Genomic DNA, 54,810 nt, shown 5'->3' with positions numbered 1-54,810 from the left:
GGTATCGGCACCCGCAGGGCCGCGGTCGTCAGCCAGTCCACCACCGGGGTGCCGGGCGGAGCCGAGACGGGCGACGGCTTCGGCAGGGCGCTGGCCACCGGCGACCTCGACGCGGACGGCTACGACGACGCGATCGTGGGCATTCCGGGCGAGGACATCGGGACGGTCTCGGACGCGGGCGGCATCACCGTTCTGTGGGGGTCGTCGCGGGGGCTGGTCGGTGCGAACAGCGACTGGCTGGAGGCCGCGGAGCCCGGCGCCGGCGCGAAGTTCGGCAGCGCACTCGCCGCGGCCCGCTTCAGCCCCGACACCCCGGGCTACGAACTGGCCGTCCTCGGCCGCGACGACCTGGAGCTGTACGCGTACGACAGCGCTCCGGGGTCAGCCGCAGGCTTTCCCCGGTGTGCTGTTCGTACCTCCGGCCGGGACCCGCGGTTCAGCGCCTGCGTCGTACCTTCGGTTCCGGGACGAGACGCACGACGCCGTTGAGCAAATGGTCGATCAGGTCGTGGGAGGGCTTGTCCGTGAGGTTGGTCAGCAGCCGGGCCAGGGTGTTGAGCAGAAACGGCGACCCCATGACGTAACGGTTGAGGACCGGCTGGAAACCCGAACGGCTGAAGAGGAGGTCGGCGGCCGTGTTCCCGAGACGGTAGTAGCGCCCCCAGCGGCGGTTCATCTCGACGGGGTAGCCGCGCAGCACCTGCTCCCGCCGGGGTCCCCGGGGGAGTGCGAGGGCGAGCGCGGCGGTCTCGGCCGCGACTTCGCCGGCTTCCATGGCCTGGCCGATTCCTTCGCCGTTCCAGGGGCTGATCATGCCTCCGGAGTCGCCTACGAGGAGGAGCCCGCGAGTGTAGAGGGGGTGACGGTTGAAGCCCAGCGGAAGGGCCGCGCTCCGGACAGGGCCCTCCGCGTTCTCCTCGCACAGTCCCCAGGCGTGCGGGGTGCGCGCCAGCCACTCGTCCAACGTGGCGCGCAGGTCCGCCTTTCCGTGCCGCCGATGGGGCAGCGCACCGAGACCGACATTGACCCGGCCGTCGCCCATGGGGAAGATCCAGCCGTATCCGGGAAGGTAGTGATCGCTCCCCGGGAAGCGGAGGTCGGCCCACAGTTCCAGGTACTCCTCCTGGGAACGCTCCGGACTTCGGTAGTAGCGGCGGGCGGCCGTCGCGATCTGCCTGCTCCTGTCCCGCTGCAGGCCCATGGCGAGAGCGAGGCGGGCGGAGGCGCCGTCGGCGGCGATGACGATCGGTGCGTGGAAGGCCAATGGCTCCTTCGCCGAGGTCGTGGCGGCGACACCGGTGATACGGCCGGCGCGGTCGGTCAGGGGCTGGGTCACCTTCACGCCGCTGCGCAGCCGGGCTCCGGCGGCGACGGCGTGCCGGGCCAGGATGTCGTCGAAGTCGTGCCGACTGCGCGAGAGCCCGAAATCCGGGTAACGCCCGAGCGCGGGCCAGTCGATGTGCACCTGATGGTCCCCGGCCACCCATCGCATCCCGCGTGAACGCGTCCACCCAGGAGCCTTGATGTCGACGCCCATCCTGATGAGCTGGTGCACCGCTCGTGGCGTCAAACCGTCCCCGCACACCTTCTCCCGGGGAAAGCGGGACTTCTCCACGAGCAGGACATCGACGCCCGCCCTGGCGAGGTGGAAGGCCGCGGCCGAGCCCGCCGGCCCCGCCCCCACCACGATCACCTGAGCTTCCTCGTCCGAGCCGTGGACGGACCGGTCGTCCGACGGGGAATGGTCCGGCGTCGTTTCCCGCATGGGGAACCCCTTCCTGTTCCTGGGACAGGTGGTGCCGCACCGAGGACGGCAGCCCTGTGCCTCATCATCGATCAAGGGGAGCCGGTGCGGAACCCGGCCCGGATGTCCGGCACCCGCCTGATGCGGCATCGACCACTGCGTGAGGAATTTCGATCACGGAAGCTGCCGTCGTCCGGGCGGGCGACGGCCGCATGGTGCCATCCGAGCCCGTAGGGACCGGCGCACCGGCGCCTACGACTCCAAGTAGCGCAGGACCGCCAGCACTCGTCTGCTGTATCCCGTGGTCCGCGCCAGATCGAGCTTGTCGAAGACGGAGTTGAGGTTCTTCTCGACCGAACTGAGCGAGATGTGCAGGTGCTGGGCGATGGCCGCGTTGGTGCGGCCCTGCGCCAGCTCCTGCAGGACGCTGCGCTCGCGGGGTGTCAGCCTGGCCAAGGGGTCACTGTGCGTGGTCCGGACCACCAACTGCCGTACGACTTCCGCGTCGATGGATGCGCCGCCCGCGTGAATCCGCTCCAGCGAGTCCAGGAACTCGTCGACCTGCGCGACCCGGTCCTTGAGCAGATAGCCGACCCGCTCGGCGTTTGCGGACAGCAGCCGCACCGCGTAATTGCGCTCCACATGCTGGGAGAGCACCAATACACCGACCAGGGGCCAGCGCTCACGGATCTCCAGCGCGGCCCGCAGCCCCTCATCGGTGTGGGTGGGAGGCATCCGGATGTCGACGACGACGAGGTCCGGCGGGTCCGCCTCGACTGCCCGGACGAGGGCCGTCCCGTCACCCACCGCGGCGAGGACTTCATGTCCCTCCTCGGCGAGCAGTCGGACCAGGCCTTCCCTCAGCAGGGTCGAGTCCTCGGCGAGCATTACGCGCACAGCAGCTCCGCGATGATGGTGGTGGGGCCCCCGGAAGGGCTGTCGATGTACAGCCGGCCGTCAAGTGCGTCCACCCGGCTGCGCAGCCCGGACAGTCCACTGCCCGTGGGATCGGCTCCACCGGTTCCGTTGTCCCGGACGGATACGGACACTCCGCTCCCGTCACCCTTGACGCTGACGGAGATGCGGGTCGCGCGGGAGTGCTTGGCCGCGTTGGTCACAGCCTCCGACACCACGAAGTAGGCGGCCGTCTCCACGGGCCGGGGCAACGGCAGTGCCAGGTTGAACTCCATGTGCAGGGGAATGCTGCAGCGCTGGGCCACCCCGCCGAGTGCCTCCTCCAGCCCGAGGTTGTCGAGCGCCGACGGATAGACGCGCCAGGCCACCTCCCGCAGCTCGGTGAGGACCTCCTGGGACTCCTTGTGCGCCTGCTGGAGCAGCAGATCGGCCTGCTCGGGTGTCCGGTTGCGGCGGGCCCGGCCCAGCAGCATGGCGAGTGCGACGAGCCGCTGCTGCACGCCGTCGTGCAGGTCGCGTTCGATGCGCCTGCGCTCCACGTCGACCGCCCGGAGCACCCCGGCACGGCTGGCGGCCAGTTCAGCGATGCGCCGCTCCAGCAACTCCCGCTCGGACGGGCCGAAGTGTTCTCGTGCAAGCCGTGCGTCGAGGGCGTCCAGTGAGACGAGCCCCTGGAGGTCGAGGAAGAGCAGGACACCGCCGAGGATCCCTTGGGTCAGCAGTTCCTGCCAGCTCGTGGTGGCGCGTGCCACCCCGGCCGCCAGCAGTGCGGCCAGCACGACCCCGAATCCCAGCAGTGCAACCACGAATCCGGTCAGTATCCCCGTGTAGGTGCGGGTGGCGAGGTAGCGAAGCACTTTCCGGTCGGATGCGCGGTGCGTGGGGAACACGTCGCCGAAGAAGGCGCTGCGACGGATCCGCTCCAGCTCCGTGAGCCGACGGGCCCCGGCACTCAGCACGGCCAGGGAGCGCCGACGCGTACGGGGCCACAGAATGAACGGGCCCAATAGAGCGCCCGGCACGGCGAAATACAGCAGGTCCAGCAGGGCGGTGCAGCAGCCGAGCAGGGCGCCCATGACCCTGCGGGGCCAGGGGGAGGTGCCCCCTTCCTCGCGCCTCGGGCCGAGTGGCCCCGGAAGATGACTGGTTGCACTGTCTGTGGAGTCCCCCTGCACGGATGCCGAGGCTAGTCGCGCGGCACCGTCACGGCAAGATCGTCCTCGGCGGGCGGGGGAGACCGGTAGAGCGCGGGACCGCGGCGCGTAGCTCACGACGAACGACGGTGCTGTGCCCGCTCACGGGGACGGGAGCGCCACCGCAGACTCACGTACCCGATGACGGCCGCAAGGACCAGGACGAGAACGGCCTTGGAGAGGACCCCGACATAGGTCTCCACCAGGTCCCACCGGTCGCCGAGCCAGTACCCGGCCATCACCAGCACCGAGTTCCACAGCAAGCTGCCCACAGCGGTCAGGGTCACGAAGAGCGGCAGCGACATGCGCTCCACGCCGGCCGGCACGGAGATGAGACTCCGGAAGACCGGCACCATGCGCCCGAGGAGGACGGCCTTGGTGCCGTGCTCAGCGAACCACCGCTCCGTGCGCTCCAGATCGGAACTCCTGACCAGCGGAAGCCTCGCCCAGATCGCATGCATCCGGTCGCGGCCGAAGAGCATGCCGATCCAGTACAGAACCACCGCGCCCACCACCGAACCGAGCGTGGTCCAGAAGAGCGCGGAGGCCAGGCCGATGACGCCCTGCCCCGCCGCGAACCCGGTCAGCGGGAGAATGACTTCGCTGGGCAGCGGCGGAAAGAGATTCTCCAGGGCGATGGCGAGACCGGCTCCCGGACCCCCCATGGTGTCGACGAGATCGGCTGCCCAGCCTGCGACACCGCCCGCGGGTTCCTGGGGGAGTCCCAGAGTGACGAGATCCATGAACTGACTCCTGGCCGGTGGTGGAGAGGCGTGAGAAGTCCGTCGCGCCTCACCGGCAACGCTAGGAAGCGCCGCCCGGCGTCGGTACGGGGATTGCCGTCGAACCGGGTGATGTTCTCCGCACCCGCCACCCTGCGGTTTTCCTCAACTCCCGTAGCCCGCGGCGATCACGTCGACGCCCCTCGCGTCGCTTCGGCGCGAAGACGATCCAGACCGGCCCGGAGCGGAGGTCATCTGCTTGCCGTGCCGGGCGGTGAAGGAGGTCCCGGACTCGGCGGTGCGCCGGGACCGCGACGACGGGAGGCTGTGCGGACGATGGGTGGCAAGGATGCGGCTGAGGCCGGCTTCCACCTGTTCCACGTGGATGATGTCGGCCTTGTCGAGCCCGCTCTGCGGCCGGGCAGGACCGACGTTGTCGATCTCCACTGCGAGGACGTGGGCGTGCGGTCCGAAGGACGTCGTGGACGGAAGAGCTGCTCGGAGTGGGAGCTTTTTCCCCGCCGCCCCGGCAGCCCGCCGCTGCCGCGATGAGCAGCGCCAGGATGCCCGGCGATGCCGCAGCCGACTTCTTCGTCCCGGATGCGCGCATGGCTGCCGCCCCTTCCGAGTCGGCTGACGCACCGGTCCAGGCTCTGCCGTTCGCTGCGACGGCCCCCTGTCCATCTTCACGCAGATGGCCGCCCCAGGGGTTCCCATCGGCAAGACGGCCGGGGCGTCGGTCGCGGCGGGGGCGTGCTCAATACGGCAGCGGGCGGCCGGACGGGGTTCGCAGATCGAGTGGCGGCGGCCGCGACGGCAGCTGCGGACGTCGGACGATCTTGATGCGGCCCATTGCCACCACCTCCTGTCAGTCACCGGTCATATGCCCCGCGGGTTGCCGCTTCATGCAGCTCCGTCCGGCCCAACTGGCCGACTGGGCAAGAGTGTTACGTAACCGAGCAGGGTGCCGGCAGGGGATGCTTGGAAGCTCGGACGCGTACGGAGCTGGAGAAGTGGGCCGGGGACTGGAAGCACTCGGGGCGGAGGGACGCCTACCTGCTCAGCGGCGAACGACGGGCCCTCGTCGACGGCGGGTGGACGAGGGCGCCGGAGCGATGGCCGTCTTCCGCTCGTCACCGACTCTCTGGAACGCTCCCGTCGCAAGGACGCGGCCGCCACGGAGCGCATCGCCGACGCCGTCGCCCGCCGTGTCGTCGAAAGCGCCCCGCACGAGCCGGAGCCGGCGATCCCGGCGGCGCCGGCCACCATTGAGAAATGTGCCCCGCCCTGGGCCGTGCAGCAGGCCCTGCGCACCGCCCCGGGGTGTCTCACGCCTGCTCGCGGTGGTGCGCGGGTGCGGGATCCGGCCACCGATCTCGACGACCTGCTCGGACGGGTCCGCTCCCGGGTATTCAGGCGGCTGACCGATGGCGAACGCCGCAGCTTCCTGCTGACACCGGCCCCCACGCCGGAACCACAGAAATGACACCGATACCGATACCGATACCGATGGCGCCGACGCCGGGAAGGCGCGGGAAGGCGCCATCTTCCCGCGGTACCAGGGACACCGCGCGCACACGCTCGCTATCCTCCAGGCCATGAGCCATGAGCGTGGCACGGGTGGGAGATCCGGCGGGGCTCCGCGGGGTTCCGGGTGACCGAGGGCGTGGGCCCTTCGCCGGATGTCCGTACCGCAGAGGCGTGGAGAGCCTTCGGAACCCGGTTACGTCAGTGGCGCAGGCGCGCCGGGCTCACCCAGGCCCAGGTGGGTGCCCGCGTCGGCTACGACCACACCGCCATCAGCAAGTTGGAGCACGGCACCCGGAAGACGCCGCTGCCGCTCGCCCGCAGGCTGGACGATCTGCTGACGGCCGGCGGCGACCTGCTCGACGCCTGCGAGGCGGCGGAGGCCGAAGGGCCGGGTGGTACGGGCGAGGGGAGCGGGGGCGTACGTCCGGCCACGACCACCGCACGGACGGTCCCCCTGCCCGGCGAGCCCGCGGGTGGCGCCCTGCTCTCGATGCTGCCGCCGGACACCGTCCTGCCCATGAGTCTGCCCACCTACGGGCTGGTGTGTCCGGTGCACGGCCGCGACGGCTGCACCGTTCCCGTACTCGCCGACGTCATCGCCCTGCATTCGGCCTTCTGCGCCCTGGGCCCGGCCACCGTCTCGTGCCCGCCGCTGGACATCGACACCGTGCATGCCCTGACGGCGCTGCTCGCCGTCTGCCAGCGGGCCGACGAGGAGCGCGCCTGGCCGGGAGCGACCGCCGTGGTCGAGCGCACCCTGCACGCGATGCTCCGCTGGATGGCCCTGCCAGCAGCGCCGTACCAGCGCCAACTCGCGCCACTTGCAGCCGAGTACGCACAGTCGGCCGGCTGTCTGCGGCTGCTGTGGGGCCGGAATGCGACAGCGATGGCCTGGCTCGACCGGTCGCTGGTCTGGGCCGGCCTGGCAGGTCACGTCGGAACGGAGGTGGCCGCGCTCAGCGACATGAGCACCCTGGCGCGGCTGGAGGGCGACGGCCCTTCCGCCCTCGCCTACGGCGGCGCGATCCGGCGGGCGGCCGCGGGCCGGCACTGGGCGGGCGCCATGAGCGATCTGTACGTGGCGCGCGGGCACGCGGTGCGGGGCGACACGCGGCAGACCCTGGGCCACATCGGCCGTGCCTGGTCACAGATGGACCGGGTCGGCGAGCAGGACGAGACGGAGGCACCCTGGCTGTCCGTCGCCTCAGTGCGTCTGCGGGTGGAGTCGGGCGCCGCCGGGGCACTGCGGGACCTCGCCGCGGCGACCGGTGACCGTCTTCTGGCGCTGCGCGCGGTCGAGGCGACCCGTACCGCGCTGGGCCTGCTCCCTGCGGGGATGCACTCGACACGGATGCTGTTCCTGGTTCGGATGGCCGACGCCCATGCCTGCGCCCAGGACCCGCTCGCCGCGATCGCCATCGCCGAACCCGTGCTGGACACCACCGAGGTGACCGCATCCACGCTGCTCGGCCAGGAACTCCGCGGGCTGCACAGCCGGTTGGCGGACCGGCACGGCAGCCGGCCGGAGATCGACGACTTCACCCGCCGGCTGGCGGCCGTCGTCCGCTGAGACGCCGAGGGCGGGGCGTGTCCGCACACGCCCCGCCCGCTTTGCTTCCTGATGACGGATCAGCTCGCGTTCAACGTCACGTCGTCCACGACGAAGCTGGTCTGCAGATAGGCGTCCTCACTGCTGGTGAACCCGAGCGTGACCGTCTGACCGGCGAAGGCGCCGACGTCGAAGGTCTCCTGGACGTAGGAGCCCGCGGCGTCCGTGTTGGAGTACGTCGCCAGCGTCTTGGTGCCCAGCTTCACGGTGAATGTGTCGTACGCGGTCGGGTCGCCCGCCGACTCATCCGTGTCGGTGCGCAGATGGAACGACAGCCTGTACGCCGAGCAGCCCGTGGGAATGGTCAGCGACTGCGAGGCGGTGTCGGTGTGAGTGGATCCCCAGCCGCCGAGCCAGGCCATGTACGCGCCGCTGTGCGCGGGCTTCTCCGATGTCCGGTTGCTGATCACGCCGTCCGTCTGGGTCCATGGCGCGACGCCCTCCTCGAAGCCGCCGTTGGCGACGACCTGTTGTGCCTGGCAGGTGCCGCCGCCGCCGACGACGAGCGAGTACGTGGTGGCGTGCGTGGCCGAACCGGTCCCGGTCACCGTGATGGTGTACGTACCCGGTGCGGTCCGGGCCTCGGCGGAGACGGTCATGGCCGACGACGAACCCGACTGTACGGAGGCCGGGTCGAACGCGACCGTGACACCGCTCGGCGCCCCGGAGGCCGTGAGCTTCACGGTCTGGGCGGAGCCACTGGTGGTCGCCGTCGACACACTCGCGCCGACCGAGCCGCCCGGCTGGACATTGCCGGAGACGGGCTTCACCGTGACGGAGAAGTCATCGGCCGGCGCGGTGGTGCCGACGGAGGTCTTCCATACCGTATGGGCGACGCCGTCGGCGCTGCGGTCGAGCGCGGTCGCGTTGATATTGCTCGTGGTGTCGCAGGACTGGTGGTAGCAGGGGTCGTAGGACCTGCCCGCCGTACCGCCCCACTTGGCGGCCTGCGCCGACGACTTGGTGTCGCTTGCGCCCGTCGCGTAACCGGAGGTGGGAATGCCGCCCTGCTGGAAGGAGTAGTCGTCGGACCGTCCCTGGCCCTCGACGTTCTCCTCCGGCGCGAGGTTCAGCGAATCCCAGTACTCCTTCATCGGGGCCGAGGCGGCCGAGTCGACGTTGTTGATGAAGTAGCCCGCGTTGGTCGAGGCGACCATGTCGAAGTTGTAGTACGCCTTGATGGCGCTGCGCTGGGCGGCGGTGAGCTGGCCGACGTAGTACTTGGACCCCTGCAGGCCCTGCTCCTCGCCGTTCCACCAGGCGAAGCGGACATGCCTGGTCATGGTCGGGTTCCGCTGCGCCAGGGCGAGCGCGTTCTCCAGCAGGGTGGCGGAACCCGAGCCGTTGTCATTGATCCCGGGGCCGGCCGCGACGCCGTCCAGGTGGGCGCCGAACATGACGGTCTGGTCGGACGGGCCGCCCGGCCAGTCGGCGATCAGGTTGTTGCCGCGGTACGTGCAGCTGGTGCAGGTCTGCTCGCTGACGGTGTAACCGGCCGCCTGCAGCTTGCCCTTCACATAGGCGACAGAGGCCGTGTAACCGGCGCTGCCGGCCCTGCGGTTGCCGCCGTTCTGCGAAGCGATGGTATTCAGCTGCGCCAGATGTGACTGCACGTTTGCGACACTGATGTCGGGCGCGCTGCCGCCCGGACTTCCGCCGTTGTCGACGGTCAGTGTGTACTGCGCGGTGTGGGTCAGGGTGCCGTCACCCTTCACCGTGAAGGTGTACGCGCCGGGTGCGGCGTTCGACGACGCGGACACGGTCATCGTCGAGGACGCCCCGGACTGCACCGACGACGGGCTGAACGACGCGGTGACACCGCTCGGCAGGCCGCTCGCCGTCAGGTTCACCGTCTGCGTACTCCCGGAGCTGACCGATGTCCGCACCGTGGCCGTCACCGAATTGCCGGGCTTCACCGAGCCGGACGCCGGGTCCAGGGACATGGTGAAGTCGTTGTTGCCGCTGGGAGTACAGGTCGGGTCGCCGCTCTGGGCGGGCACGCCGATGGCGTCCCACGCGGCCTTGGTCCGGTCGAAGAGCACACAACCGGAGTCGAGGTTCCTGGCGGCGGTGAGGGTGGTCGTGCGGTAGCGCTTGTAGGTCATTCCGCTCGTCTTGAGCAGCATGCCGCCGTAGAAGACCTTGCCTGCGCTCTGGATGCCGACACCGGTGACCGAGGAGCTGTTGCACGTGGGGCTGGACGGCTTGCCGCCGCCCGGGTTCGAGCCCTCGGCCAGCAGATAGAACCAGTGGTTCAGCGGACCGGCCGCCGCGTGCTCCTCGGTGTTGGGTATGGAGGAGCTGTAGCAGTTCGGGTCGCCGGTCTGCGACGGGTTGTACATGATCCGGATCGGCCCGTTGCCGACCAGGTTGATCTTCTCGCCGACGGTGTAGTCCGGGTCGTCGTACGGGGCGGGCTCATTGGTGTACGCCTCGGTCAGGGCGCCCATGATGTCGCCGGTGGCCTCGCCGAGACCGGACTCGTTGTTGGCGCCGCCGGGAGTGTACTGGTCGATGCCGTGGCCGAACTCATGGCCCACCACGTCCATCGCGCCGATCCACTGGTTGGCGTTGTTGTGGCCGATGGATACCGAGGAGCCGTCCCAGTAGGCGTTGACGTCGTTCAGTCCGACCTTGACCGGCCAGCTGCGGCCGTTGCCGTCGTGCCCGTTGCGGCCCAGCCAGTCCCGCAGCATGTTCCACTCGTGCTGCGCCGCCCACATGACGTCGGCGCAGCCGGTCTCCTTGCTGGATGCGTTGCCGGTGCCCCAGGAGTCGCTCGACTTGCTGAAGACACTGCCCGTGCTGTAGTCGGCGCAGCTCAGGCCGGGCCGGTTCGGGTCACGCAGCGAGTAGCTGCCGCCCGACGCGGTGGTGTCGATGGACAGCGGCGACGGACCGTTCCACTGGCTGTTGCCGGTGCCCGCCCTGACGTCGTCGTAGCTGTCGAGCACCTTGCCGGTGCCGGCGTCGACGAAGACATGCAGACGGCTGGGGGACTTGGCGCTGCGCCCGGTGAGCACCGTCTCCCAGGCCAGCCGGGAGGTCCTTCCCGTGGCGCGTACGACCAGACGGTGCGAGTCCACCCGTGTCACGGTGGTGAGTTTCTTGCGAGAGGTGGTCTCGGCCGACTTGGCGGAAACGGTCGGTGTGGTCGGCACGTTGATCCGCCGCGACACCGCCGACTGGGTGCCGCGTACCCGGCCCTCGGAGTCGGCCACCACGACGGCGTCCCCGCCGACGACCGGCAGACCGCGATAGGTGCGCTGGTAGGCGACGGAGTACATGCCCTTGACCCAAGGGGTCACCATCTGCCGCTCGTACTGCTCGTCGGGTCCCTTCGCCAGGGTGTCGAGACCACTGGCGGCGGCCCGGTCGGCTGCCGACACCGCGGCCGAGAGCGCGGTCGGGGCGGGCGGAGACGGTTCGGCGGATGCCGGCCGGCCGCTGGTGACGACCAGCATTCCGGCGAGGACGGCCAGGGTTGTCCCGGCCGTCATCGGTCTGCGTTTCATCGAGGCTCCTTGAGTCGGGGGGGCCTCGATCACGGGCAGCGGCGTATCATGACGCACTTGCTCCGGCCCGTCCGAGGCCGGCCCCGTCGCCCGTGTCGCCGTCGTCCCTGATCGAGCGACCGAACACTCACATGTCGCCATGGCCTCGTCAATGAACAGCGAGTGCTGCCGGGGGACTTGGCAAGTCTGGTCAAGCCGCGATGGTGGGATCGCACAACAACCCGGGTGTGCGGGGCGGTTACTCCAGGCCGGAGATCGTGAACACCGTACGCGCGGTCCGGCGGTCGATACGGTCGGCCAGTTGACGCAGCGCCGTCACCCCGCACCGCAGCGTCCCGCGTTTCACACAGCCGCGGGCGTCGTCGTCCAGCCGGTGCCACAGCGCCGGATTGGCGAGGAAGACCTGGGGGTCGACCTCGATCCGGCCGCCGTCCGCGTCACGGAGCACCAGACGCTGGGAGACTCCGTCCGACCAGCGCACCGACACCAGCCGGTCGGTGCGCACGATCCGTTCGCACACCAGGCCGCGGCAGGACAGCCACCCGACGCCCGCACGGACCCGTGGCGGCACCAGAACCACGAGCAGCAGGGCAGCCAGGCCGGTCCACAGCAGCGCGCGCAGCCAGGTGAGGTGACCGGCCGTCGCATCGACGGCCAGGAGCAGCCCGAGGAGCGTCACGGCACAGCGGACCGCGAACCGCAGGTCCCCGGCCCAGCCGTGGTCGTGGGCGGTCGTATCGGGCGGAGGGTGTGCTCGGCCGGTGTGCGGGCCGGGCACGGCTCGGATGTCGCGTCGTCGCATGCAGCGACGCTATGGAAGCCGGCCGGCCCGTCGGCGTCCGTTGATGAACCGCTGACGCCGCGACCACCGGTCCTGACGGCTGCTTGACGGGTGGTGGCGCGGCGGGGGCGGTACGGTCATGGGATCGGGGCGGGCAGGGGAGAGCGGCTCAGTCCTGCTCGTCGTCCCCGTCGTCCTCGCTGTCCTGTGCCGGCTGGTCGGGGGCCGGTGGCTCGGGTCCGGTGGATGCGGCGGGACCGGTGCCCGGGGTGTCGGCCGAGCCGGAATCCGGTCCGGTGGATGCGGCGGGACCGGTGCCCGGGGTGTCGGCCGAGCTGGAATCCGGGGAGAACAGGCTCATCCCCAGGTACACGGCCGCGAGGAAGGCGACCGTACCGGCAATGGCGCTGGCCACTCTGGGCCGACGCCTGATCGCCTCGCGGGCGCCTGTGCGCCGCCGGACGGGCACGGCCCGGTTCGCCGGACGCCGTCTGTGGCCGCCGGCCTGCGGCAGGCGATAGGTGGTCAGGCCCTCGGCCTGCTGAGCGGAGGCGGATGCCGGGGCTGTGCCGAACGCGGGGGCAGGTGCCGGGGCATAGGGAGCACTCGGTGCTGCCGGAGGAGGCGTGGGGGCGTACATGGGCATGGGCTCCCGCTGTCCCCGCCACGCATCGTTCTGGAACCAGTCGGCGACCTGCTGGGCGCTGGGCCGGTCCTCGGGCTGCTTCGCGAGCAGCCCGAGCAGATAGGAGTCGAAGGCGGGAGACAGGTCGACTCCCCGCTGTCTGAGCGGCACGGGGGCCGTGTCGACATGCTGATAGAGCGTGGCGGTCGCGGTGTCGGAGCGGAACGGTGGCTCGCCCAACAGGAGTTGGTAGATCACACAGCCGAGGGAGTACATGTCGGACGCCGCACCGGCCGTACGGCCCAGGGCGCGCTCCGGGGCGAGATAGAGACTGGTGCCGACGATCTGCCCCGTGGTGGTCAGCGCGGCGGAAGGGTCGTCGACGAACTGGGCGATGCCGAAGTCGCCGATCTTGACGGACCCTTCCGCGTCCAGCATCAGGTTTCCGGGCTTGATGTCACGGTGCACGATGCCCTGCCGATGGGCGGCGGCGAGCCCCGCGGCCGCCTGGCCCGCGATCCGGGCGACCTGCTCGGCGCCCAGCCGCTCCTCGGCCCTGAGCAGATCGCCCAGGCTTCTGCCCTCGACGAGCTCCATCACGAGGTAGAAGCGGTCCTCCCAGGCCCCGAAGTCGAACACGGCCACCAGATGAGGATGGCTCAGGCGGGCCGCGGTCTGCGCCTCCAGACGGAACCGGGCGGTGGCCGACTCGTCCGCGTGGTCGCCGAGCAGCAGCTTCACGGCCACTGCCCTGCCGAGCACTTCGTCGGCGGCGCGCCACACCTCACCCATGCCGCCGCGGCCTATGGAGGACAACAAGCGGTACCGACCAGCTACCAGCACCTGTGCACCAATCTCGAATTGTGGGCCGCTTCGACTGCCACGGCGGCGTCCCGACCGGGATCGGGGCGGGGTGGGGCGCGCGGCATGATCAGGATATCGGGCCGCCGGACCTCGACGGCACGCCGAGCAGCCGTGCACGGAGAGCGGTCCGACCTCCTGCGGCCGGTATGTGCCGAGCCCGCCGCCCTCGATCACCGCCGGGCCCCATGCCGATGGTGGCCTCCGGTGTCGCGATCACCACATCGCAGAAGCCGAACAGTGCCGGGTTCCCCGCGAAGCATCGCCCCGACGCGATGCCGACCAGCGGGACAAGACCGCTGAGACGGCCCATCCGATGAAAGGTTGTCACATCGAGACCCGCGACCGCCGTGGTGTCCGTGTCCCCGGGGCGACCGCCGCCGCCCTCCGCGAACAGCACCACCGGCAGCCCGCGCCGCTCGGAGAGCAGCAGCATCCGGTCCGTCTTGCGATGGTTCTGATGGCCCTGGGTACCCGCGAGGACGGTGTAGTCGTACGACATCGCTACGCACGGTACGCCGTTCACCGTGCCCGTGCCGGTGACCATGCCGTCGGCCGGGGTGGAGACGATCACGTCGTCGAGTGAACGGCGGCGGCGTTGCGCGGCGATGGCGAGGGCGCCGAATGCGGTGAACGAGCCCTCGTCAAAGGCGGCGAGCCGCCTCGTAATAGTTCGGCTCGCTGTCCACCCGCGTGGCATCGAGATCGAAGACGACGGCGGGGACGGGAACGCGCCGGGAGTTCATGCCGTCCAGCATGCCAAGACGCTGATCACTTCGGGCTGCCGGCGGCAGTGCGGCCCACCGATTCGACCAGCGGCAGCAGCCGGTGCGGAACCCGCTCGCGCAGCGCCACCTCGGTACGCGTCCTGACCACACCGGGCAGTTGGATCAGACGCTGGATCACATCCTCCAGATGCCCGTTGTCGCGGGCCACCACCCGGGCCAGCAGATCGCCGCCGCCCGTGGTCGAGAAGGCCTCGACGATCTCCGGCACCGAGGCGAGCGCTCCACCGACCTCGTCCAGATGCCCCTGGGTGACCTCCAGATGAACGAAGGCCAGCACCGGGTGACCCAGCGCGGCGGGGGACAGGACCGGACCCGTACCGGTGATCACACCGTCCCGCTCCAGCCGGTCGATACGGGCCTGGAGGGTGCCCCGGGCGACGGAGAGGATGCGTGCGTACTCACGCACGCTGGTACGCGGCTGCTCGATGAGCAATCGCAGGATGCGGGTGTCGAGGGCGTCCACCGCCATGGTCCGTTGGTCTCTTCCTGGTAGGCCGATCCGGGCTGCGACTGTACCAATGGCCCGGAAGCAGCCCCATTGGTGCAATCCGACGCACCCTCACCCGCATCTCATGCCCGTAGTCCTGCAGAGCTGCGAAAAAGGTTCACACCCCGGTGGGACGCGGATTACAAGGCCCTCTCCATAGCTTCTGTACCCGAAGCGGCGCAGTCATCCGGTACGGAAGGAACAAGCTGCCATGTCGTTCCATCCGTGCAGAGGACGCCTGCGTCGCGGCCTGGTGGCCGCCTCGGTGGCCGTGCCGACAGCGGCAGCGGCCGGCCCCGCGGGCCGTACCGGCACCGGCTTTGACCGTCCGGGGCCCGTTGCGCAGTGCTGCGACCGAGGCCCTCGCCGCGCGCGGCGCCGGGCTCTCGGCCACGCCGAGACCATCGGGGAGCCGCATCCGCTGTCGCCGGGCGTCGAGCTGTCGGCGTTCCGCATCGTGCAGGAGGCGCTCAGCAACGCGATGCGTTACGCACCGGGCGCAAAGGTGCGGGTGGAGATCGGCCACCACTCGTCGGCCGTCACGGTCCGGGTCATCAACACCCCGCCGGAGCGGGCCGCCCCGCCCTCGGTCGGCGCGGGCCACGGTCTGCTCGGTATGCGCGAGCGCACCGTGATGCTGGGAGGTGAACTCGCCACCGGAGCCACCCCTGACGGCGGCTACGACGTGACTGCGTTACTGCCCACACAGCCCCCTGCCCATCACCGATGACTTCCCGCCCCTGTTGGGGCGGCATGAGGCATTCGTCCACGCGACGGCCACACGGGCGCCGGGGTGCCGCGGACGGCGTTCGGCCCCATTTCGGTCCGTTGGCCTAGCTATGGTGCATATTGGCGGCCAATGCCTGGGCCAATGGCCCAATGATTTCCCTCTCGTTTGAGCCACGGACCGTAGAGGTGTTGTGATGTACCCGTCGATGGCGCTGCGGATCCCCGCGGCGCCTTTTTCATGCCGGTGTGCAGGACCGGTGTGCAGGAGCAGGAGCATGCCGTGCTGAAGAGGATGTTCGTTTCCCCGGACCCGGGCCGACTGCGGCTGCGCAGCGGTCTGAGGGCCGTCCTCGGCATCGGGCTGGCCGTCGTGGTGTGCGGTCTGGCCGGTCATTCGCTCGTCGCGGCCGTCACCGGCGGGCTTGCCGCGCTGCTGGCCCTGTTCACGGTGCTGGATGCCACGGTGCGCGATCAGGCGATCACCACCGCCCTGCTGCCGGCCGTCGGTTTTCCCGTGCTCGCCCTCGCCGCAGGGCTTCACGACCATCCGTTGGCACGGGACGCGGCCTTTCTCGCGGTCATGGGCCTGGGCGTGTACGCCCGACGATGGGGGCCGCGCGGCCACTCACTGGGCGTGTTCGCCTTCATGGCCTTCTTCACCACGCAGTTCCTCCACACCCTGCCCGGGCAGTTGCCCGAGCTGTACTCCGCGGTCGCCCTCTCGCTGCTCGCCTCGTCGACCGTCCGCTTCGGGCTGTGGTGCTACGAGCGTCGGCTGCCCGCCGCCGCCGTGCCCACGTCGGCCACCGGCAAGGGGCTGGCCCGCGCGACCACGCGCCAGGCGATTCAGGCGACCGTCGGCGGAGCGATCGCGCTCACGGCGGGGCTGCTCCTCTCCGAGCAGCGCTGGTACTGGGCCGTGGGCGCCACATGGTGGGTCTTCGTGAACACCGCCTCACGCGGCGAGACGCTGGTACGTGGCTTCCGCAGGGTCCTGGGAACACTGATCGGCATCCCCATCGGCCTGGCCGTCGTCGTCCCGCTGCACGGTGCTGCCGGGCCCAGCGCGGTCGTCGTCGCGTTCGGCGTCTTCGGGATCTTCTACACCGCTGCGGTCTCGTACACCTGGATGGTGTTCTCCGTGACGGTGATGGCGGGGGCGCTCTACGGCCTCCTCGGCGTACTGGACCCGGCCCTGCTCATGCTGCGGCTCACCGAGACCGGTGCCGGAGCGCTCGGTGCGATGCTCGCGGTGCTCCTCGTGCTGCCTGTCACCACACACGCCACGACCGACGCATGGATCCAGCGGGCCCTGCGCTGCGTGCATGCCTGCACCGCGGAAGCCGCGGCACGGCTCTCCGGCTCGACGACCGCCGACCCGGCGCCCCGAATCGCCGAGCTGGAGGCGCTCCTCGGGCGGGTGCGGCTGTCCCTGGCCCCGCTGGTGCATCCGCTGAGCCCACTGCGCGCCCGAAAGGCCCGCGCGGGACAGGTACTCGCTCTGCTGGACACATGTGCACACGAGGTGCGCGGACTGGCCTCCGTCGCCGCGGACCCGGAAGCGTCCCACGACGCCCGCCTCGCTGCTGCCTGCTGGCGCGTCGAAGCCTCCGTGGAGGCGCTGACGGCCTCGGATCTGCCGCAGCGGGCGGGCGTGCCGAGCATCCCGCCGCACCAGACCGTCGCAGAGCCCGCGCTCGCCCACCTGCACGGTCTGGAGCGGGCACTCGCCGAGCTCGCCGCCCCGCTGCACAGCGATCCGCGCGCCCCGTTGATCGGTGTGTGAAGCGCCCTCGCAGAGCAGGCCAGGCAACCGAGGCCTTGGTCCAGACCTCGATGGGCCGACTGCTACCGTCGCCCGGGAAGATCACGACGGTACGAACGGTCGTGCTCAGTCGGCGGAGAGGGGCAGTGCGGTGACGAGCAGTGCGGTGGGCAGCGACAACGGCGCGGGACGGGTATTCATCGGGTCGTTCACCTCGGCGGGCGGGCGGGGAATCACCGCCGCCACCATGGATCAGGAGACCGGGGCCCTGACCGTCCTCGGCTCGACGGACACCGTTCCCGATCCCTCGTATCTCGTCATGGGCCACGGGCCGGGTCCGGGTGGCAGGGCGCTGTACACGGTCAGCGAGACCGAGCGCGGTGCGGCCGCCGCACTCGACATCACCGGCGATGTGCCGCAGCCGGTCGGCGAGCTCCGACCGGTCGACGGCGATGGTCCGACCCATCTCGCGCTCGCGGGCGGTCATCTGCTCACCGCCAATTACGGCTCCGGCAGCGTCACCGCTCTGTCCGTGCGGGAGGACGGTTCCCTCGGCGCCGTCACCACCGTGCTCAGGCACGAGGGCAGCGGTCCCGACGCCGACCGTCAGCGGGGCCCGCACGCCCACCAGGTGCTGTCGGACCCGTCGGGGAACTGGGTGCTCAGTGTGGACCTCGGAACCGACTCCATACGGATCTGTGCGCTCGACACGACCACCGGGGCGTTGCGGCTGCACGGCGAGACGGCCCTGCGGCCGGGCACGGGCCCGCGCCACCTGGCCTTCCACCCTGCGGGCAGCCACGCCTACGTCCTGAACGAACTTGAACCGACCGTCACCATATGCAGGTGGGACGCCGCCGCGGGAGTCCTGGAACCGGTCGCTGAGACGTCCGTGCTGCCCGAGGAATCGGTGTGTGGCGGGGCCACGACGACCTACCCGTCCGAGGTGGTCGTCTCGCACGACGGACGGTTCCTCTGGACGGCCAACCGGGGGCACGACAGCATCTCCGTTCTCGCGCTCGACGCAACGGGCGAGAAGGCGACGCTGGTCACGACCGTGGGCTGCGGCGGGCACTGGCCGCGCGATCTCGTGCTCGACCCCACCGGCCGATGGCTGTACGCGGCCAATGAGCGGTCCGGGAACGTCAGCTGGTTCTCCGTCGACCCGGCAACCGGCATCCCGCGCCGCACGGGCTCGCTGGAAGCCCCTGCCGCGTCCTGCGTGATCTTCGCCTGACATCACGCCACGCACAGCCGAATCGCCGGGCGGGCCAGAAAGGCCGGACCCGCCCGGCGACCGATGACAGACCGCTGCCGGGCGTACCCGGCACCGCGTCAGTGCGCCTGAGCACCTTGCGGCGTCGTCGGCGTGATACCGAGCGCCGTCGTGTACATCGACAGCACGAGCTTGCCGATCGCCGGATACGCGCCGAGCGGCTCGGCCGTCGCACAGCCCGCCTCCTTCGCGGCGGCATCCAGCAGCCCTTCGGCCACCTCGGGGCCGACGAGGTACGGAGCCAGCGCGAGCTGCACCGAGCCGGAGCCCGTGAGCTGCTCCGCGATCGACGCGACGGAACCCTCCACATCGAGTGCGGCGGCCATCACCGGTACCGCGAGCCGGGCAGCCAGCAGCATGCCCGTGATCCCGGCGGCCTGCACGGCTTCCTCGCCGCCCACCGTGGCCAGCACGATGCCGTCGGCGGCCGTGGCCACCGTGAAGAGCCTGGCACGGTCGGCGCGGGCCAGACCGGCCTCGGAGAGGCGTACGTGCAGCGCTTCGGCGAGCAGCGGGTGCGGGCCGAGCACATCGGTCAGCTCGACCTGCGTACCGCTGTCCATCACGGCCTGCCGTATCCGCCGGATCAGGGCGCTGTCCGGCCCCGCGAGCAACGGCACCACGACGGCGGACGGACCCTCGGGCTCGGCTACCTCGCGGCCCGCGGCCTGCGCCTGCTCGAAGCGCGCGATGCGCTCGGCGGCGCTGTGGGTGAGTACGGACGAGAGCTTCGGGTACTCGGCATCGTCGCCGTCGAGGTATCCGATCCGGGCATTGAGGCCGGGCAGCTCGGAACGGGCGATGCTGATCACCTCTTCGGCCAGGCTGCGCGTGGCCGAAGAGGGGGTACCGGGAACGGCGAGAACGAGCGCGGCAGCGCCTTCAGGTGCGACCACGGGCTCCGGGCGGCGGTGCCGTCCGGACTGGCGAGGTCGCGGCATTCGTACAGGCAGGCCGGAAGCGGGCCCAGTGGGGGTGCTCATGGCGCCGCATGCTACTGGTTTTGGGTGCCCCTCTGTTCGGGGAGGGCCCGGCTGGGCGTTATCTGTCCGTTTATATCCGATGAGAGGCTTACCGGTCGACTGTCCTGATCTGTCGGCACCTATCCGGGCTCCTGCTCAGTCCCGTGACCGGGTACGCAGAGCAGCGTCGGATGGCGGGGCAGTCGCAGATCCCCGGCGGCCAACGCCTGAGCGATGGACAGCGCACCGGTCAGCGGATCACCCGAACCGGCGACCGTGCGTGCCTGCGGGAGCTGCCGGGACAGCTCCTCCCGCAACGGCACGAGCAGTGGATCGCCCATCCGGAACAAGCCGCCCGTCAGGGCCACTTCGCACGGTTCGTCGTCGGCCCCGGCCTTCGGACACACCGCTGCGGCCGCCTCCGCGATATGTCCGGCGGCCTCGCGCAGAATGCCCGCGGCGACCGGATCATGCCCGGCGCACGCGGCGACCTCGGGCGCGAACGAGGCCAGCACGGCAGGCCGGTCGGTGCGCGGATACAGCAGTCCCGGTAGTTCCGGTGCCGGCCCGAACACCGCCTCCAGCCGGGCCAGTAGTGCGGCGGACCCACCGCGCCGCCCGTCATGCGCTCGCATGGCCGCATCGAGCCCGGCCCGCCCGATCCAGGCCCCGCCGCCGCTGTCACCCAGCAGATGACCCCAGCCGTCGGCCCGGCGCCAGCTCGTCAGATCCGTACCCAGCGCGATCATGCCCGTGCCGCCCGCGACGACCGCCCCCGGGCGCTGACCGACCGCACCCGCGTAGGCGGTCACCGCGTCGGCGGCGAGAGCCAGCCGGCGCATCCCGAGCGCGCTCTCCAGGGCCGAAGGCAGCTCGGCGCGCAACTGTCCGCCGAGCGTCGCCATACCGGCGGCGCCGATCGCCACGGCGGCGATCCGGGTGCCGTCCCCGCTGCCGTGCCGCTCCAGCAGCCGGCGGGCGGCGGGCAGCAGTTGCTCCAGCAGATGACCCGCATCGATCCCGGCAGGTCCGGTGCGCACCGGCTCGGCGCACACAGTCGTGCCCACCGGGGCGGACATGCCGACGTTGCCCAGCGCCACCCGCAACCCGGAACCGCCCGAGTCCACGCCGAGCACGAACGGCCCCGACGTACCCGTCGCGCCGGCCGATGCGTCCGTCTCCGTCTGCGCCGTCACGACAGCCTCCACCGGGCGCAACGAGCACCGCCGCTTTCCGGCGAACACCTGCGTGACCTCATGGACCGGCTCCAGAGAGAGAAGAAGGTGAGAAGACGAATGACGGCGGCAGCCTATCCCGAGTCCCGGACGCGGGACTTCGGGGCGCAGGAGGCAGGCTGCGGAAGCCGCCACAGCTGCGGGGAGCGGGTCCAGTACGCCGGTAGAGTGATGCCTCGTGGCACCACGACCGTTGAATGAAGTAGTCGAGCCCGGCTGGGCCGAGGCGCTGGCCCCTGTGGCCGGACGCGTCGCCGCGATGGGCGATTTCCTCCGTGCGGAGGTCGCAGCCGGCCGCACTTATCTGCCGGCCGGCGCGAACGTTCTGCGCGCGTTCCAGCAACCCCTTGACGAAGTACGTGTCCTGATCGTCGGTCAGGACCCCTACCCGACACCCGGGATGGCCATGGGGCTGAGCTTCTCCGTGGCCCCCGAGGTGCGTCAGCTGCCCGGCAGTCTGGAGAACATCTTCCGGGAGCTGCACACGGACCTGGGGCTTCCGCGACCGTCCAACGGTGACCTGACGCCCTGGACGCGCCAGGGCGTGCTGCTGCTGAACAGGGCGCTCACCACGGCGCCCCGCAAACCGGGCGCGCACCGCGGCAAGGGCTGGGAAGAAGTGACCGAGCAGGCCATCCGGGCCCTGGCCGCGCGTGGCAAGCCCCTGGTGTCAGTGCTGTGGGGGCGCGACGCCCGCAATCTGCGGCCGTTCCTCGACGGCTTCCCGGCGATCGAGTCCGCGCACCCCTCGCCCATGTCGGCGGACCGCGGCTTCTTCGGCTCGCGCCCGTTCAGCCGCACCAATGAACTCCTGCTCCGCCAGGGGGCCCAGCCGGTGGACTGGCAGCTGCCTTGAGCCGAAGCCGCCGCCGGTCCGGGACCGGCGGCGGCGAAGGCGAAGCTCCCTCTCTGTCTGCCTGCCGCACTCCTCGGACGTCGATGACGATGACCCGCTTGAGGATCTTGCCGGTGGGCCTCTTGGGCAGCTGGTCCACTTAGGCAGCTGGTCCACCAGCTGGACGATTCGCGGGTACTCGTAGGGGCCACTCGGGCCTTGACGAACTTGTGCAGTTCATCGGGGGCGTCCTCGACGCCCGGTTTCGCAGTGACCAGCGCGGCGACCTCTGCGCCGTTCAACTCGTGCGGAACACCGACCACTGCGGCCTCGGCGGGCAGCCGGCCCGGTCGCCGACGAAGCCGCCGAGGACGTTGTCCAGGAGGAAGCCGACGCCGATCGGCAGCAGCACCACGGAGGCGACCGAGGTGCTGAAGCCGTACACATCCACGCGTGCGGTTCTGCGTCCTGACCGACTGCATCGACGGGGCAGTTGCTGCCGCGGCCCTGCTCCGCTGCTGACGACCACACCGGTCAAGTACCGATGACCGCCGCTCGGACGCACAGGACGTCCGGCAGGTGCGAGGCGAGCTGCTGCCAGCTGTCCCCGTCGTCCGCGCTCGCATAGACCTCGCCGTTGCGATTGCCGAAGTAGACGCCCGCAGGGTCGGCGTCGTCCGTACACAGCGCATCGCGCAGCACCGTGCCGTAATGCGTCTCCTCGGGCAGGCCCGCCGACAGCGGCTCCCAGGTGCTGCCCGCGTCGCCGGTGCGGAAGACCCGGCAGCGGTGCTCGGCCGGCACACGGTCGGCATCGGCGTTGATCGGGAAGAGGTACGCCGTGTCCGCGCGGTGCGGGTGCGCTGCTGCGGCGAATCCGAAATCGGAGGGCAGGCCCCGGCCGATGTCCGCCCAGTTGTCCCCGGAGTCGTCGCTCCGGAACACTCCCCAGTGGTTCTGGAGGTAGAGCCGGTCGGGATCGACCGCATCCCGGGCCACCTTGTGGACGCACTGACCGAACTCCGGATCCGGGTCGGGGAGGAAGACCGCCGACACTCCCTTGTTCGACGGAGCCCAGCTCGCGCCGCCGTCCTTGGTACGGAACACCCCGGCCGTGGAGACCGCGACCATCACGGCCCGGGCATCCCTGGGGTCCGTGAGGATCGTGTGCAGACCCTCACCGCCCCCGCCCGGCACCCACTTCGAACGCGTCGGATGCTCCCACAGAGGGCGGACCAGCTCGAAGGACACCCCGCCGTCCTGAGACCGGAACAGCGCCGCCGGCTCGGTCCCCGCGTACACGACATCGGGCGCCTCGGGGCCCGCCGGGTGGAGCTGCCAGACCCGCTCCAGCGATGCCTCGGTGAACTGAGGGAACTTCACGGCCGGTTGCTGTGGTTCGACCCAGGTGCTGCCCAGGTCGTCGGAGCGAAAGACCGAAGGGCCCCAGTGCGCGCTGTCCCCGCCGACCAGCAGTCGGGGGACCTGCCTGCGGGTGTCGATGGCGATCGAATAGATCGCCTGAGCGTTGAAATGCGGGCCGCCGAACTCCCACGCGCCACCGCGCCTGCGGCCGATGAAGAGTCCCTTGCGGGTACCCACGGTGAGTAGTACGTCGGTCATGGCCGAACCTCCCGAAACGCCGTTGTGTCGGATACGGGTCAGTCTGCACCCCACCACTGACAGTGGCCCGCAGGGCAGCTCCGGTCACCCGGACCCTGTTGCTCCCGCGGTCGGCGAAGGTACGGTGCAGCAGGAACGGAAAGCGCTTGCCGCGGCGCCGACGCAGAGAGACCGAGGAGTAGCTGTGCCGACCTTCGAGGGGCTGCCCGGTGCCGTCGCCGTCTCCCACCTGCGGGTCTACGACTGGCCCACCGCGGACGGCCTGCGCGGCGGGACGCCCCATCTCCACCTCACCTGCTCCGAGGGGTATGTGGTGGTCGGGGGCACGGGCTCGGTGCAGACCCTCACCGCGTCGGGGTTCCGGCAGACGCCACTGGCCCCGGGTGCCCTGGTCTGGTTCACGCCGGGCACGATCCACCGCCTGGTCAGCGAGGACGGGCTGCGTATCGTCGTGATCATGGAGAACAGCGGGCTGCCCGAGGCCGGTGACGCCGTACTCACTCTGCCGCCCCGCCACCTTGCGGACCCCGACGCCTACCGGGCGGCGGTCGTTCTTCCCGTCGACGGCTCCGAAGAGGAACAGGAGCGGGCCGCCCGCGCCCGCCGTGATCTCGCCGTCGAGGGGTTTCTCGCGCTGCGCCGGGCCACCGAGGCGGGTGACCCCGAACCGCTCGCCGAATTCCACCGGGCCGCCGCCGCACTCGTACGCCCGAGGACCGAGGACTGGCGGGGGCGCTGGCAGAAGGGGGCCGCTGCCGCGTCCGAGGTGACCGGCGGACAGCTCGACGCTCTGGCGCGCGGTGACAGCGGATACCTCGCCGACGCCTGTGCGCACGCCGAACAGCCCTCCGCGTACGGAAAGTTCGGCATGTGCGGCCGTCTGGACGTCTACCGCGGCTGATCCGCCCCGGCGTTGCCGGCGCCGGCGGAGCGCGTCAGGACCCGGGTCGTGCTGCCGTCGTCCTCCACCGTGTCCCGGACGTGCCGGAAGCCGATCCGGCCGAGCAGCGCCAGCGACGCCGCGTTCTCGGCGTCCACCGTCGCATGCACCTCGGTGAGCCCGAGGGCGTCGAACCCGTACGAAGTCAGTGTCTGCGCGATCTCGGTGCCGAACCCCTTTCCCCATGCGGCCGGAGCCAGGGCGTAGACGATCTCGTGGCCGTCCACGTCCGGGGACGGGGAGGGCTTGATCTCCGCATGGCCGACCAGACGGCCACCCTGTCGCACGGCCCATACGTCGAAGAGCTCCTGTGCGTACACCTTGCTGAAGATCCGCCCGAACAGGGCTCGGTCCTCGGACTCGGCACAGGGCCCGTCACCCATCCATCGGGACACCCGGGCGTCCTGGAAGAGCGCCACGAAGCCGTCCTCGTCCGCGGGCGTGTACGGCTCCAGGAGCAGCCGCCCGGTGTGCAGGGTGGGGGTCGTCATGACGGGGGACGATACGCAGCTCCCGTCCGGCCCGCAACGGAATAGAAGCGCAGGTCGGACCGGGTGAGCGGGGTGCGGGCAGGAGGGGTCGGCGGCTGGGCTCGGCGGTGCTGCTGCGTACCACCGGCTTGGTGGCCGGATCGACCCGGGTGGTCGCGGGCCGGGCGCCCCGGCCGAGGTCGAGGACCAGGCGGGCGGCGGTCTCGGCCATCTCGATGAGCGGCGCCACCACCCTCGTCGGGCTCGGCAAGCGCGCCGACCTGCGGATCGGTGCGGCGGTCGACATGTCGGCGCTCGCCTCCGACGCGCCCTACCGGGCCAAGGCCGCGGGGAGTTCTCCTCGGTCACCCCGGAGAGCGTCATGAAGGGGGAGGTCGTCGAGCCGCAGCGCGGCACCTGCGACTGGGCCGCCGACGACGAGCTGGTGGACATCGTCAAGGAGAACGGCCAGCTGGTCCGGGGCCACACCCTGGTCTGGCACAGCCAGCTGCCCGCCTGGCTGAACAACGGCGACTTCACGGCCGACAAGCTGCGGGAGATCCTGCGCAAGCACATCACCGACCAGGTGACCCACTTCAAGGGCAAGATCCGGCAGTGGGACGTCGTCAACGAGGCCTTCAGCGACGACGGCACCATGCGCGACAGCGTCCGGCTGCAGAAGCTCGGCCCCGGCTGCATCGCCGACGCCTTCCGCCGGGCGCACCAGGCAACGGCGTTCGCAGCTCGAAGGGTTCGTCGAGGCCAACGGATACGTCTTCATCGAGGCGGATCACTACTCGCGTTCCGTCGGTGGCAGCGGGATCACCCGGCAGCGCGTCCCCGGCATCGGACGGACCGGCGCCGGCGTGGAACCCTTCCCGGTCACTGCGGCCCGGCAGACCCCGGGCGGCAACAGCCCGCGGCTGGAGTACCGGGTCTCCCTGTTCACGACCGGCCCGGTCACCGTCCACGCCTACCTGTCACCCCGTAACAACGCCCTGGCCTCCGACGGGCTCACGTACGCCGTCTCCTTCGACGGCGACGCACCGCAGAAGGTGAACGTCACGGTGGTGGCGGGTTCCGACGACGGCACGATGAACGTCCAGTGGGCCCGCAACACCTCGGACAACGTCAATGTCACCAGTACGGTGCACCGGATCGGCCGGCCCGGAGTCCATGTGCTGAAATTCTGGATGGTCGACCCGACGGTGGTGCTGCAGAACCTGGTGGTCGACACCGGCGGCCTCAAGCCCAGCTATCTGGGCCCGCCGGAGAGCCTCCGGCTGTACCGAGCCGAAGGGCGCATCGGGCAAGGGGAGAGCAGAGCGATGGCGAGTGGGATCGAGGACCGCGACGGACACGTTGCGACCCTGGACGTGATCCCCGTTGGGGCGGGAGTCCAGGTCCGGGGCGTGGCACCGTCGGGAGAGCTCACTGTGATCTGCACCCCCGCCCGCGCCCGGGAACTGGCGGCGGCTCTCGTCCTCGCGGCGGACGAGGCCGAGAGCGCGCAGTCGGCGGAGCCCGTCACCGTCAAGGCGTGCGAACTGCGTCGAGGGGATGTACGGGACGGCGACCGGGCCATGACGGTGGAGGGCGTCAGGATCGACGGCACCACCGCCCATGTCACCTGGAAGTCGGGCGCCGGACGCAGCTGGACCCAGGGTTACGACGCGGACGCCGACATCACACTGAGGCGTCGCGGATAGCTCGCACACGGCCGCTCAGCGGCGCGTGAGGCCCGCTCCCGGCCGGAAACGGACCGGGAGCGGGCCTCACGCATGTACACGCCCTTGTACGAGGAACGTCGTAATTTGACGAGCGTCGTAGTACGGGATGTATCGTACTAGCGATTCTTCCGTACCGTCGAAACGGAGTCCGACGTGAGTGCCCTCTTCGAGCCCTACACCCTGCGGTCGCTAGTCATTCCCAACCGGGTGTGGATGGCGCCCATGTGCCAGTACAGCGCCGAACCTGTGGGGCCGAACGCGGGCGTCGCGACCGACTGGCACTTCGCCCACCTCGCGGCACGCGCCGCGGGCGGGACCGGTCTCATTCTCACCGAGGCGACGGCGGTCAGCCCCGAAGGCCGGATCAGCCCCGCCGACCTCGGCATCTGGAACGACACCCAGGTGGCCGCCCTCCGGCGGATCACCGCCTTCATCAAGGGACAGGGATCGGTTCCCGGCATCCAGCTCGCGCATGCCGGTCGCAAGGCGTCGACGGCTGCCCCCTGGCTCGGCGGCGGTCCCGTCGGGCCGGATGCGCACGGCTGGACGCCCGTCGCCCCCAGCCCGCTGCCGTTCGACGACGGTCACCCCGTGCCGCACGAGCTGACCGTGGACGAGATCCAGGGCATCGTCGGCCGGTTTCGCGAGGCCGCCCGCCGCGCGCTCGACGCGGGCTTCCAGGTTGCCGAGGTGCACGGAGCCCACGGATATCTCATCGGACAGTTCCTCTCCCCGCACAGCAACCGGCGTGACGACGAGTACGGCGGCAGCTTCGAGAACCGCACCCGCTTCGCACTGCAGGTCGTCGACGCGGTGCGGGAGGTCTGGCCGGAGGAACTGCCGGTCCTCTTCCGGATCTCCGCGACGGACTGGCTCACGGAGAACGACGAGGACGAGCGCGAGGGCTGGACCGTCGACGAGACCGTACGACTGGCCAAGGAGCTCCAGGCCCACGGCGTCGACCTGCTGGACGTCTCCAGCGGCGGGAACGCCCCGCGCGCCCGCATCGAGACCGGGCCGGGCTACCAGGTTCCCTTCGCCGAGCGGGTCAAGGCGGAGACCTCGCTCCCCGTGGCGGCCGTGGGCCTGATCACCGAGCCGCAGCAGGCCGAGAAGATCATCACAGAGGGCCGGGCGGACGCGGTTCTCCTCGGGCGCGAGCTGCTGCGGAGCCCGTCGTGGGCCCAGCACGCAGCCCGTGAACTGGGTGGCGAACTCCGCACGCCGGAGCAGTACCTCCGCGCGGTCTGACAACTGGGCGGCCGCAGCCGGGCCCCCGCCGTGCATCCGGTGGGGGCCAGGTGCGTCCGCCCGCGGTGCCGGTCCCAGCCGAGCGCCGTCGTCGCCGTCAGCGCTGCCTGGCGCGGAAGAGGTCGTGCAGCAGGGCGATCTCGGCTCCGTGGTGCAGCAGTTCCTGATTGACCCACCAGACCGTTTCGATGAACGGGTCCTCCGGATCGCTGCCGTGCGGGTATGCGCTGTGCCTCACCGCGTCCAGCGCCGGGTCGTCGATGCCGATCAGCGCCTCCCGCCAGGCCGTGGCACTGGAATCGAAGCCTGCGACCGCCCCGGCGGCGTGCGCGATGACGCGGTAGTCGTCGCGGGTCGGCGAGTGGCTGCCGTTCGTGTGGTCGGCGCGCAGGGCCAGCAGCTCGCTGCGGCGGCGTGGGGTGCGGGGGAAGCGCCGAGCCGCGACCCCAGTCGCCCGCATCGGCCAGGAGGGTCGCCGTCGGCCCGGGACCGGTGGCGCGGCGACGGATCGACCAGCAGTCCGGCACCGGCTCCCAGAGGTGTTCCTCGTCGGTCAGCGGCGCGACTTCGATGGCTGTGCCGTTGCCGCTGTCCATGACGGGGCCGGCCAGTCGGTCGGTGAGGCGCCCGTGCGCGAGGTCGAACTGCTGCAGCACTGGGATCAGGCGCGGTGGTATCGCCATCGGGCGCTCCTGCGGAGTGTGGTGGGTCCTGGAACCAGAGCTGATCTGCTGTACCGGACCCTGTCACAGGGGGTACGACGTCGCGCCGTATTTCTTTGCGGGGTTGCGCCCCCTCGCCGCGACGTACTCCGACGCCGACCCCTTGCTCACGGTCGGACGGCCTGCGCCCCGGCCGGGGCGGGACATGAGGTCCATCGCGGCGACATTTGCCCAGGTCACCCAACTCGCACTGTGCATGGCACCCGTGGTCGGCCCGGGCCTCCACGGCGAGTTACAGCTGCAGAATCCCAACGACCTGTGGAAGCACCCCACTTCCATCGCCGGCGGCCGCTGCACGACCAGCAACAAGTGGGCCGACGATCTCCTGGTCCGCTGGAGCGACGGTGAAGTCACCCTGTACACCGACGTCAACCACGACGGCTTCCACGGCGAGAAGAAACTCGCCGCGCCCAACGGCACCTGGAAGCACGCCGCGACGATCACATCGGGCGACTTCACCGGCAACGACCAACACGACCTCATCGTCCGATGGACGGACGGCGAACTGACCCTCTACAAGGACATCGACCAGAACGGTTTCCACGGCGAGATCCAGGTCAAGAAGCCCAACCGGCTCTGGACACACGCCACCATGCTGGGCGCCGGCGACTACACGGACAACCGCCACCCGGACGACTTCCTGGTGCGATGGTCCGACGGTGAGGTGTCCGCCACGGGGACAAGGAGTCAGCAGGGCTCAGAGAAACTCACAGGATGTCACACAGACCTTGACCCTCCGCTCGTCGAAGCCGGGCGAGGTGGCTGCGCGAACGTCTGACACATGAGGGTGCGTGCTGGAACCCGGCACGCACCCTCATGTCTGTCCCGGTGGGATCAGCCGTGGAACCGGTGTGTTCGCACGGGCGGAATCAGCAGGCGGACGCTGTGTCGATCCGGATTCCTGTGACGGTGGAAGCTGGCGAGAACTGGATGGTTCCGTTGGGCGGGAGGCACTTGTAGTACGTGCTGCCGCCGTTCGTGAAGCGAAGCATCGCGCGGTCGTCGTTGCGGGAGTTGTACACCCAGTCGGCCCCGTAGGCCCTGGAACTGAGGTTCTGGTAGGAGGTCGTGACGTCCTGGTACGCAGCGTCGGGCATGCCGATGGTCCAGTCGGGCTGGGTCTGGTAGAAGCAGACCCTCGGGTAGTCACACCCGTTGTAGCTGGTGGCCGAGGCGCTGGGTGCCACGGTGAGCGCAGTGCCGGCGAAAACGGCGACGGACGTGGCCACAGCGGCGATTCGTTTGATGACTGCCATGACCAAGAGTCTGCTGCGGGAAGATCCTTCTTCTGCAGGTGGTATCCGGCCGATTCGCGCAACATCCACCGAGCCCCCGCTACCGGCTGACCACGTTCGGCCGTCGCTCGGCGGGCGTAGTACTTCTCCTCGAACTCGATGGGACTGAGACGGCCGAGCCGTTCCTGGATGCGCCGGGTATTGCCTCCCGTCATGGTCACGTCATTCTGCTCACCCGCCGCTGACCATCGGAGACAGCTCGATTCCAGACTTCCCGAAGGTTTCCCGAAGACCGCCCCGGCACGGTGAGTACACAACACCCGCACGTATCCCAACAGCTCTGCGACGGGACGAGTCCGGTCGGCTGTCGGGTGAACACCGGGGGTTGAGTGCGGGACGGCGATGCGCTCGCCGACCTCGCGCAGAGAGCAACAAGTGCCGTGCAGGGACAGTCGAGGACTGGACCACGTGCGGCGCGGCATCCGCCAAGCAGGGAAACAGCGGAAGGAGTCACAGATGACCAAGGTCGTGCAGGCGATCGCCGATCGCCTCGTGGAGCGGCTGGTGCCCGGGGCGACGGCTCACGCGGTCTATTGCTGGGAGGCCGGCTCGCAGTGCGTTCCGGGCAGCTGCGCGGGCAAGCCCAACTACACCCACTACCGGATGAACTGCTCCGACAGCAGTTGGTACTGGCGGTACGGGCACTGCGGCTGCTGACACCAGTCGTCCATTGAGTCTTCGGTCTTCACCGGAGCAGGAAGAGGGCGCCGGTGGTCTCCCGGACACGGGGCCACCGGCGCCCCTGATCTTCGTAAACCTTCGTAAGCCTTCGAACTCCACTGGTACGACGAAAGGGTGGCCCTCGACATGCAGCTTGCCGCAATGTCCTGCCGGGTCCTGCTCGTGGTCGTCTTTACGGTCGCGGTGGTGAGCAAACTCCGCAGTGCGGAGTCCTTCGGGGCGTTCGTGCGCTCCGTCCAGGGGTTCGCCGTGCTGTCCCCGCGTCGAGGACGCGCCGTGGCCCGCCTGGTGACCGGAGCGGAGGTGGCAGGGGTCGTCCTGCTGTTGCTTCCGGGGCCGGTGGCGATCGTGGGATTCGCGCTGGTGGGGTGCATGCTCGGGGCGTTCACCCTCGCTATCGGGGCGTCGCTCCGGCGCGGTGTGCCGGTGCCGTGCCGCTGTTTCGGTGCTTCCACGAGCAGCGCGGGCCCCCGGCACCTTGTCCGCAACGGCTTCCTGATCGCCGTGGCGGTGACCGGCGCCGTCGGGACGTCTCACGGCCTGCCGGAAGTGCCGGGCGGCCTGGCGGTGGCCGCCGGCACCGGCCTCGTCCTGGGCGTCGTGGTGACCGTCCTCGACGACATCTCCGAGTCGCTGCGCGACTCCTTCCCCGCAGCCGTACGGAAAGGACAGAGGTGATCATGTCGTATCTCATCGCGGCCGTCGTGCTCGTCGGCGCGCTGTGCCTGCTCGACCTCCTACTGACTGTGGGGCTGATCAGAAGGCTGCGCGCGCAGCAGGCCCCGCGCACGTCCGCTGACGGGTTCGCCGGTGAGGGAATGCTTCCCCCGGGCGCGATCGTCGGGGCCTTCGAGACCCGGACCGTCGACGGCAGCCCCCTGCGCAGCCGCGATCTCGGCACCGGGACCGTCGTGGTGTTCCTGTCCCCCGGTTGTCCTCCGTGCCACGCACAACTGCCGCGAGTGGTGGCCGCGCTGGGAGCGGCTCCTGCGAACCGGGCCGTCGCCGTCGTCGCGGGCGGGATGGACGGGGACCCGGAGACCGAGCAGCTGCTCAAGGAGCTGGGGCCGGTTGCCAGAGTCGTACACGAACCCGGCAAGGGTCCCGTGACCGAGGCGTTCGCGGCCCGCGCCTTCCCCGTCATGTGCCGGGTTCGCGCCGCCGGTGACGAACTCGTGGTGGAGGCGGTGGGCGAGCATGTCCTGCCGACCCCCGTCCCCGTAGCCCAGTGAGGACGGCAGAGGCGTCGTCGCCGGGGCTGCGCCGACTGGCCGGCGTGTTCCGTGCGGCGACGGGCCTTGCCCTCAGGGCGGCTCCCTGGCATCTCGCGGCACTTACGCTCCTCACCGCCCTCGGCGCGATGCTGCCCATCGCCTCCGCGTGGGCGGTCCGGGCAGTGCTGGACCGGCTGGCCGCCGGCAGCGGGCTCGACGCGCTCCTCGTGCCGACCGGGCTGCTTGCCGCCGCGGGAGTCACAGCCGCTGCGGTGTCGCACACCCTGCAGTACGTCCAGGCCCAGACGCAGCGCGCGGCCGGGACGCGTGCCCAGGACTCCCTGTACCGGGCGGTGGACGCCCTGACCGGCCTGAGCAGATTCGAAGACCCATTGTTCCTGGACCGGCTGCGACTGGCCCAGCAAGCCGGGGGCATCATGCCGACGCAAGCGGTCAACAATGCGCTGGGGGTTCTACGCGGGGCGCTCACCATCGGTGGGTTCCTCGGATCGCTGATCGTGCTGAGTCCGCTGCTGGCCACCGCCGTGCTGCTCTCCGGTGTGCCGGTACTACTCGGTGAACTGGTGATGAGCCGTCGTCGGGCGGCGATGTTCTGGGACATCGGCCCCGCGGAACGCCGGGAGCTGTTCTACCTCCAACTGCTGACCAGCACGCAGGCGGCGAAGGAGATAAGGCTGCTGGGCATCGGCAGTTTCCTGCGTGGGCGGATGCTCGCCGAACGCCGTAAGGCCAACGCGGCCAAGCAAGCGGTGGACCGCCAGGAGCTCGTGATCCAGCTCGGCCTCGGGGTGCTCGCGGCGGTGGTCTCCGGCCTGGGCCTGTTGTGGGCGGTCCGGGTCGCGGAGCAGGGCCGCATCAGTATCGGCGGCGTCTCCTTGCTGGTGGCCGCGCTGCCCGCCGTGCAGGCGGCACTCGCCGGACTGGCGAACGAGATCGCCAACGGACACCAGTCGCTCCTGCTCTTCGACCACTACGTCGCGATCCGGGACGCGAAGGACGACTTGCCGGTCAGTACCCACCCCCGGCCGGTGGCCCGCCTCCGGAAAGGCATCGAACTGCGTGACGTCTGGTTCCGCTACAGCCCGGAACACCCCTGGGTCCTGCGCGGGGTGAACCTCACGATTCCTGCGGGCAGCTCCGTCGGACTGGTGGGACTCAACGGAGCGGGAAAGACGACGCTGGTCAAGCTCCTGTGCCGCCTGTACGACCCGGACCGCGGCCAGGTCCTGTGGGACGGGACCGACCTGCGGGCGTTCCACCCCGCCGAGATGCGCAGGCGCATCGGGGCCACCTTCCAGGACTACATGGAGTACGACCTGACCGCCGGAGAGAACATCGGGCTCGGCGACCTGGACCAGCTGACGGAGCAGGACAGCATCGAACGCGCCGCGCGCCTGTCCGGGATGCACGACTCCATAGCCGGCCTGCCCGATGGCTACCGCACGATGCTGAGCCGGACCTTCTTCTCCGAGGAAGACAAGGACGACCCGGGCACCGGTGTCGTCCTGTCCGGCGGGCAGTGGCAACGCCTCGCCCTGGCCCGGTCGTTCCTCCGCGACCACGCCGACCTCCTGATCCTCGACGAGCCCAGCTCCGGGCTCGACGCCGAGGCCGAGCACGAGATCCATCTGCGTCTGCGCGACCATCGAGCAGGCTGCACCAGTCTGCTGATCTCGCACCGGCTCGGCGCCCTCCGGGACGCCGACCTCCTCGTGGTGCTGGAAAACGGCCGGATCAACGAACAGGGCACTCACGATCAGCTGATGCGGGCCGACGGGGCCTACGCCCGGCTGTTCGCGATGCAGGCCTGCGGCTACCGGCCCGAAACACCGGCGACCGCCCTCGACACCTGAGGAGGTGCTCCCATGCAGCCATCCGGCCGACGGCTGTTCCCGTTCGCCGTCGTCGCAGTCGGCACGCCCCTGCTGGGCGTATTGCTGGCACGGCGCCGCTTCGTAGTGATCACTGTCGCCGGTGCCAGCATGGAACCGGCCTACCGAAGCGGCGACCGGGTGCTGGTCCGACGGCTCAGCCGGAGCGGGCGCACCGGCATAGAGAGGGGAGGGGTCGTCGTCGCAACCTGGCGACCGCCCTCCGATGACCCGCCGGGAGAGCCCGCGGAGACGCACGGCGGGCCTCGTCGACCGACCGGCGAGCCACTCGGTGCCCGAGGCTGGATGATCAAGCGCGTCGTGGCAGGCCCTGGCGACCCGGTTCCCGAAGGTCTGGGACCCGCCCTTACCGCTGAGGCCGGTAAGCCCGTACCGCGGGAACGGTTCGTGGTCATGGGCGACAACGCCGCGCACAGCCACGACTCCCGCCACACCGGCTACGTCGAAGGCGGCGACATCCTCGGAGTGGTGATCCGCAGGCTTGAACGCCGCTGGTGAGGGGGGCAGACCGGCACGCGCACGGACAGCGGCGCGGCCGCGAATGTGCCGGGAGTCGGCCGGCGGAGCCGCCCAGCGGATCAAGGGCCGATCGGCCAGACCGGTGTGCCTTCGGCGGCGTGCTCGAACCATGGCAGACCCGGCGTCCAGATCGACGACATCACCAGGGACAGGCTCAAGGCCCTGGCCGATGGGGAGGGCATGTCCATGAAGGACTACCTCGCCAAGGTGGCTGCGGAGAAAGAGCACCAGAGGCTGATAAAACCGGCCCGGGCTGCCATGCCGACGAGTACGGACGGGTCGTTGACGGTGAGGTCGGTGCGGAGGATGTCTTCCTGGCGGGCCAGAAGGCATCGGTAGCGCACGGGTCGCTGTGCGCCACGACTCCGTCCTTGGCGGTGATGTCGCCGGTGCCCGGCGCGTAGTTCTTCCCGGCGTTGTTGTCCCAGACCCCCGAGCCGTTGTTGGACGTAGTGGCCGGCCCGGAAGCGCCGCCCAGGCTGACGGTCTTCTTCACCCAGTCGGTGCAGGCGGCCTCCATCTGCACACCGGGCGCGGTCGTCCGGGTACCGCCGTCCGGCGCGTAATGCAGGTTGTACGCCGACCAGTTCTTGGCCTTCATGTAGTAGAAGACCGTCGCCGTGCTCTCCGTTGCCGGAGCGGGAACGGTGGACGGTGGGCCGGTCTCCGGTATCGCGGCAAGGGAGTCCGAGCAGCCCGGCAGTTGCCACGGCTGCTGCCAGGGGGGCGTCTCGGCAGCTGGCGGAAGGTGCATCTCATTCGTGTCTCCAGGGGAGCGCCGCGGCCGAGCGGCGTCGGCAGCCGACAGCGCAGGCACTCATGGACCACCTGCGAGGTCCCGCCGGAGAACCCTGACGCGCCTCGGGGTTCGGGTGAGCAGTGCATTCCCGAACAGCAAGAGCTGTCGGAATTTTGCTGCATTCTTTTGCGGTCAGGGAGTTGCCTGGGCATGACAGGTACGCAAAGAGCTACGGCGTCGGCAGTTGTGCGGGTGCGGGGGAATGCCGGAATGAGTCGTGATGTTGGGACGTCCATGACATTTTTTGTGGACGTGACCGTCCGGGGCTACGAACTCGACACGCAGGGGCATCTGAACCAGGCGGTCTATTTGCAGTACGCCGAGCACGCGCGATGGGAACTGCTGCGGGCTGCCGGCCTGTCACAGGAGAAGCTGCTGGCCAGCGGCGTCGGGCCGGTGGCCCTCGAGACGACGGTGAAGTTCCTGCGGGAGCTCCGCGGCGGCGACCGGGTGCGGGTGACCTGTCAGTTCGTGTACGGCGAGGGAAAGACGTTCGAGGTCGCGCAGAAGATTCTCAAGGAAGATGGCACAGTCGCGGCGCAGATCACGGGCGTGGCGGGGATGCTCGACCTGACGGCCCGCAAGCTGATCGCCGATCCGGCCGGACATCTCGCCTCACTCGCCGAGAACCCGGACCTGCTCAGCGGCTGACCGGCCGCCCCGCGGCTATGTGGTGCCGGTGGTCGGGCCGGCCTGCTGATACAGCGTCACCACCACACCGTGCACGGGTTGATCTCCGGCGTCCTCCTCGGCTTCGTCGACCAGTCTGGCGAGGGTCTCGCCGAGTTGTTGTGCCTTCGCGGGGCTGAGCCGCAGGTGGCGCAGTGTCAGGTGCGTCTGGGCGGGGGAGTGGTTTAGCTCCTGGGCGACCGCGGCGAACATCGCTGCGGTGCTTGCTTCTTGGGATTCGGCGGCGACGATGCGGCGGGCCGTGCGCCGGTAGTGCTGCTCGGTGCCGCCGCAGACCTGGCGCGTCTCGGTGATGTGGACCAGCCCGGCTTTGCGCAGCACCTTGAGGTGGTGGGCCACATTGCCCTTCTTCGTGTCGAGTTGCACGGCGAGCCCGCTGATGGTGGCGGGTCCGTGACCCAGGGCGAAGAGAAGCCGCTGGCGCAGCGGGTGGGCGAGCGCCGCGAACTGCTCGGGCGTACCGATCTCCTGGATGTCGTCAGGGGGTGGCGGAAAGGGCGGCTGATCACGCATCCCTGAAGTGTCCAACTCTGGACGGCGCATCCGCACCGGGAGGCCACCATCCCGGTCGGTCGCCCGGTCAACCCTGTCTCCGGCACCAACTGGGAGGGCACCGGTGTGCAGCCGGACGTCCTGTGCCTCGCCGCCGATGCCCTCGACCGCGCCCACGCACTGGCCGTTGCCCGGCTGGCGGGCTGGCGGGCTGGCGGGCTGGCGGGCTGGCGGGCTGACGGTCTCGGCCGACCGGTCTGCTGCGGCCGGCCGGCCGGTTCGGTCACGCCTCCTTGACACCAATGTGCGTGCGGTGGTGACCAGGGGCGTCGATCTCGTCGAGCAGGGCGATGGCGAAGTCGCTGCAGGAAATACGGGCGGCAGCGTCGACAGCGGCCGTGGTGTAGCGGCCGGAGCGCGTCCTCCCGTAATCGAAGTCCCCGGCCGGACTGACGACCAGCCAGTCCAGTGCGGTGGCCGCGGTACGCAGCACCGCCGTTCCGGCTGCGTGGCCGTGGCTGAAGGGACGGTACTCCTGAGGGAAACCGGGAGTGTCCATCAACGGGGTTCCGTCGGCGGTCTCCATGGTTGCCGACAGGCCGACGGAGATCAGCCGGGGCACACCGGCCCGCGTCAGCCCGTCGCTGAGAGCGCGGGCGGCGGCCGTGAAGAAGACATCGGGCAGGGCGCCACCGTCGTGGACGGCGGAGATCGCGGCATCGTGCCCGGTCGCGAGGTCGGCAACAGCCCCGACTTCGGTGACATCGCCGGCCACGAGCCGGACGCCCGGACCTTGAAGCTCTCGGTACTTGGCCGGTTCCCGTACGACCGCGGTGACATGATGTCCGCGGCGAAGGGCCTCGCCGACGGCTGCCCGTCCCGCGCTGCCACCTGCGCCGAAGATGATGATCCTGCTCATGTGCCTACCTCGCCTCGCGTCCTGGAATCTCTGTGCCGACGTGCTCGGGCAAGGTAGCCGGACCCGTGGTTACCTCCTGGATACCTCGCTAATGTGGCTCTGTGACCAAGCCGCTGGACCCGGAGATGTTCGACCCGGTCTGTCCGACCGGACTGATGCCGATCCGCGTGGGGGACAAATGGGCCGGGATGATCGTCCAGTGCCTTGAAGGCGGCCCGCGACGTTTCTCCGAGCTACGGATCCCGCTGCGTACGGTCACGCCCAAGGTCCTCACCCAGTCACTCCGGTCGCTGGAGCGTGACGGTTTTGTCGTCCGCACGGTCCGGGCCGGACCGGCACGGTACGTCCAGTACGAACTGACCTCGCTCGGCCGGAGTCTCCTTGAGCTGCTGGACAGCGTGCACGCCTGGGCGGAACTCCACATGGAAGAGGTCATCGAGGCCCGTGAAGCGGCATCACGCTCCGATCGCGCCGGGTGATGCGCGGCCGGACCCGTCGTACGGTGAATCTCAAACTACGAAGAATCTCAAACTACGGTGAGTCTCGTATTATGGGAGACCGGACCAAGCCAGGAAGTGGAGCCATCGTGACCTCAGCCAGCGCCCCAGCCACAAGCGCCGCTGCGGTCGGCGGCCGCTCGCTCGACCACCCCACGCGGGACGAGATCCGCATCGAGACAGTGCTCCACGCACTCTCCGACCCGATGAGGCTGCGCGTGGTCCGCGAGCTGGCCGCCGCCGATGCCGAGCTCACCTGCTCCCGCTTCGACCTGCCGGTGTCCAAGTCGACGACCACGCACCACTTCCGGGTGTTGCGCGAGAGCGGGATCGTCCAGCAGGTCTACCGCGGCACGGCCAAGATGAACGGGCTGCGCCGCGACGATCTGGAGGCGCTGTTCCCCGGGCTTCTGGACAGCATCCTCGATGCCGCGAACCGGCAGGTGCAGCGCATCGGCGAGGACCGATAGCCTCACGGTCCGCCCCGGTCACCGCCATCCGCGGCGCTCAGCAGCCCCGCCCAGTCCGGGATCTTCACCGGCCCCCGGCCCAGCGACCGGCCCAGCACCGCCTCCGCCTGCTCGATGGACAGCCAGCCGTCCCACTCCACCGGGCGCAGCCCCCACGCCCGCAGCGCGGCCACGGGATCGGGTGCCGACGGGCGCCCGGCGAGCAGCGTGGCGTCATCGAGCAACGATGTCACCGTCTCCTTCGCGCACGACCGGTTGGAACCGATCACTCCGGTCGGCCCCCGCTTGATCCATCCGGCGACGTACTCCCCGGGCGACGGCACCCCGTCCCGCAGCACCCGCCCCGCCAGATGCGGCACCGTCCCGCGTGCCGGGTCGAACGGCAGGCCGGGCAGCGGCAGCCCGCGGTAGCCGACGGCCCGCAGCACGAGCTGGGCATCGATGTCCTCGTACGTACCGGCGTCGCGCACGCCCCCGCTGCCGTCCGGCACGGTACGGGCGAACCGCACCCCGGCCACCCGCCCGTCCCGCTCCAGCAGTTCGACGGGGCGCAGAAAGAACCGCAGGTGGATCGTGCGCAGCGGGTCTCCCTCCGCGCCCGCACCTGTGGCGCCGGCCGCGGCCCATCCGCGCAGCACCTCGACATTGCGCCGCGCCGCCGCCGTCAGGGGCAGCGCGTTCGGTGGTGAGGACAGGGCCGGCGCCGACCGGGGGGACGGATCGATGTACGCCGGGTCGAGGGCCAGCTCCGCCTTGTCCACCACCACCCGCGCCCGCGGCAGCGCGCCCAGCTCCCGCAGCTCCTTGGTGGTGAACCGGGCCTGGGAGGGTCCGCGCCTGCCCGCCATGTGGACCTCGCGCACCCGGCTTCCGGCCAGCGCGCCGAGCGCCCGGTGCGGTACGTCGGTGGGGCGCAGCTCCTCCGCGCTCCGGGCGAGAATCCGCGCCACGTCCACCGCCACATTGCCGACCCCGATCACCACGACCGAACGGGCCTGCAGCGCAAAGCTGTTGGCGGCGGCGTCGGGGTGCGCGCTGTACCAGGAGACGAACTCGGTCGCGGAGCAACTGCCGGGCAGGTCCTCGCCGGGGATGGCGAGGCCGCGGTCGGTCGCCGCCCCGACGCAGTACACGACCGCCTGGTAGAGCTCGCCGATCCGTTCGGACGGGATCCCGTCGCCGCCCACCTCGACATTGCCGAGGAAGGTGATCCGCTCGTGCTCCAGGACGGTCCGCAGACTGTTCTGCAGCGATTTGATCTTCTCGTGGTCGGGGGCGACGCCGTAGCGCACCAGGCCGTACGGGCAGGGGAGACGGTCCAGCACATGGACGTGGACATCGGGCACCCGGTCCTGCTCGACCAGAGCCTGGGCGGTGTAGACCCCGCTGGGACCGGAGCCGACGACGGCGACACGGAGCACGGCGCACCTCTTCCCGCAGGATGCCTCCAGCATGGCACCGGTGGGCGGGGCAGGGGAGAGGCGCGCCCGGGGTGCGGTCAGGACGACATCGCGCGCATTCTGTCGATCTCCACCGTCTGCTGGGCGACGACGTCCCCGGCCATCTCCTCGACCTGCACATTGTTCCCCTGCGAGAGCACCTCCGTCGCCATCGTGATCGCTCCCTGATGGTGGGTGATCATCAACTTCAGGAAGAGCGTGTCGAAGGCCGCGCCGTCCGCCGTCCGCAGCTGATCCAGCTGCGCCGGGGTCGCCATTCCGGGCATCGCCGAGTGATCGTGGCCGCTCTTGCGCTTCTCTCCGCGATTGTGTTTGAGCCATCCCTCCATGGCACCGATCTCCGGCTTCTGGCCAGCGGTGATGCGCTCGGCGAGCCGCTTGATCGCGGTGGATTCGGAGCGGGCGGGGACGAGGCCGGTCAACTCCAGCGCCTGGGCGTGGTGTTGGATCATCATCTGTACATATCGGAAGTCGGCGGAGTTGGGGGTGTCGTCCCCGGCGGCCTTCGCGGCCTCCTCGGCGGACAGGGTCCGCGCGGGCTCTCCCGGTTTCCCGGGCGCCACAACCGAAGGCCCCCCGCCCGCCTGCGCCTTCGTGCGGTTGTCACCGTCCCCCTCATCGCATGCGCCCAGGGTGAGAACGGCGGACATGACGGCCACGGCGAGAACAGATCTGCGTACACACATGGTCCGACGGCGGATCAACAAATGGACCTCCATTGCCATATGGGGCGGTTGCGAACCGTCCTAACACGCTTCCGCGCGACAGCGATCAGAAACTTTCATTACGTCTCTGTTGCCATCTGTTGGGATACCTGTGGGGAGGACGATACTGCCGGTGTCCGTGAACCGTTCAACTACGTACGGATGCATGGGAGGACGCAGTGATTTCGTTGCACACGAGCGCGGCGCGGCGCAGACGTCTGGGTGTGGCCGTGGCAGCCGCCGGGCTGCTGGCCACGCTGCTGACGGCCGGACCCGCGGCCGCGATGCCCGACCCCGGCGATACGGCCACCGCCCGTACCGATGTCTCCGCCGCCCAGGAGGCCGAAGCCACGGCCGCCATCAGCAGCGGCGAGATACCCGGCGTGGACGAGATCGTCCACAGCAGCAACATCACCCATCTGGCCAACGTCCCGAAGGACGCACTCAAGGGGCTGAACACGGACCTGGCCTTCCAGGGGAAGTACGCCTTCGCAGGAAACTACGACGGCTTCCGGATCTACGACATCAGCAATCCGAAGTCCCCGAAGACGGTCGCTCAGGTCCTCTGCCCCGGATCGCAGAACGACGTCTCGGTCTCTGGAAACCTGCTCTTCCTGTCCACCGACTCCTCGCGCAGCGACAACTCCTGCACCAGCACCACCCAGCCCGCCACGGAGAAGTCCTCCTGGGAGGGCATGAAGGTCTTCGACATCAGCGACAAGCGCAACCCGAAGTATGTCGCCGCTGTCGAGACCGCCTGTGGATCGCACACCCACACGCTGGTCCCCGAACGCAAGAACGTATACGTGTACGTCTCCTCGTACTCGCCGCGCGACACGTTCCCGGACTGCCAGCCGCCGCACGACGGGATCTCCGTCATCAAGGTGCCGCGCAACGCACCCGAGAAGGCCGCGGTCGTGAACTTCCCGGTGCTCTTCCCGGACGGCGGCAACCCGGGCGCCCCGACCAACCCGGGCGTCTCCAAGACGACCGGCTGCCACGACATCACGGTGCTTCCCTCGAAGGACCTGGCTGCCGGTGCCTGCATGGGCGACGGTCTGCTGTTCTCCATCAAGGACCCGGAGAACCCGAGGATCATCGACCGGGTGCAGGACAACGTGAACTTCGCGTTCTGGCACTCCGCGACGTTCAACCAGAAGGCCGACAAGGTCGTCTTCACCGATGAACTCGGCGGTGGTGGCGCAGCCACCTGCAACGAGGAGATCGGCCCGAAGCGCGGCGCCGACGGCATCTACGACATCGTCGGCAGGGGAGACCACCGCAAGCTGGTCTTCCGCAGCTACTTCAAGATCGACCGTCCGCAGGCCGACACGGAGGTCTGTGTCGCCCACAACGGTTCGATCATCCCGGTCAAGGGCCGCGACCTGATGGTTCAGGCCTGGTACCAGGGCGGAGTCTCGGTGTGGGACTTCACCGACTCCTCGAAGCCGAAGGAGATCGGCTACTTCGAGCGCGGCCCCGTCAGCACGGACGCGGTCACCACGGCCGGCCCCTGGTCGGCGTACTACTACAACGGCTACATCTACTCCAACGACATCGCCAAGGGCTTCGACGTCCTGAAGCTCGACGACCGGCGGACCGACGCGGCGAAGCGGGTGCGGCTGGACGAGCTCAATGTTCAGACGCAGCCGGACTACTTCGACCGCTGATCCGGCCGGTTCATCCGATCGGCCGACACCATCCTGCTCCACCGTGCACCGCGCGTCCCGCCGGGCGGATCCCCCGCCCGGCGGGACGCCGCAATCGATGCCTGCTTCAGGCGGCCGTCCTGGCGCTCCCGCCGGTCGCCGCGGCCCACTCCACGAGCAGCCGCTGGTACTGCTCCTCGTCCTCCGGGGACAGGCAGCCACCGGAGCGCTGCCACAGGTCACGAATCTCTTTGTTCACCACGGCGGCGGTACGCACGGAATCGGAGGAGTACGGAGAACGGGACATGCATACAGGCTAAGGCCCCGATGTGACAATCCGACCCATTGGGCGTCAGGGACATCTCTCACATGTCTCTCAGGCAACCCCCGGCGCCAGTCCCAGCATCCGCAGCCCATCGGGCCGCTCCTCCACCGGAAGATGCTGCACAAAGCGCACGTCACAGCCCAGTGCCGCCGCCCCGCCGTCCGCGCGCCGCTCGTCGCCGACCATCACCACATCCGTCGGATCCTGCCCTATGAGTGTGCAGGCCGTGTGGAAGATCCGTGTGTCCGGCTTCTGGACGCCGTGCTCGTACGACAGAACGTAGGCGTCGATCAGGGCGTCCAGGCCGTGTGCCCGGAAGACCGGCCGCAGGTCCCAGCCGATGTTGCTGACCACACCGATACGGGTGCCGCTCTCGCGCAGCGCACCGAGCACTTCCGCCGCGTCCGGATAGGGCTGCCAGGCGGCAGGTGATCTGTGTCGCTCGTACAGCGCGTCGTACAGCCCCGGATCCGGCAGGGCCACCTGGCGGGCCAGTCCCGTGTACGCCTCCCGGTGGAGTTCCGCGCTCTCGTCGCGGGTGGCCCACACGGAGGCGAGGCGGGCAGGAACGTGCTGGGGAGGCGGGCCGCCCGGCAACGCCCCGGCGGCCTCGAGCGCCCGCGCGTACCGCTCGAAGTCGGCCGCTGCCACCGTCACCTCCCGCTCGGCGAGGACCGCACGCAACCAGGACCGGACCGATTCGATACGGAAGAGGGTCCCGGAGAAGTCGAAGAGCACACCCTTGATCTGCATGGACGCGATCCTTCCCGGTTCAGGAGCGCCGCGGCAAGGCCCGCCTGCTGCGCCCCTCGTACCTGGCGAACCCGGCGACGGAGAACCCGACCAGGGCCGCCCCCAGCAGCCAGCCGCCCAGGACATCGCTCATCCAGTGCACCCCCAGGTAGAGCCGGGTGACGCCCACCCCGACCACCGACACCCATGCCACCACCAGCGCCGTCCGCCACATCCGGGGTTCCGTACCGTGCCGTCGCAGCAGCCAGAGCAGCAGACCGCAGGTCACCGTCACCGTCATGGCGTGACCGGAGGGGAACGCCGCGTAGTGGGCGGAATCCACCGGGTCCGGCCAGTGCGGCCGCTCCCGGCCGACCGCGGACTTCAGTCCCTGCTGCAGGAGAGTCGCCAGTGCGCTCGTCGCTGCCACCCACACCGCGAGCGCCCGCGCCCCGCGCCACCACAGCACCACCACGGCCACCGCGATCAGGGCGCGCATGGTCCATGGATCCCACACCCAGTCGGTCAGGATCCGGTTCGCGTGGACGAGTCCGGGTTCGGTGACCGCCCTTCGGTGCAGGGCGTCCGCGACCGTACGGTCCAGTGTCATGAGCGGCGACCAGCGCACGGCGACCAGGATCAGCAGGACCAGGGCAGCAGACGCGCAGACCACGGCTGTGCCGAAAGGTGTGACGCCGGAACGGGTGCGGGCCGGTGGGGCGAGCGGCGGGGAGGGCATGAGGCGATCTTCGCGGACGGTCCGCACACCCGGCTATCCCAGTGCGCTGAGTCCCGGAATGAATGCCACCATGAGCGGAACCACCGGCACCAGAGCGGCCGCCGCGGTCAGCCGGAGCCGACGGCCCGCCGTGAGCCGCTCCACCGGGGTCAGCAGCCGGTTCACCCGCAGCGGCAGCTGAGCGTCCGGCGCCGGGCACGGGCCGAACACGCCACGGTCCTCGTTGAGTTCCACCAGGGCCAGAGCGATCGTCAGCCGTCCGAAGCGCCTGGACGCCACATCGTCCGCGGCCAGTTCGACCAGCCGGTGCATCTCGTCGCGGAAGGCCGCGAACACCGGCACCTGCGGGAACCCGATCGCGAGTGCGCCGGAACAGTGCAGCAGCCAGTCGTGCCGGGCCCTCGCGTGTCCCTGCTCATGGGCCAGCACCGCATCCAGCTGACGGCCTTTCAGGCGACCAAGTGCCGCCGTGGTGATGACCAGTTGAGGCGCGGCCCCCGGCAGCCACCAGACATCCGGACGCTCTCCCTCCAGCACGACGAGCCGACCGCTGCCGGGCTCCTCGCCGGGCATCAGCGGGGAACGCACCAGCAATTCGGTGCGCCGTCGCCTGCGACGCACCTGGGCTCGGTGGATCTCCCGGGTCAGCATCGCCGCGGTCCACACCCCTCCGAGCGCCAGCAGCACGGCCATGGCCGCAGACCACCGCCCGTGCCCGCCCAGCGCATACGCCTCCACCACGGCACGCGGCGCCGGTGCGAACACATGTCCGCGCACCGCCTGCCAGGCCGCAGCCGCACTGAACGTCATGGAGAGCGCGAAGGAGAGCAGTACCGCGGCCACCACGCACTGCCAGACCCACAGCGCAACGACGGGCTCACGCTCCGGCCAATCCGCCCGCGCCATCAGACGTGGGGTCACGACGGCGGCCAGTGCACCGAGCAGCAGCAGCGCGAGGGAGACCAACATGGCGTCAGCCTATGAGCGGTGCGGTAGCCACGGGTATGGCTGTGCACGGCAAGTGATGCACACCACGGTTTGGCCTGCCTTCTGTCTCACAGAGTGAGCAGCATGGCGAACATGGCTATCCCCATCGTCAGCCGACAGGCGAGAGCCAGCTCGGGCCATGCGCCCGGGCCACCCCCGACCGGCCCACCAGCGCTCCCCGCCGCACTGGCCACCGGTATCAACCGGGCTCCCGAACGCAGCACATACACCGCGTAGTAAGCCAGCAGCAGTCCGGTCAGCAGAGGTATGCCCCCGGCCGTCACCGCGACATCATGGCCCGTGTGTCCACCGTGCTCGCGGTGCGCCCCTCCACCGCTCGGTGCCATCGTCAGCGCCATGTAGACCATCGCCGACGACCCGACCAGATGGTGCAGATGGTGCGTGCTGCGCCGGGAGAACCACAGCGCGCGCAACGAGGCCGCGCCGAACAGCACCGCGTACACTGCCCACCCCCACGCAGGTGGTGACACGACGGCGGCCGGCACGGCCATTGCGGCCATGCCGAAGCCCATCAACGCCTCCGCGCGCGCCGTCCTGCGCCCCTCCCCGGTCTCTCTGCGCGTGCGCAGCAGGCAGTACGCGCCCGTCACTCCGCACAACGCCATCAGCAGCCAGCCGGACATCGCCGGTCCGTGCACTGCGCCCCTCCCCCCTGGACGTACGACGTCGGTCCCTCCTAGTCGATGCCCGGGCCCGGACCGTCGTACGCGGCGCACTGAGGTACACGGGGAGCGCGCGGAGGGGGTGTTTACTGCCGCGCCGTGTGCTCCCGCCGGCTTGGTCAGCCGATCGTGAAGGACTTGAAGGTGCGTGACCGGTCGGTGATGGCGCGCTCGGCGGGGAGCCGTTCCTGCTGCCTGCGGGCACCGCCCATGGCGGCAATGCCGCACCGGCACGGCCGGCCGGCCGCATCCGCACACGCCTCGCCCTTCCGCAGCCCTCCGTCCGCAACCCCACCGGACGCAGCGTGGACGAGCACACCCGCCGTGCCTGGGCCGCCGTACTGGCCGAACAGGGCCTGTACGCCGTGGCGGACACCGCCTGCGCGGAACTGTCCCCGCACCACGACGCCGCACCGGCTCCCTCGTCGCTCAACTGCCGCCCGCCGCCGTCATCGGCACCCTGCCCAAGACTGCGCGGAGAGAAGACGCGCCGCGCACGGACTGCGCACCGGCACTTCTACGGGCGGTAGCGCAGTGGATGGTCCTCCGGTACCTCCACCACGACGATCCTGTGCCCGTCCGGATCGCGGATCCACATCTCGACGAGCCCCCACGGCTCGCGCACCGGCGGCCGCAGCACCTCGACGCCACGGGCCGACACCTCTTCGTGAGCTGCCCGGACGTCCGCGACCTGCAGCCACAGTTCGAGGCCGGGCGCCGGGGGTGCGGTGGCGCGCCCGGAGACCTCCAGGAAGCCGCCGCCGAGGAAATAGACCGTCCCCCGCTCGGGGCCGGTGCCGAACTCCCGGTAGACGGGCAGGCCGAGGGTCTGGCCGTAGAAGATCCGTGACCGCTCGGGATCGGCCGGACGCAACAGGATCCGGCTGCTCAGCACATGAACCATGCGCCAAACTCTAGGTCCGGAACACGCGGGTTACGCTGCTCCGGCACGGCCACAGCAGAGAAACGGAGAGCCACCACCATGGACATAGCCCCTGCCGAGGACTCGGGACAGCTGACCTTCCGCGACGCGGCCGACGCCGATGTGCCCGCACTCGTGACGCTGATCGAGTCGGCGTACCGCGGGGACTCCAGCCGGGCCGGATGGACCACCGAGGCGGACATCCTGCAGGGGCAGCGGACCGACCCGGACGGCGTCCGCGAGGTCGTCGAAGCGCCCGGCAGCCGACTGCTCGTGGTGGAGCGCGACGGTGCGCTCATCGCCTGCTGCCAGCTCGAACACCGCGGTGACGCCGCCTACTTCGGGATGTTCGCGGTCCGTCCCGAGCTGCAGGGAGCCGGTCTCGGCAAGGTGATCATCGCCGAGGCCGAGCGCACCGTCCGCAAGAGCTGGGGGGTGACCGAGATGCACATGACCGTGATCTCGGTGCGCGAGGAGCTGATCGCCTGGTACGAGCGCCGCGGCTACCGCCGTACGGGAAAGCTCAGCCCGTTCCCGTACGGCGACGATCGCTTCGGCATCCCGCAGCGCGACGATCTCACGTTCGAGCTGCTGATCAAGGACCTGGTCTGACCGGGCCGGCAATCAGGCGGTGAAGCGGCCGGCGCGGCGGATCTCCGGGTAGTCGGTGGTCGCGCCGTCCAGTCGCAGGGCGCGTACCAGCCGCAGATGGTCCTGGGTGTTCACCACCCAGCCGATGACCTTCAGCCCTTCGGCGTGCGCCTGCTCGACCACCTCCAGGGTGAGGCGGCGGATGTTCAGCGCCAGTGTCGCCGCACTCACCGCCTTCGCCCGGTCCACCACATCGCTGCGCCAGCGGCTCGCGATGAGTACGGTCCGAACCCCCGGCACCAGTCGGGCGATCTCGGCGACCGCCTCGTCGTGGAACGACGACACCTCGACCCGGTCGACGAGACCGCGTCGCAGCATCACTTCCGACAGGGCGCGGGCCGCGGCCACATCCTTGATCTCAGCCTGAACGGGGGACCGTACGGCGTCGAGCACCTCCTCGAAGACCGGCACGCGCTCGCCCTGCCCGGCATCGAGTTCGCGCAGCTCCGACAGGGTCTTCTCGGCGATCGGACCGCTGCCGTCCGTCGTACGGTCCACATCGGCGTCGTGCATGACGGCCAGCGCGCCGTCCTTGCTCAGATGAAGGTCCAGTTCGATGGCGTCCATCCCGGCCTGCTCCGCATGGACGAACGACCGCAGGGTGTTCTCCGGCTCGACACCCATCACTCCGCGATGACCGATGGTGAGAAAAGACAAGGCAACTCGCTTCCGTCGACGGCGTCTTCCCGCGTGCGTCTCCTACCCACGAGGCACTACGGCATTACGGCAATTCGGCAGCCTAATGGCCCACCCCCGAGAGAGAGGCGCTCGGACGAGGGGGAGTGGCGCCGTGTCCCCTGGACGTCGGCGGCACCGAGCAGGAACCCGGTGATGACGGCTGCGACAAGAACGGCACGGATACTCACGCGGCGGATCTCCAGAGGTGGTGCGAAGGGTGGATGCCGTCCGTCCTACCGGCGGGCGGCCGTGCCGGGCGAGCTGTGTCACTCGTGCGTGGGCGCGCCCTCCATGACCTGACCGCTCATGTGTGCGAGGCCGGAGGCGGCGGCACCTTCCACAATGGGTCCGGCCGATGGAAGCGTTCGCAGGGAAGGTTCTGCGCAGGAAGAATCGCGGTGGCCATGGGGGGTCGGCAGGATAATTTTCTGGGGCCCACTTGTCCGAAGGAACCGTGGATGGATACGGTTGCTTGACGCGAGGTTCTCCTGTGGAGGAAGTGTTATGACGGAAATTCTTGTGCACGACGTCGCCGCAGGCGACATACCTACGGATCAGCGGGTGGTCGATCATCCCGCCTGGCCCGCGCTCAAGAATGCCGTGGAGGAGATCCGCCCCTGGCAGTCGAAGGACGGTTCCATCGACTTCGACGCCGAGGGCGCGCCGTCCCGGGCGGCTGCCCGGGCGACGCTGGATCGCGTGATCGCCGCGGTCGAGGAGCTCTCCCCGCTGCTTCCGCACGACGACGCCTACCACCGTGCCCTTGTCATGGACCTGGGTCGCTGGGCCACGGACGGCTTCGGTGTGCCGGACTTCCTCGACTCGCTGCTCGCCTTCCAGCCGGCCAAGGACCGCACCGACGGACTCCAGCACCTGGTCGTCTTCGCGATGTACACACAGAACGGCAACCCGGACCGCAACCTCGAAGCGGTTGTGCTGCGGATGGTCTGGCCCGAGTGGCTGGCCGAGATCGAAGCCACCCGCTACGACAACCCGTTGTTCTGCGGCATCACCTTCGAGGGCTTCACCCCGGGATACGACACCAACTCCGCTGTGCTCTTCCCGGAGACCGTCGCCGTGCGCGAGGCCCCCGAGCGCTTCAGCTGGGGCGGAATCTTCTGCGACCGTGAGGCCGCCCGCTTCCGCCGGGTCACCGAGGCGTCGGTCGATCTGCTCGGCGTCGAGCTGCCCGACGACATCCGCGAGATGGTCGGTGACCAGCAGCGTTGCGAGCAGGCCTTCGTTCTCTGGGACATGATCCACGACCGGACGCACAGCCACGGCGACCTGCCGTTCGACCCCTTCATGATCAAGCAGCGCCAGCCGTTCTGGATGTACGGGCTCGAAGAGCTGCGCTGCGACCTCACCGCCTTCAAGGAGGCCGTGAAGCTGGAGGCCGACGGCTTCCCGCAGGGCCGCGATGTGCAGTACGCCGTGCTGTTCGACCGGATGTTCCGCTTCCCCGTCACCGGCGAGCGCGTCCGCAACTACGACGGCCTCGGTGGCCAGCTGCTCTTCGCGTACCTCCACAAGCACGACGTGATCCGCTGGACCGACAACACGCTGAGGATCGACTGGGACCGTGCCCCGCAGGTCACCAACCAGCTCTGCACCGAGATCGAGAAGCTCTACCGCGACGGCATCGACCGCCCCAAGCTCGTCCACTGGTTCGCCGCGTACGACCTGGTCTCGACCTACCTCGCCCCGCACCCGGGCTCCCGCTGGGCCAAGGGCCCGGACGCGCTGGATCTCTCCCAGCCGCCGCGGAAGCTCGTGGACGACGTGCTTCCGGACGAATTTCCCCTGAGCATGTTCTATGAGGCACTTTCCAAGAAGCTGAAGAACGTGATTGCCTCGACCAAGGGGATCACCGCCGCGGATGCCGAGCGGGCAGCCGCGTGAGCGCCGGGCACAAGGAGGCGGTGGCCATGAACGGAAACGGCAAGGGCAACGGGAGCGGTGCTCTCGAAGGCGCCGTGGTCGCGGTCGCCGGGGCCGCGGGCCCGGCCGGCCGGGCGACCCTGCTGAGGCTCGCCGAGGCCGGTGCGACCGTCGTCGCCTCCGACGCCGATGCCACCCGCCTGGCCGAGGCGGTCGACGCCGCCCGCTACGCCCACGGCGGCGCCACGGTCACGGGTGACACCGTCGATCTGCTGGACCTCGCTGCCGCCCGCGAATGGGCGGACAAGACGGAGAAGGAATTCGGCCGGATCGACGGCCTGGTCCACCTCGTAGGCGGCTGGCGCGGCAGCGCCACCTTCGCCGAGACCGACCTTGCCGACTGGAACCTGCTGGAGAAGCTGCTGATCCGCACGGTCCAGCACACCTCGCTGGCCTTCCAGGAGGGTCTGCAGCGCAGCGACCGGGGTCGCTATGTACTGATCAGCGCGGCCGGGGCGAGCCAGCCCACCGCGGGAAACGCAGCTTACGCCGCGTCGAAGGCGGCGGCCGAGGCCTGGACGCTCGCGCTCGCGGACTCCTTCCGCAAAGCGGGGGGCGACGAAGGGCCCAGGACCGCGGCTGCGATCCTGATCGTCAAGGCACTGGTGCACGACGCGATGCGCGCCGAGCGCCCCAATGCGAAATTCGCGGGCTTCACCGACGTCAAGGAGCTGGCCGATGCCATCGCCGGCGTCTGGGACCGGCCCGCCCCGGAAGTGAACGGAAAGCGCCTGTGGCTGACCCCACAACCGTAAGGACCGACGCGCGACGCCACCACGACCCGCAGGTACGCGGCTTCGCCAGTGACAACTACGCGGGCACGCACCCGGAGATCCTCGCGGCCATCGCCCTTGCCAACGGCGGTCACCAGATCGCCTACGGCGAGGACGACTACACCGAGCATCTCCAGCGTGTCATGCACAGTCACTTCGGCTCGGCCGCCGAAGCCTTTCCGGTCTTCAACGGAACCGGCGCCAACGTCGTCTCCCTCCAGGCGATGACCGACCGCTGGGGCGCGGTGATTTGCGCCGAGTCCGCCCACATCAACGTCGACGAGGGCGGTGCCCCGGAGCGGGTGGGCGGCCTCAAGCTGCTCACCGTGCCCACCCCGGACGGCAAGCTCACGCCCGAGCTCATCGACCGGCAGGCGTACGGCTGGGACGACGAGCACCGTGCCATGCCGCAGGTCGTGTCGATCGCCCAGAACACCGAACTGGGCACGGTCTACACCCCCGACGAGATCCGCGCCATCTGCGACCACGCCCACGGCCACGGAATGAAGGTCCACCTGGACGGGGCCCGGATAGCCAACGCCGCGGCGTCGCTGGACGTACCGATGCGTACGTTCACCAACACCGTCGGCGTCGACGTCCTGTCCTTCGGCGGCACGAAGAACGGGGCGATCTTCGGCGAGGCCGTGGTCGTCCTGAACCCGGACGCCGTCCGTGCCATGAAGCACCTGCGCAAGCTGTCGATGCAGCTCGCCTCGAAGATGCGCTTCGTCTCCGTACAGCTGGAGGCGCTGCTCGCCGGAGACCTCTGGCTGCGCAACGCCCGGCACGCCAACGCCATGGCCCAGCGGCTCGCGGAGGGCGTGCGCGCGGTGGACGGCGTGGAGATCCTCCACCCCGTCCAGGCCAATGCCGTCTTCGCCCGGTTGCCGCACGAGGTGAGCGAGCGGCTGCAGAAGCGCTTCCGCTTCTACTTCTGGGACGAGGCCGCCGGTGATGTGCGTTGGATGTGCTCCTTCGACACCACGGAGGACGATGTCGACGCATTCGTCCTTGCATTGAAGGAAGAGATGGCGAAGTAACCCTAGCTGAATAAGTATGCGGTCGACCGGAAAATCATTGACACCCGGTCGGCCGCTTACCTACGCTCGGCGGCCATGGAGCTGATCCAGCAAGTCCCGGGACTTTCCGCCTATCTCGCCGCTGATGAGGTCATCGACCACGAGCATCCGCTGGTGCGGGATGCGGTCGCCGATCTCCGCAGCAATACCACCGATGTATAGGCATACGCGGCCGCCGCGTACGCTTTCGTGCATGACGCCATTCCGCACTCCGTCGACTCGGGCGACATGCGGGTCGCCCGGTGCGCCTCCGACGTCCTCGCGACGCGCAATGGCATCTGCCACTCCAAGTCCCACGCTCTGGCCGCCCTCCTCCGCGCGGCCGGCATCCCGACGGCCCTCTGCTATCAGAGGCTCGGCGATGAGGACGGGGATCCGGTCCCGTGCACGGGCTGATCGCGGTTCGGCTGCCCGGCCGCGACCGCTGGGACCGTCAGGCCCCCCGGGGCAATAAGCCGGGCGTCGACGCCCACTTCTCGCTCGACGAGGAGCGGCTGGCATGGCCCGTCCGCCCGGAGTTCAATGAAGTGGACTATCCAGTACTCTATGCGGCACCGCATCCGGCGGTACTGCGCGGCCTCCGGTCCGCCGAGGACCGCCCGCAGCTGTGGCGCACGCTCCCCACAGCGCTCTGAGATCCTGTCCCGAGGCAAGGCAGCCGATGGCCCTGGCGTTCACCCTCGCCGACGGCGAAAGCACCCTCGCCCCCGCCCTCAGCCACCTCGCCGTCGAAGCGCGCAGCCTGGTCAACGGGCCAGCGACGACGACAGCCGGGCCCTGCTGGACGAGGCGGCTCGACGGCCGGGCCCCGCACGAGGCCCCCCACCTCGCCGCCCGGCGCGACACCTGCACCGCCTTCGGCGCCAAGCCCTCCCGCACCCGCAACTCCGCCGAAGCCCTGGTCCGGCGTGTGCTCACCGACGCCGGGCTGCCGCGCATCAATCTCCTGGTCGACCTCTACAACGCCATCGGCGTCGCCCATCCGATTCCGGTCGGCGGCGAGGACACCGACCGCATCAACGGCACCATGCAGCTCGTACGTTCCACCGGCCAGGAGCCTTTCGCCACCGTCGCGGGCAGCGAGGAGACCGTGGAGCACCCCGAGCCCGGCGAAGTCGTCCGGTACGACGACGAGGGCGTCACCTGCCGTCGCTGGAACTGGCGACAGGGCGTGCGCACCCGGCTCACCGAGGAGTCCGTGAACGCGGTATTCCTGCTGGAGCGCCTCGCGCCCATGACGATCGGCGAACTCGAAGCCGCAGGCGCCGAACTCGTCGAATGGCTGGAGAAGCTGAGCCCCGGGGCGCGGATCACCGTCGGCACCCCGGAGTGATGTTCCGGTCGTGGCCGTGAGCCGGCCGCGTCAGCTCTTCTCGCGCACCTCGGCGGGCGTCGGAGCCGTACCGCCGAGGTGTGAGGGCACCCACCAGGTGTCGCTCGCGTCCTTCGGACGCACGGGATAGGCGCGCTGAGCCGCTTCGAGGAGCTCCTGGGCTCGCTCCCGCAGTCGCCGGGTGATCGCGCCCGCGTACTGGTCGGTGGGTGCCTCCACCGGCTCGCCGACCCGGATCGTCACCGGAATGTGGTTGCGCTTGAAATTGCGCGGCCGGCCCTTGGTCCACAATCGCTGCGTCCCCCACAGCGCCATCGGGATCAGCGGCACGCCGGCCTCTTGGGCCAGCCGGGCAGCGCCCGACTTGAAGCTCTTCAGCGTGAACGACTCCGAGATCGTGGCCTCGGGGAACACGCCGACGATCTCGCCGGAACGCAGCGAGGCAAGGGCGTGCGCATATGCGTCCTCGCCCTGCTTGCGGTCGACGGGGATGTGCTTCATGCCGCGCATCAGCGGGCCCGAGACCTTGTGCCGGAAGACCGATTCCTTCGCCATGAAGCGGACAAGACGCTTCTGCGGCAGCGCTGCGAGCCCGGTGAAGATGAAGTCCAGATAGCTGATGTGGTTGCTGACCAGAACCGCGCCACCGGTCTTCGGGATGTGCTCGGAACCCTGAGTGTCGATCTTCAGGTCCAGCGCCTTGAAAAACGTGAGAGCGGCGCCGATGACCGGCCGATAGACGAGTTCTGCCATCTGGAGAAGACCCTTCTTCAGCGCCTGAGGAGGGTTCTCCCGGCGGAAGTTACGCAGCCGTAGGTTTTCGGCATTGCGCCGATCGTGCCCCATGCGCGACGCGGTGGCCAGTCTCCGAGGGCGTGGGCCGCGAGATTCTCGTCACGTGGAACCGCCGGGAATGTCTTGGTACCCGGTGGTGCTGACCCCTTGCGAAGAGCTCTGACAGGAGGCCGAAGGTGGACGGGCACACACACGAGGGAACGCTGGACGCGGCCCAACTCGGCGCGGAATTGGGGGAGCGGGCAACCCTTGTGCAGTTCTCCAGCGCGTTCTGTCAGCCCTGCCGGGCCACCCGCCGCACCCTCGTCCAGGTGGCGCGAATGGTGGACGGCGTCGCCCATGTCGAGATCGACGCCGAGGCGCATCTCACTCTCGTGCGCGAGCTGGAGATCAGCCGGACGCCGACCGTACTGGTTCTCGACGCCACCGGCCGGATCGTCCGCCGGGCCGTCGGGCAGCCGCGCACCGTCGACGTCGTCGCCGCATTGGGACGCGCGATGTGACGGAGGGTGATGCATCTCCCACATTGCGGAACGCTCTTGACTGCCCCCACCGGGCATCGTCAGTCTGACGCTATGCCGCCAGAACTCCTTCTCTACGGCCGGGTCCATGTGGATCTCGCCCGCAATGCGAGTGCGCGTTGTCCGGGTGCCTGAGCAACCACGGCCCCGTAAGCATCCTCCGCAGAAGGACACCTCCATGACGGCTTCGCCCGAGCTCGGCACCTCCCGCACGGCATCCCCCGAACTCCTCCGCTCGGTCTTCCGGCAGCACGCCGCCGGTGTGGCAGTGATCACTGCCGCAGGTGACCGGCCGGTCGGATTCACCGCAACCTCCCTCAACTCCGTCGCTGCCGAGCCGCCGCTGATCTCCTTCGGTGTGGGGACCTCGTCCTCCAGTTGGCCGGTCGTGGCCGAGGCCGGACACGTCGGCGTCCACATACTCGGTGAGCACCAGCAGGAGCTGGCCGCCACCTTCGCCCGCAGCGGAGCCGACCGGTTCGGCCCGTCCACCTATTGGCGCAGTGGGCCCGAAGGCGTGCCGGTGCTCGACGGGGTGCTGGCGTGGCTGGTCTGCCGCGTCGTGGCCCGGGTTCCGGCGGGGGACCACCGGATCGTGATCGCGGAGGCCGTGGTCGGCGACCCGGCCGGAGGCGGTCGCCCGCTGCTGTATCACCAGGGCCGTTTCACCTCTCTGAGGGGCTGAGAACTCCCAAGCGGCACAAGGGTGCCGCACGTTGGCCAGATCACAGTTCCAAGCGCTTGCTCACGGGGGAAGCACTGGGTGTACTGACTAGTAATATTTCCTTCGGAGCGTCGGTCGCCCCGACCGGAAACCGCCCCATCAGGCGCCTATGCTGCGTGCAACAAGGCAGCCCAGAAATGACGATGCAGTAGGAGAGCCGGCGTGAGCTTGAGGATCGTTGTCTGTGTGAAGTACGTGCCCGACGCCACCGGCGACCGGCACTTCGCCGATGACCTGACGCTGGACCGTGAGGATGTCGACGGTCTGCTGTCGGAGCTCGACGAGTACGCGGTGGAGCAGGCGCTGCAGATCGCGGA

General features: G+C 69.9%; 53 protein-coding genes and 11 pseudogenes (1 of these 64 only partly in view). 30 read left to right on the top strand and 34 right to left on the bottom strand.

Features of this window, described 5'->3' with window-relative positions:
* Positions 1-387: pseudogene (locus tag IEZ15_RS33390) on the top strand (FG-GAP and VCBS repeat-containing protein) (its annotated part extends 234 nt beyond the left edge of the window); the annotation flags it as partial.
* 49 nt (positions 388-436) lie between these two features.
* On the opposite strand, the gene IEZ15_RS33385 reads toward IEZ15_RS33390, so the two are convergent.
* The 5 genes from IEZ15_RS33385 to IEZ15_RS47795 all read right to left on the bottom strand — a co-directional run bounded on the left by IEZ15_RS33385 (position 437) and on the right by IEZ15_RS47795 (position 5,258).
* A complete protein-coding gene (locus IEZ15_RS33385) occupies positions 437-1,765 on the bottom strand; it encodes a geranylgeranyl reductase family protein (protein ID WP_189280688.1) in 1,329 nt (442 codons plus the stop codon).
* A gap of 231 nt (positions 1,766-1,996) precedes the next feature.
* The gene (locus IEZ15_RS33380; RefSeq protein ID WP_114243193.1) at positions 1,997-2,632 is read right to left on the bottom strand and encodes a response regulator transcription factor; all 636 of its coding nucleotides are present in this window, start codon (positions 2,630-2,632) and stop codon (positions 1,997-1,999) included.
* A complete protein-coding gene (locus IEZ15_RS33375) occupies positions 2,632-3,735 on the bottom strand; it encodes a sensor histidine kinase (protein ID WP_189280686.1) in 1,104 nt (367 codons plus the stop codon). The genes IEZ15_RS33380 and IEZ15_RS33375 overlap by 1 nt, the downstream gene beginning before the upstream one ends.
* A 191-nt stretch (positions 3,736-3,926) precedes the next feature.
* The gene (locus IEZ15_RS33370) at positions 3,927-4,595 is read right to left on the bottom strand and encodes a DedA family protein (protein WP_189280685.1); all 669 of its coding nucleotides are present in this window, start codon (positions 4,593-4,595) and stop codon (positions 3,927-3,929) included.
* A gap of 144 nt (positions 4,596-4,739) precedes the next feature.
* Complete coding sequence (locus IEZ15_RS47795) at positions 4,740-5,258, bottom strand: DUF3048 domain-containing protein (RefSeq protein WP_189280714.1); 519 nt, start codon at positions 5,256-5,258, stop codon at positions 4,740-4,742.
* A 970-nt stretch (positions 5,259-6,228) separates the two neighbouring features.
* Between IEZ15_RS47795 and IEZ15_RS33360 the strand changes: the two genes are divergently transcribed.
* Positions 6,229-7,674, top strand: a complete 1,446-nt coding sequence (locus IEZ15_RS33360) for a helix-turn-helix domain-containing protein (protein WP_189280684.1) — start codon at positions 6,229-6,231, stop codon at positions 7,672-7,674.
* Positions 7,675-7,733: 59 nt separating this feature from the next.
* Here IEZ15_RS33360 and IEZ15_RS33355 read toward each other — a convergent pair whose 3' ends face one another.
* The 6 genes and pseudogenes from IEZ15_RS33355 to IEZ15_RS33330 form a co-directional block, all read right to left on the bottom strand.
* A complete protein-coding gene (locus tag IEZ15_RS33355; protein WP_189280713.1) occupies positions 7,734-11,213 on the bottom strand; it encodes a M28 family peptidase in 3,480 nt (1,159 codons plus the stop codon).
* A 253-nt stretch (positions 11,214-11,466) separates the two neighbouring features.
* Positions 11,467-12,030 (bottom strand): hypothetical protein, encoded by a 564-nt coding sequence (locus IEZ15_RS33350; RefSeq protein WP_229846267.1) that lies wholly within the window; start codon positions 12,028-12,030, stop codon positions 11,467-11,469.
* Positions 12,031-12,178: 148 nt separating this feature from the next.
* Positions 12,179-13,426, bottom strand: a complete 1,248-nt coding sequence (locus IEZ15_RS33345; RefSeq protein ID WP_229846276.1) for a serine/threonine-protein kinase — start codon at positions 13,424-13,426, stop codon at positions 12,179-12,181.
* Between the two features lie 139 nt (positions 13,427-13,565).
* On the bottom strand, positions 13,566-14,105 hold the full coding sequence (locus IEZ15_RS33340) for a carboxyl transferase domain-containing protein (RefSeq protein ID WP_229846275.1): 540 nt from the start codon (positions 14,103-14,105) through the stop codon (positions 13,566-13,568).
* A 37-nt stretch (positions 14,106-14,142) separates the two neighbouring features.
* Positions 14,143-14,241: pseudogene (locus IEZ15_RS33335) on the bottom strand (HAD family phosphatase); the annotation flags it as partial.
* 25 nt (positions 14,242-14,266) lie between these two features.
* Positions 14,267-14,752 carry an Lrp/AsnC family transcriptional regulator gene (locus tag IEZ15_RS33330; RefSeq protein ID WP_114243186.1) on the bottom strand — a complete coding sequence of 162 codons (486 nt, stop codon included), beginning with the start codon at positions 14,750-14,752 and terminating at the stop codon, positions 14,267-14,269.
* A gap of 389 nt (positions 14,753-15,141) precedes the next feature.
* Between IEZ15_RS33330 and IEZ15_RS33325 the strand changes: the two are divergent.
* From IEZ15_RS33325 to IEZ15_RS33315, 3 genes and pseudogenes are all read left to right on the top strand, one after another.
* Positions 15,142-15,500, top strand: a pseudogene (locus IEZ15_RS33325) (sensor histidine kinase); the annotation flags it as partial.
* Positions 15,501-15,779: 279 nt separating this feature from the next.
* Positions 15,780-17,285: an FUSC family protein gene (locus IEZ15_RS33320; protein WP_189280683.1), complete on the top strand. Its 1,506-nt coding sequence runs from the start codon at positions 15,780-15,782 to the stop codon at positions 17,283-17,285.
* Positions 17,286-17,430: 145 nt separating this feature from the next.
* Positions 17,431-18,501: a lactonase family protein gene (locus IEZ15_RS33315; protein ID WP_189280711.1), complete on the top strand. Its 1,071-nt coding sequence runs from the start codon at positions 17,431-17,433 to the stop codon at positions 18,499-18,501.
* 98 nt (positions 18,502-18,599) lie between these two features.
* Here the strand turns inward: IEZ15_RS33315 and IEZ15_RS33310 are convergent, their stop codons facing one another.
* Together IEZ15_RS33310 and IEZ15_RS33305 are read right to left on the bottom strand one after the other, a co-directional pair.
* Positions 18,600-19,523: a sirohydrochlorin chelatase gene (locus IEZ15_RS33310; protein ID WP_114243184.1), complete on the bottom strand. Its 924-nt coding sequence runs from the start codon at positions 19,521-19,523 to the stop codon at positions 18,600-18,602.
* Positions 19,524-19,642: 119 nt separating this feature from the next.
* Positions 19,643-20,698 (bottom strand): N-acetylglucosamine kinase, encoded by a 1,056-nt coding sequence (locus tag IEZ15_RS33305; RefSeq protein ID WP_229846266.1) that lies wholly within the window; start codon positions 20,696-20,698, stop codon positions 19,643-19,645.
* Positions 20,699-20,915: 217 nt separating this feature from the next.
* Between IEZ15_RS33305 and IEZ15_RS33300 the strand changes: the two genes are divergently transcribed.
* A complete protein-coding gene (locus IEZ15_RS33300) occupies positions 20,916-21,593 on the top strand; it encodes a uracil-DNA glycosylase (protein ID WP_189280682.1) in 678 nt (225 codons plus the stop codon).
* 242 nt (positions 21,594-21,835) lie between these two features.
* On the opposite strand, the pseudogene IEZ15_RS45380 reads toward IEZ15_RS33300, so the two are convergent.
* From IEZ15_RS45380 to IEZ15_RS33290, 3 genes and pseudogenes are all read right to left on the bottom strand, one after another.
* Positions 21,836-21,895, bottom strand: a pseudogene (locus IEZ15_RS45380) (hypothetical protein); the annotation flags it as partial.
* The gene (locus IEZ15_RS45375) at positions 21,871-22,023 is read right to left on the bottom strand and encodes a hypothetical protein (protein WP_229846265.1); all 153 of its coding nucleotides are present in this window, start codon (positions 22,021-22,023) and stop codon (positions 21,871-21,873) included. The pseudogene IEZ15_RS45380 and the gene IEZ15_RS45375, both read right to left, overlap by 25 nt.
* Positions 22,024-22,106: 83 nt before the next feature.
* Positions 22,107-23,195 carry a WD40/YVTN/BNR-like repeat-containing protein gene (locus IEZ15_RS33290; protein WP_189280681.1) on the bottom strand — a complete coding sequence of 363 codons (1,089 nt, stop codon included), beginning with the start codon at positions 23,193-23,195 and terminating at the stop codon, positions 22,107-22,109.
* A gap of 184 nt (positions 23,196-23,379) precedes the next feature.
* Between IEZ15_RS33290 and IEZ15_RS33285 the strand changes: the two genes are divergently transcribed.
* Positions 23,380-24,096, top strand: coding sequence for a cupin domain-containing protein (locus tag IEZ15_RS33285; RefSeq protein WP_189280680.1), 717 nt, complete (start codon positions 23,380-23,382; stop codon positions 24,094-24,096).
* Here the strand turns inward: IEZ15_RS33285 and IEZ15_RS33280 are convergent.
* Together IEZ15_RS33280 and IEZ15_RS45370 are read right to left on the bottom strand one after the other, a co-directional pair.
* The gene (locus IEZ15_RS33280) at positions 24,084-24,626 is read right to left on the bottom strand and encodes a GNAT family N-acetyltransferase (RefSeq protein WP_189280679.1); all 543 of its coding nucleotides are present in this window, start codon (positions 24,624-24,626) and stop codon (positions 24,084-24,086) included. The two genes, IEZ15_RS33285 and IEZ15_RS33280, sit on opposite strands and share 13 nt — an antisense overlap.
* Positions 24,627-24,717: 91 nt before the next feature.
* Positions 24,718-24,858, bottom strand: a pseudogene (locus IEZ15_RS45370) (LacI family transcriptional regulator); the annotation flags it as partial.
* Between the two features lie 129 nt (positions 24,859-24,987).
* Between IEZ15_RS45370 and IEZ15_RS46820 the strand changes: the two are divergent.
* From IEZ15_RS46820 to IEZ15_RS33260, 4 genes and pseudogenes are all read left to right on the top strand, one after another.
* A pseudogene (locus tag IEZ15_RS46820) lies at positions 24,988-25,281 on the top strand (endo-1,4-beta-xylanase); the annotation flags it as partial.
* Between the two features lie 58 nt (positions 25,282-25,339).
* Positions 25,340-25,891, top strand: a pseudogene (locus IEZ15_RS33270) (glycosyl hydrolase 115 family protein); the annotation flags it as partial.
* A gap of 42 nt (positions 25,892-25,933) precedes the next feature.
* A complete protein-coding gene (locus IEZ15_RS33265; RefSeq protein WP_189280709.1) occupies positions 25,934-26,314 on the top strand; it encodes a hypothetical protein in 381 nt (126 codons plus the stop codon).
* A gap of 174 nt (positions 26,315-26,488) precedes the next feature.
* Positions 26,489-27,586 carry an NADH:flavin oxidoreductase/NADH oxidase gene (locus IEZ15_RS33260; protein WP_189280678.1) on the top strand — a complete coding sequence of 366 codons (1,098 nt, stop codon included), beginning with the start codon at positions 26,489-26,491 and terminating at the stop codon, positions 27,584-27,586.
* A gap of 97 nt (positions 27,587-27,683) precedes the next feature.
* Here IEZ15_RS33260 and IEZ15_RS33255 read toward each other — a convergent pair.
* Positions 27,684-28,269: pseudogene (locus IEZ15_RS33255) on the bottom strand (DinB family protein).
* A 184-nt stretch (positions 28,270-28,453) separates the two neighbouring features.
* Here IEZ15_RS33255 and IEZ15_RS33250 point away from each other — a divergent pair.
* Positions 28,454-29,086, top strand: coding sequence for a hypothetical protein (locus tag IEZ15_RS33250; RefSeq protein ID WP_189280677.1), 633 nt, complete (start codon positions 28,454-28,456; stop codon positions 29,084-29,086).
* 91 nt (positions 29,087-29,177) lie between these two features.
* Here IEZ15_RS33250 and IEZ15_RS33245 read toward each other — a convergent pair whose 3' ends face one another.
* Positions 29,178-29,564 (bottom strand): hypothetical protein, encoded by a 387-nt coding sequence (locus tag IEZ15_RS33245; RefSeq protein ID WP_189280676.1) that lies wholly within the window; start codon positions 29,562-29,564, stop codon positions 29,178-29,180.
* Positions 29,565-30,059: 495 nt separating this feature from the next.
* On the opposite strand from IEZ15_RS33245, the gene IEZ15_RS33240 reads away from it, so the two are divergent.
* The 5 genes from IEZ15_RS33240 to IEZ15_RS33220 all read left to right on the top strand — a co-directional run bounded on the left by IEZ15_RS33240 (position 30,060) and on the right by IEZ15_RS33220 (position 33,909).
* Positions 30,060-30,260 (top strand): hypothetical protein, encoded by a 201-nt coding sequence (locus IEZ15_RS33240; RefSeq protein ID WP_189280675.1) that lies wholly within the window; start codon positions 30,060-30,062, stop codon positions 30,258-30,260.
* A 150-nt stretch (positions 30,261-30,410) separates the two neighbouring features.
* Positions 30,411-30,962, top strand: coding sequence for a MauE/DoxX family redox-associated membrane protein (locus IEZ15_RS33235; protein ID WP_189280674.1), 552 nt, complete (start codon positions 30,411-30,413; stop codon positions 30,960-30,962).
* 2 nt (positions 30,963-30,964) lie between these two features.
* A complete protein-coding gene (locus IEZ15_RS33230) occupies positions 30,965-31,516 on the top strand; it encodes a TlpA family protein disulfide reductase (RefSeq protein WP_229846264.1) in 552 nt (183 codons plus the stop codon).
* The gene (locus IEZ15_RS33225; RefSeq protein ID WP_229846263.1) at positions 31,513-33,372 is read left to right on the top strand and encodes an ABC transporter ATP-binding protein; all 1,860 of its coding nucleotides are present in this window, start codon (positions 31,513-31,515) and stop codon (positions 33,370-33,372) included. The genes IEZ15_RS33230 and IEZ15_RS33225 overlap by 4 nt, the downstream gene beginning before the upstream one ends.
* A gap of 12 nt (positions 33,373-33,384) precedes the next feature.
* Positions 33,385-33,909, top strand: coding sequence for a S26 family signal peptidase (locus tag IEZ15_RS33220; protein WP_189280672.1), 525 nt, complete (start codon positions 33,385-33,387; stop codon positions 33,907-33,909).
* A gap of 358 nt (positions 33,910-34,267) precedes the next feature.
* Here IEZ15_RS33220 and IEZ15_RS47690 read toward each other — a convergent pair.
* A pseudogene (locus IEZ15_RS47690) lies at positions 34,268-34,640 on the bottom strand (carbohydrate binding domain-containing protein); the annotation flags it as partial.
* A gap of 323 nt (positions 34,641-34,963) precedes the next feature.
* Here IEZ15_RS47690 and IEZ15_RS33210 point away from each other — a divergent pair.
* Entirely contained in the window at positions 34,964-35,380 is a 417-nt protein-coding gene (locus tag IEZ15_RS33210) for an acyl-CoA thioesterase (protein WP_114243172.1), read from the top strand.
* A 15-nt stretch (positions 35,381-35,395) separates the two neighbouring features.
* Here IEZ15_RS33210 and IEZ15_RS33205 read toward each other — a convergent pair whose 3' ends face one another.
* Both IEZ15_RS33205 and IEZ15_RS33200 read right to left on the bottom strand, forming a co-directional pair.
* Positions 35,396-35,932 carry a winged helix-turn-helix domain-containing protein gene (locus IEZ15_RS33205; RefSeq protein WP_189280671.1) on the bottom strand — a complete coding sequence of 179 codons (537 nt, stop codon included), beginning with the start codon at positions 35,930-35,932 and terminating at the stop codon, positions 35,396-35,398.
* 262 nt (positions 35,933-36,194) lie between these two features.
* Positions 36,195-36,830 carry an NAD(P)-dependent oxidoreductase gene (locus IEZ15_RS33200; protein WP_189280670.1) on the bottom strand — a complete coding sequence of 212 codons (636 nt, stop codon included), beginning with the start codon at positions 36,828-36,830 and terminating at the stop codon, positions 36,195-36,197.
* 101 nt (positions 36,831-36,931) lie between these two features.
* Between IEZ15_RS33200 and IEZ15_RS33195 the strand changes: the two genes are divergently transcribed.
* Both IEZ15_RS33195 and IEZ15_RS33190 read left to right on the top strand, forming a co-directional pair.
* Entirely contained in the window at positions 36,932-37,309 is a 378-nt protein-coding gene (locus tag IEZ15_RS33195; RefSeq protein ID WP_229846262.1) for a winged helix-turn-helix transcriptional regulator, read from the top strand.
* A gap of 107 nt (positions 37,310-37,416) precedes the next feature.
* On the top strand, positions 37,417-37,797 hold the full coding sequence (locus IEZ15_RS33190) for an ArsR/SmtB family transcription factor (RefSeq protein WP_229846261.1): 381 nt from the start codon (positions 37,417-37,419) through the stop codon (positions 37,795-37,797).
* 2 nt (positions 37,798-37,799) lie between these two features.
* Here IEZ15_RS33190 and IEZ15_RS33185 read toward each other — a convergent pair whose 3' ends face one another.
* A complete protein-coding gene (locus tag IEZ15_RS33185; protein WP_189280668.1) occupies positions 37,800-39,218 on the bottom strand; it encodes an FAD-dependent oxidoreductase in 1,419 nt (472 codons plus the stop codon).
* Between the two features lie 77 nt (positions 39,219-39,295).
* Positions 39,296-39,982 carry a DUF305 domain-containing protein gene (locus tag IEZ15_RS33180; RefSeq protein ID WP_189280667.1) on the bottom strand — a complete coding sequence of 229 codons (687 nt, stop codon included), beginning with the start codon at positions 39,980-39,982 and terminating at the stop codon, positions 39,296-39,298.
* A 158-nt stretch (positions 39,983-40,140) separates the two neighbouring features.
* Here IEZ15_RS33180 and IEZ15_RS33175 point away from each other — a divergent pair, with 158 nt between their 5' ends.
* Positions 40,141-41,631 carry an LVIVD repeat-containing protein gene (locus IEZ15_RS33175; RefSeq protein ID WP_189280666.1) on the top strand — a complete coding sequence of 497 codons (1,491 nt, stop codon included), beginning with the start codon at positions 40,141-40,143 and terminating at the stop codon, positions 41,629-41,631.
* A gap of 106 nt (positions 41,632-41,737) precedes the next feature.
* On the opposite strand, the gene IEZ15_RS33170 is transcribed toward IEZ15_RS33175, so the two are convergent.
* The 7 genes from IEZ15_RS33170 to IEZ15_RS33140 form a co-directional block, all read right to left on the bottom strand.
* Positions 41,738-41,917: a hypothetical protein gene (locus tag IEZ15_RS33170; protein ID WP_189280665.1), complete on the bottom strand. Its 180-nt coding sequence runs from the start codon at positions 41,915-41,917 to the stop codon at positions 41,738-41,740.
* Positions 41,918-41,986: 69 nt separating this feature from the next.
* The gene (locus IEZ15_RS33165) at positions 41,987-42,688 is read right to left on the bottom strand and encodes an HAD family hydrolase (protein WP_189280664.1); all 702 of its coding nucleotides are present in this window, start codon (positions 42,686-42,688) and stop codon (positions 41,987-41,989) included.
* 19 nt (positions 42,689-42,707) lie between these two features.
* The gene (locus tag IEZ15_RS33160; protein ID WP_189280663.1) at positions 42,708-43,406 is read right to left on the bottom strand and encodes a phosphatase PAP2 family protein; all 699 of its coding nucleotides are present in this window, start codon (positions 43,404-43,406) and stop codon (positions 42,708-42,710) included.
* A gap of 33 nt (positions 43,407-43,439) precedes the next feature.
* On the bottom strand, positions 43,440-44,375 hold the full coding sequence (locus IEZ15_RS33155) for a M56 family metallopeptidase (RefSeq protein ID WP_114243164.1): 936 nt from the start codon (positions 44,373-44,375) through the stop codon (positions 43,440-43,442).
* A gap of 86 nt (positions 44,376-44,461) precedes the next feature.
* On the bottom strand, positions 44,462-45,052 hold the full coding sequence (locus tag IEZ15_RS33150; protein ID WP_189280662.1) for a DUF5134 domain-containing protein: 591 nt from the start codon (positions 45,050-45,052) through the stop codon (positions 44,462-44,464).
* 143 nt (positions 45,053-45,195) lie between these two features.
* Positions 45,196-45,480 carry a hypothetical protein gene (locus IEZ15_RS33145; protein ID WP_189280661.1) on the bottom strand — a complete coding sequence of 95 codons (285 nt, stop codon included), beginning with the start codon at positions 45,478-45,480 and terminating at the stop codon, positions 45,196-45,198.
* 113 nt (positions 45,481-45,593) lie between these two features.
* Positions 45,594-45,980: a VOC family protein gene (locus IEZ15_RS33140; protein ID WP_114243161.1), complete on the bottom strand. Its 387-nt coding sequence runs from the start codon at positions 45,978-45,980 to the stop codon at positions 45,594-45,596.
* A 78-nt stretch (positions 45,981-46,058) separates the two neighbouring features.
* Here IEZ15_RS33140 and IEZ15_RS33135 point away from each other — a divergent pair, with 78 nt between their 5' ends.
* Positions 46,059-46,610: a GNAT family N-acetyltransferase gene (locus IEZ15_RS33135; RefSeq protein ID WP_189280660.1), complete on the top strand. Its 552-nt coding sequence runs from the start codon at positions 46,059-46,061 to the stop codon at positions 46,608-46,610.
* Positions 46,611-46,622: 12 nt separating this feature from the next.
* Here IEZ15_RS33135 and IEZ15_RS33130 read toward each other — a convergent pair whose 3' ends face one another.
* On the bottom strand, positions 46,623-47,306 hold the full coding sequence (locus IEZ15_RS33130) for a glycerophosphodiester phosphodiesterase (protein ID WP_114243159.1): 684 nt from the start codon (positions 47,304-47,306) through the stop codon (positions 46,623-46,625).
* Positions 47,307-47,831: 525 nt separating this feature from the next.
* On the opposite strand from IEZ15_RS33130, the gene IEZ15_RS33125 reads away from it, so the two are divergent.
* The 5 genes and pseudogenes from IEZ15_RS33125 (at position 47,832) to IEZ15_RS33105 (ending at position 52,453) form a co-directional block, all read left to right on the top strand.
* The gene (locus IEZ15_RS33125; RefSeq protein ID WP_114243158.1) at positions 47,832-49,229 is read left to right on the top strand and encodes a DUF6421 family protein; all 1,398 of its coding nucleotides are present in this window, start codon (positions 47,832-47,834) and stop codon (positions 49,227-49,229) included.
* A gap of 26 nt (positions 49,230-49,255) precedes the next feature.
* Positions 49,256-50,023 carry an SDR family NAD(P)-dependent oxidoreductase gene (locus IEZ15_RS33120; protein WP_114243157.1) on the top strand — a complete coding sequence of 256 codons (768 nt, stop codon included), beginning with the start codon at positions 49,256-49,258 and terminating at the stop codon, positions 50,021-50,023.
* Positions 50,002-51,081, top strand: a complete 1,080-nt coding sequence (locus tag IEZ15_RS33115) for a threonine aldolase family protein (RefSeq protein WP_189280659.1) — start codon at positions 50,002-50,004, stop codon at positions 51,079-51,081. Before IEZ15_RS33120 ends, IEZ15_RS33115 begins: the two co-directional genes overlap by 22 nt.
* A 75-nt stretch (positions 51,082-51,156) precedes the next feature.
* Positions 51,157-51,755 (top strand): annotated as a pseudogene (locus IEZ15_RS33110) (transglutaminase domain-containing protein).
* Positions 51,756-51,781: 26 nt separating this feature from the next.
* On the top strand, positions 51,782-52,453 hold the full coding sequence (locus IEZ15_RS33105; RefSeq protein ID WP_189280658.1) for a B3/B4 domain-containing protein: 672 nt from the start codon (positions 51,782-51,784) through the stop codon (positions 52,451-52,453).
* Between the two features lie 30 nt (positions 52,454-52,483).
* Here IEZ15_RS33105 and IEZ15_RS33100 read toward each other — a convergent pair whose 3' ends face one another.
* Positions 52,484-53,206, bottom strand: a complete 723-nt coding sequence (locus IEZ15_RS33100; RefSeq protein WP_114248838.1) for a lysophospholipid acyltransferase family protein — start codon at positions 53,204-53,206, stop codon at positions 52,484-52,486.
* Positions 53,207-53,424: 218 nt separating this feature from the next.
* Between IEZ15_RS33100 and IEZ15_RS33095 the strand changes: the two genes are divergently transcribed.
* The 3 genes and pseudogenes from IEZ15_RS33095 to IEZ15_RS33085 form a co-directional block, all read left to right on the top strand.
* Positions 53,425-53,751, top strand: a complete 327-nt coding sequence (locus IEZ15_RS33095) for a TlpA family protein disulfide reductase (RefSeq protein ID WP_189280657.1) — start codon at positions 53,425-53,427, stop codon at positions 53,749-53,751.
* Positions 53,752-53,947: 196 nt separating this feature from the next.
* Entirely contained in the window at positions 53,948-54,454 is a 507-nt protein-coding gene (locus tag IEZ15_RS33090) for a flavin reductase family protein (protein WP_114243153.1), read from the top strand.
* Between the two features lie 201 nt (positions 54,455-54,655).
* Positions 54,656-54,810: pseudogene (locus IEZ15_RS33085) on the top strand (electron transfer flavoprotein subunit beta); the annotation flags it as partial.

The sequence above is a fragment of the Streptomyces atratus genome, assembly GCF_014648655.1.
Lineage (GTDB): Bacteria > Actinomycetota > Actinomycetes > Streptomycetales > Streptomycetaceae > Streptomyces > Streptomyces atratus.
Note: the sequence above shows the minus strand (reverse complement) of the source record. Positions and strands in the feature narration are given on the sequence as shown.

What these genes read in the sequence shown, in the direction of transcription:
- IEZ15_RS33385 (WP_189280688.1), bottom strand. Translation starts at nt 1,765, where the DNA reads ATGCGGGAAACGACGCCGGACCATTCCCCGTCGGACGACCGGTCCGTC.
- IEZ15_RS33380 (WP_114243193.1), bottom strand. Translation starts at nt 2,632, where the DNA reads ATGCTCGCCGAGGACTCGACCCTGCTGAGGGAAGGCCTGGTCCGACTG.
- IEZ15_RS33375 (WP_189280686.1), bottom strand. Translation starts at nt 3,735, where the DNA reads ATGGGCGCCCTGCTCGGCTGCTGCACCGCCCTGCTGGACCTGCTGTAT.
- IEZ15_RS33370 (WP_189280685.1), bottom strand. Translation starts at nt 4,595, where the DNA reads ATGGATCTCGTCACTCTGGGACTCCCCCAGGAACCCGCGGGCGGTGTC.
- IEZ15_RS47795 (WP_189280714.1), bottom strand. Translation starts at nt 5,258, where the DNA reads ATGGACAGGGGGCCGTCGCAGCGAACGGCAGAGCCTGGACCGGTGCGT.
- IEZ15_RS33355 (WP_189280713.1), bottom strand. Translation starts at nt 11,213, where the DNA reads ATGACGGCCGGGACAACCCTGGCCGTCCTCGCCGGAATGCTGGTCGTC.
- IEZ15_RS33350 (WP_229846267.1), bottom strand. Translation starts at nt 12,030, where the DNA reads ATGCGACGACGCGACATCCGAGCCGTGCCCGGCCCGCACACCGGCCGA.
- IEZ15_RS33345 (WP_229846276.1), bottom strand. Translation starts at nt 13,426, where the DNA reads ATGGGTGAGGTGTGGCGCGCCGCCGACGAAGTGCTCGGCAGGGCAGTG.
- IEZ15_RS33330 (WP_114243186.1), bottom strand. Translation starts at nt 14,752, where the DNA reads ATGGCGGTGGACGCCCTCGACACCCGCATCCTGCGATTGCTCATCGAG.
- IEZ15_RS33310 (WP_114243184.1), bottom strand. Translation starts at nt 19,523, where the DNA reads ATGAGCACCCCCACTGGGCCCGCTTCCGGCCTGCCTGTACGAATGCCG.
- IEZ15_RS33290 (WP_189280681.1), bottom strand. Translation starts at nt 23,195, where the DNA reads ATGACCGACGTACTACTCACCGTGGGTACCCGCAAGGGACTCTTCATC.
- IEZ15_RS33280 (WP_189280679.1), bottom strand. Translation starts at nt 24,626, where the DNA reads ATGACGACCCCCACCCTGCACACCGGGCGGCTGCTCCTGGAGCCGTAC.
- IEZ15_RS33265 (WP_189280709.1), top strand. Translation starts at nt 25,934, where the DNA reads ATGGCGAGTGGGATCGAGGACCGCGACGGACACGTTGCGACCCTGGAC.
- IEZ15_RS33250 (WP_189280677.1), top strand. Translation starts at nt 28,454, where the DNA reads ATGAGGTCCATCGCGGCGACATTTGCCCAGGTCACCCAACTCGCACTG.
- IEZ15_RS33245 (WP_189280676.1), bottom strand. Translation starts at nt 29,564, where the DNA reads ATGGCAGTCATCAAACGAATCGCCGCTGTGGCCACGTCCGTCGCCGTT.
- IEZ15_RS33240 (WP_189280675.1), top strand. Translation starts at nt 30,060, where the DNA reads ATGACCAAGGTCGTGCAGGCGATCGCCGATCGCCTCGTGGAGCGGCTG.
- IEZ15_RS33235 (WP_189280674.1), top strand. Translation starts at nt 30,411, where the DNA reads ATGCAGCTTGCCGCAATGTCCTGCCGGGTCCTGCTCGTGGTCGTCTTT.
- IEZ15_RS33230 (WP_229846264.1), top strand. Translation starts at nt 30,965, where the DNA reads ATGTCGTATCTCATCGCGGCCGTCGTGCTCGTCGGCGCGCTGTGCCTG.
- IEZ15_RS33220 (WP_189280672.1), top strand. Translation starts at nt 33,385, where the DNA reads ATGCAGCCATCCGGCCGACGGCTGTTCCCGTTCGCCGTCGTCGCAGTC.
- IEZ15_RS33210 (WP_114243172.1), top strand. Translation starts at nt 34,964, where the DNA reads ATGACATTTTTTGTGGACGTGACCGTCCGGGGCTACGAACTCGACACG.
- IEZ15_RS33205 (WP_189280671.1), bottom strand. Translation starts at nt 35,932, where the DNA reads ATGCGTGATCAGCCGCCCTTTCCGCCACCCCCTGACGACATCCAGGAG.
- IEZ15_RS33200 (WP_189280670.1), bottom strand. Translation starts at nt 36,830, where the DNA reads ATGAGCAGGATCATCATCTTCGGCGCAGGTGGCAGCGCGGGACGGGCA.
- IEZ15_RS33180 (WP_189280667.1), bottom strand. Translation starts at nt 39,982, where the DNA reads ATGGCAATGGAGGTCCATTTGTTGATCCGCCGTCGGACCATGTGTGTA.
- IEZ15_RS33170 (WP_189280665.1), bottom strand. Translation starts at nt 41,917, where the DNA reads ATGTCCCGTTCTCCGTACTCCTCCGATTCCGTGCGTACCGCCGCCGTG.
- IEZ15_RS33165 (WP_189280664.1), bottom strand. Translation starts at nt 42,688, where the DNA reads ATGCAGATCAAGGGTGTGCTCTTCGACTTCTCCGGGACCCTCTTCCGT.
- IEZ15_RS33160 (WP_189280663.1), bottom strand. Translation starts at nt 43,406, where the DNA reads ATGCCCTCCCCGCCGCTCGCCCCACCGGCCCGCACCCGTTCCGGCGTC.
- IEZ15_RS33155 (WP_114243164.1), bottom strand. Translation starts at nt 44,375, where the DNA reads ATGTTGGTCTCCCTCGCGCTGCTGCTGCTCGGTGCACTGGCCGCCGTC.
- IEZ15_RS33140 (WP_114243161.1), bottom strand. Translation starts at nt 45,980, where the DNA reads ATGGTTCATGTGCTGAGCAGCCGGATCCTGTTGCGTCCGGCCGATCCC.
- IEZ15_RS33135 (WP_189280660.1), top strand. Translation starts at nt 46,059, where the DNA reads ATGGACATAGCCCCTGCCGAGGACTCGGGACAGCTGACCTTCCGCGAC.
- IEZ15_RS33125 (WP_114243158.1), top strand. Translation starts at nt 47,832, where the DNA reads ATGACGGAAATTCTTGTGCACGACGTCGCCGCAGGCGACATACCTACG.
- IEZ15_RS33120 (WP_114243157.1), top strand. Translation starts at nt 49,256, where the DNA reads ATGAACGGAAACGGCAAGGGCAACGGGAGCGGTGCTCTCGAAGGCGCC.
- IEZ15_RS33105 (WP_189280658.1), top strand. Translation starts at nt 51,782, where the DNA reads ATGGCCCTGGCGTTCACCCTCGCCGACGGCGAAAGCACCCTCGCCCCC.
- IEZ15_RS33100 (WP_114248838.1), bottom strand. Translation starts at nt 53,206, where the DNA reads ATGGCAGAACTCGTCTATCGGCCGGTCATCGGCGCCGCTCTCACGTTT.
- IEZ15_RS33090 (WP_114243153.1), top strand. Translation starts at nt 53,948, where the DNA reads ATGACGGCTTCGCCCGAGCTCGGCACCTCCCGCACGGCATCCCCCGAA.